This is a genomic window from Cyclobacterium xiamenense, from assembly GCF_009467825.1.
GTDB lineage: Bacteria > Bacteroidota > Bacteroidia > Cytophagales > Cyclobacteriaceae > Cyclobacterium > Cyclobacterium xiamenense.
The window spans coordinates 1-49,358 of record NZ_WIOK01000035.1 but is presented as its reverse complement, the minus strand read 5'-3'; the positions used below and the strand labels follow the sequence as shown (position 1 = coordinate 49,358).

General features: G+C 48.4%; 38 protein-coding genes. 22 read left to right on the top strand and 16 right to left on the bottom strand.

Features of this window, described 5'->3' with window-relative positions:
* Positions 1–343: 343 nt before the first annotated feature.
* From GCU44_RS19885 to GCU44_RS19855, 7 genes are all read right to left on the bottom strand, one after another.
* Positions 344–1,093 carry an alpha/beta hydrolase gene (locus tag GCU44_RS19885; RefSeq protein ID WP_206670863.1) on the bottom strand — a complete coding sequence of 250 codons (750 nt, stop codon included), beginning with the start codon at positions 1,091–1,093 and terminating at the stop codon, positions 344–346.
* A 954-nt stretch (positions 1,094–2,047) separates the two neighbouring features.
* Positions 2,048–4,687 (bottom strand): DUF5686 and carboxypeptidase regulatory-like domain-containing protein, encoded by a 2,640-nt coding sequence (locus tag GCU44_RS19880; RefSeq protein ID WP_154858985.1) that lies wholly within the window; start codon positions 4,685–4,687, stop codon positions 2,048–2,050.
* A 471-nt stretch (positions 4,688–5,158) separates the two neighbouring features.
* Positions 5,159–6,625, bottom strand: coding sequence for a sodium:solute symporter family protein (locus tag GCU44_RS19875; RefSeq protein ID WP_092178768.1), 1,467 nt, complete (start codon positions 6,623–6,625; stop codon positions 5,159–5,161).
* A 74-nt stretch (positions 6,626–6,699) separates the two neighbouring features.
* Positions 6,700–8,043: a Gfo/Idh/MocA family protein gene (locus tag GCU44_RS19870; protein ID WP_154858997.1), complete on the bottom strand. Its 1,344-nt coding sequence runs from the start codon at positions 8,041–8,043 to the stop codon at positions 6,700–6,702.
* Positions 8,044–8,058: 15 nt separating this feature from the next.
* A complete protein-coding gene (locus tag GCU44_RS19865) occupies positions 8,059–9,099 on the bottom strand; it encodes a Gfo/Idh/MocA family protein (RefSeq protein WP_241685040.1) in 1,041 nt (346 codons plus the stop codon).
* Between the two features lie 466 nt (positions 9,100–9,565).
* The gene (locus GCU44_RS19860) at positions 9,566–10,288 is read right to left on the bottom strand and encodes an SDR family oxidoreductase (RefSeq protein ID WP_154858983.1); all 723 of its coding nucleotides are present in this window, start codon (positions 10,286–10,288) and stop codon (positions 9,566–9,568) included.
* Between the two features lie 68 nt (positions 10,289–10,356).
* Entirely contained in the window at positions 10,357–10,635 is a 279-nt protein-coding gene (locus GCU44_RS19855; protein ID WP_154858981.1) for a YtxH domain-containing protein, read from the bottom strand.
* Between the two features lie 253 nt (positions 10,636–10,888).
* Here GCU44_RS19855 and GCU44_RS19850 point away from each other — a divergent pair, with 253 nt between their 5' ends.
* Positions 10,889–12,736 (top strand): alkaline phosphatase, encoded by a 1,848-nt coding sequence (locus tag GCU44_RS19850; protein ID WP_154858979.1) that lies wholly within the window; start codon positions 10,889–10,891, stop codon positions 12,734–12,736.
* Between the two features lie 66 nt (positions 12,737–12,802).
* Positions 12,803–13,990: a lactonase family protein gene (locus GCU44_RS19845; RefSeq protein WP_154858976.1), complete on the top strand. Its 1,188-nt coding sequence runs from the start codon at positions 12,803–12,805 to the stop codon at positions 13,988–13,990.
* Positions 13,991–14,539: 549 nt separating this feature from the next.
* On the opposite strand, the gene GCU44_RS19840 is transcribed toward GCU44_RS19845, so the two are convergent.
* Together GCU44_RS19840 and GCU44_RS19835 are read right to left on the bottom strand one after the other, a co-directional pair.
* Complete coding sequence (locus tag GCU44_RS19840) at positions 14,540–15,700, bottom strand: sialidase family protein (protein WP_154858974.1); 1,161 nt, start codon at positions 15,698–15,700, stop codon at positions 14,540–14,542.
* A 58-nt stretch (positions 15,701–15,758) separates the two neighbouring features.
* On the bottom strand, positions 15,759–18,587 hold the full coding sequence (locus tag GCU44_RS19835; RefSeq protein WP_154858972.1) for a M16 family metallopeptidase: 2,829 nt from the start codon (positions 18,585–18,587) through the stop codon (positions 15,759–15,761).
* Between the two features lie 189 nt (positions 18,588–18,776).
* On the opposite strand from GCU44_RS19835, the gene GCU44_RS19830 reads away from it, so the two are divergent.
* Positions 18,777–19,979: a DUF6807 domain-containing protein gene (locus GCU44_RS19830; RefSeq protein WP_154858970.1), complete on the top strand. Its 1,203-nt coding sequence runs from the start codon at positions 18,777–18,779 to the stop codon at positions 19,977–19,979.
* Positions 19,980–20,023: 44 nt separating this feature from the next.
* Here the strand turns inward: GCU44_RS19830 and GCU44_RS19825 are convergent, their stop codons facing one another.
* Entirely contained in the window at positions 20,024–20,899 is an 876-nt protein-coding gene (locus GCU44_RS19825; protein WP_154858968.1) for a LamG-like jellyroll fold domain-containing protein, read from the bottom strand.
* Between the two features lie 285 nt (positions 20,900–21,184).
* Between GCU44_RS19825 and GCU44_RS19820 the strand changes: the two genes are divergently transcribed.
* Positions 21,185–22,765: a sulfatase family protein gene (locus tag GCU44_RS19820; protein ID WP_206670862.1), complete on the top strand. Its 1,581-nt coding sequence runs from the start codon at positions 21,185–21,187 to the stop codon at positions 22,763–22,765.
* A 20-nt stretch (positions 22,766–22,785) separates the two neighbouring features.
* Positions 22,786–26,610: a PVC-type heme-binding CxxCH protein gene (locus GCU44_RS19815; RefSeq protein WP_154858966.1), complete on the top strand. Its 3,825-nt coding sequence runs from the start codon at positions 22,786–22,788 to the stop codon at positions 26,608–26,610.
* A 7-nt stretch (positions 26,611–26,617) separates the two neighbouring features.
* Here GCU44_RS19815 and GCU44_RS19810 read toward each other — a convergent pair whose 3' ends face one another.
* Positions 26,618–27,223: a hypothetical protein gene (locus GCU44_RS19810; protein ID WP_154858964.1), complete on the bottom strand. Its 606-nt coding sequence runs from the start codon at positions 27,221–27,223 to the stop codon at positions 26,618–26,620.
* A 223-nt stretch (positions 27,224–27,446) separates the two neighbouring features.
* Between GCU44_RS19810 and pdeM the strand changes: the two genes are divergently transcribed.
* From pdeM to GCU44_RS19750, 12 genes are all read left to right on the top strand, one after another.
* Positions 27,447–28,130, top strand: a complete 684-nt coding sequence (gene pdeM, locus GCU44_RS19805) for a ligase-associated DNA damage response endonuclease PdeM (protein ID WP_241685039.1) — start codon at positions 27,447–27,449, stop codon at positions 28,128–28,130.
* A gap of 42 nt (positions 28,131–28,172) precedes the next feature.
* Positions 28,173–29,063 (top strand): cell division protein FtsX, encoded by an 891-nt coding sequence (locus GCU44_RS19800; RefSeq protein ID WP_092178755.1) that lies wholly within the window; start codon positions 28,173–28,175, stop codon positions 29,061–29,063.
* Positions 29,064–29,067: 4 nt separating this feature from the next.
* Complete coding sequence (locus GCU44_RS19795) at positions 29,068–29,274, top strand: DUF3098 domain-containing protein (protein ID WP_092178754.1); 207 nt, start codon at positions 29,068–29,070, stop codon at positions 29,272–29,274.
* Positions 29,274–30,068 carry an undecaprenyl-diphosphate phosphatase gene (locus tag GCU44_RS19790; protein WP_154858961.1) on the top strand — a complete coding sequence of 265 codons (795 nt, stop codon included), beginning with the start codon at positions 29,274–29,276 and terminating at the stop codon, positions 30,066–30,068. Before GCU44_RS19795 ends, GCU44_RS19790 begins: the two co-directional genes overlap by 1 nt.
* Positions 30,056–30,757, top strand: coding sequence for a tRNA pseudouridine(55) synthase TruB (truB, locus tag GCU44_RS19785; protein WP_241685038.1), 702 nt, complete (start codon positions 30,056–30,058; stop codon positions 30,755–30,757). The genes GCU44_RS19790 and truB overlap by 13 nt, the downstream gene beginning before the upstream one ends.
* Positions 30,744–31,697 carry a bifunctional riboflavin kinase/FAD synthetase gene (locus GCU44_RS19780; protein WP_154858959.1) on the top strand — a complete coding sequence of 318 codons (954 nt, stop codon included), beginning with the start codon at positions 30,744–30,746 and terminating at the stop codon, positions 31,695–31,697. The genes truB and GCU44_RS19780 overlap by 14 nt, the downstream gene beginning before the upstream one ends.
* Entirely contained in the window at positions 31,687–32,385 is a 699-nt protein-coding gene (locus GCU44_RS19775) for a CoA transferase subunit A (RefSeq protein WP_092178750.1), read from the top strand. The genes GCU44_RS19780 and GCU44_RS19775 overlap by 11 nt, the downstream gene beginning before the upstream one ends.
* Before the next feature lie 6 nt (positions 32,386–32,391).
* Positions 32,392–33,057, top strand: a complete 666-nt coding sequence (locus tag GCU44_RS19770) for a 3-oxoacid CoA-transferase subunit B (protein WP_154858957.1) — start codon at positions 32,392–32,394, stop codon at positions 33,055–33,057.
* Positions 33,058–33,117: 60 nt separating this feature from the next.
* Positions 33,118–33,462, top strand: a complete 345-nt coding sequence (gldC, locus tag GCU44_RS19765) for a gliding motility protein GldC (protein ID WP_092178748.1) — start codon at positions 33,118–33,120, stop codon at positions 33,460–33,462.
* Positions 33,463–33,768: 306 nt separating this feature from the next.
* Entirely contained in the window at positions 33,769–36,579 is a 2,811-nt protein-coding gene (locus GCU44_RS19760) for a TonB-dependent receptor (RefSeq protein ID WP_394366503.1), read from the top strand.
* A gap of 11 nt (positions 36,580–36,590) precedes the next feature.
* On the top strand, positions 36,591–38,051 hold the full coding sequence (locus GCU44_RS19755) for a hypothetical protein (RefSeq protein ID WP_154858953.1): 1,461 nt from the start codon (positions 36,591–36,593) through the stop codon (positions 38,049–38,051).
* Positions 38,052–38,054: 3 nt separating this feature from the next.
* Complete coding sequence (locus tag GCU44_RS19750) at positions 38,055–38,648, top strand: nucleotidyltransferase family protein (RefSeq protein ID WP_154858951.1); 594 nt, start codon at positions 38,055–38,057, stop codon at positions 38,646–38,648.
* On the opposite strand, the gene GCU44_RS19745 is transcribed toward GCU44_RS19750, so the two are convergent.
* The 3 genes from GCU44_RS19745 to GCU44_RS19735 form a co-directional block, all read right to left on the bottom strand.
* Positions 38,645–39,967, bottom strand: coding sequence for a sugar MFS transporter (locus tag GCU44_RS19745; protein WP_154858949.1), 1,323 nt, complete (start codon positions 39,965–39,967; stop codon positions 38,645–38,647). The two genes, GCU44_RS19750 and GCU44_RS19745, sit on opposite strands and share 4 nt — an antisense overlap.
* A gap of 12 nt (positions 39,968–39,979) precedes the next feature.
* Positions 39,980–40,735 (bottom strand): glucosamine-6-phosphate deaminase, encoded by a 756-nt coding sequence (locus GCU44_RS19740; protein ID WP_154858947.1) that lies wholly within the window; start codon positions 40,733–40,735, stop codon positions 39,980–39,982.
* A gap of 102 nt (positions 40,736–40,837) precedes the next feature.
* Positions 40,838–42,241, bottom strand: a complete 1,404-nt coding sequence (locus GCU44_RS19735) for a Gfo/Idh/MocA family protein (protein WP_154858945.1) — start codon at positions 42,239–42,241, stop codon at positions 40,838–40,840.
* Positions 42,242–42,411: 170 nt separating this feature from the next.
* Between GCU44_RS19735 and GCU44_RS19730 the strand changes: the two genes are divergently transcribed.
* On the top strand, positions 42,412–43,578 hold the full coding sequence (locus GCU44_RS19730; RefSeq protein WP_174238279.1) for an acyltransferase family protein: 1,167 nt from the start codon (positions 42,412–42,414) through the stop codon (positions 43,576–43,578).
* Here GCU44_RS19730 and GCU44_RS19725 read toward each other — a convergent pair.
* A complete protein-coding gene (locus GCU44_RS19725; protein ID WP_154858943.1) occupies positions 43,575–44,048 on the bottom strand; it encodes a GAF domain-containing protein in 474 nt (157 codons plus the stop codon). The genes GCU44_RS19730 and GCU44_RS19725 overlap by 4 nt on opposite strands.
* Before the next feature lie 109 nt (positions 44,049–44,157).
* On the opposite strand from GCU44_RS19725, the gene GCU44_RS19720 reads away from it, so the two are divergent.
* Positions 44,158–44,871, top strand: a complete 714-nt coding sequence (locus GCU44_RS19720; protein WP_092178775.1) for a 16S rRNA (uracil(1498)-N(3))-methyltransferase — start codon at positions 44,158–44,160, stop codon at positions 44,869–44,871.
* A 150-nt stretch (positions 44,872–45,021) separates the two neighbouring features.
* Here GCU44_RS19720 and kdsB read toward each other — a convergent pair whose 3' ends face one another.
* Entirely contained in the window at positions 45,022–45,756 is a 735-nt protein-coding gene (gene kdsB / locus GCU44_RS19715; RefSeq protein WP_154858941.1) for a 3-deoxy-manno-octulosonate cytidylyltransferase, read from the bottom strand.
* 187 nt (positions 45,757–45,943) lie between these two features.
* Between kdsB and GCU44_RS19710 the strand changes: the two genes are divergently transcribed.
* From GCU44_RS19710 to GCU44_RS19700, 3 genes are all read left to right on the top strand, one after another.
* The gene (locus GCU44_RS19710) at positions 45,944–47,830 is read left to right on the top strand and encodes a CocE/NonD family hydrolase (protein ID WP_154858939.1); all 1,887 of its coding nucleotides are present in this window, start codon (positions 45,944–45,946) and stop codon (positions 47,828–47,830) included.
* Positions 47,831–47,921: 91 nt separating this feature from the next.
* A complete protein-coding gene (locus GCU44_RS19705) occupies positions 47,922–48,470 on the top strand; it encodes a ferritin (RefSeq protein ID WP_092178740.1) in 549 nt (182 codons plus the stop codon).
* Positions 48,471–48,633: 163 nt separating this feature from the next.
* Positions 48,634–49,167, top strand: coding sequence for an META domain-containing protein (locus GCU44_RS19700; protein ID WP_154858937.1), 534 nt, complete (start codon positions 48,634–48,636; stop codon positions 49,165–49,167).
* Positions 49,168–49,358: the final 191 nt, after the last annotated feature.

Below are 49,358 nucleotides of genomic sequence, written 5' to 3'. Positions count from 1 at the left end.
TTACAGAAATAGCATCCAAAATCCTCAAACTTGAGAAAAAGAAAGACAAAATGTCTTTAAATCAACAGATTAAGTGCTTAGCTTGACGGCTATGGCCGGCAGGCAGGCAGGAGATCAAGGCACAAAAATCCTTCGCCCCACATCCCTGCCGCACCCCCCTGAGAAAATTCAGGACAGGCCGGTTTTGTGCCGGCCCCCGCGCTTCTTTCGTTCCTATGCATTTTATCAAAGCTAGGAGATGCTGGTAAATAACCCAAGGTTTTATTGATTACAAAGCCTTCCAAACCTAGTGTTTGATAATATTTGTGGGCAAATTAAAACCAATAAAGTGTTCATTTGCAGGTCATCGGCTCAATACTTCTTTCATTTTTAATTGATATTCGGGGTTAAACGACATCCCATTGTGCTGCTGACCGCTAAGCATGATCAGGGTGTCTTGTTCTTTAAAATGTTCTTTTAATTTAATGGAGGACCCCGGATAAATGACTTCGTCCTGATCGCCATGAAAAATCACCACCGGCATGTTGCAGTTTTGGATATGTTGGTAATTTTCAAAAGGATATTTGTGCAAAAAGGAAGGAAAAATCGGGAAATAATGCTTCACCAGATCGGATAAGCTGTAGTAGGGTGCCTGCAAAATCAAAAGTCTGGGTTGATTGACGGACGCCAGTTTTGAAGCCGGACCAGTGCCCATAGAATATCCCAAAACGATGATCTCCTTCTCGGGATACCTGTTTTTCAACAAATCGTAGGCCCTTTGAACATCCTGATACATTTGCTGCTGATCCTGAATCGTACCTTCACTTTTGCCATAACCTCGGTAATCCAATATAAACAGGTCATAACCAAATTCGGTAAAAACCTCAGCTACCCCACCCCAGGTTCTTAATGATCCGGCATTTCCATGCAGGTAAAAAATAAGGCCTTTTGGATGATCGGTTTTGAATAGCAATCCATTCAATGAAATGCCATCGCTCATCCGAATGTTCATTTCTTCAAATTTTTGGTCAAATTGAAAGAGGAAATTGCTTTTCAGTTTTTCAGGGAAGAAAAGAAACTTTTCCTGAAAAGCATATAACAACCCGTATGCCATCAAAATGATTATTGAAAATAACATCATCGGGATCATAAACCTACTTTTCATAAAACAGCATCAATAAAGTTCCCAAATTAACAATAACCTTTGAAGGCCGGAAAGGCCTGATTTAAAATGCTGTCATGGAGAACTTCGATTATCGATAAGAAAATTTCCAAACAAATAAAGCGAGTAGCCTTTTCCTGTCATCTGTCCCTTTTTGGAATGGAATAGTGTCATTACGAGACCTAACATTTTAAAAAAACGAAGAAATCGGGATGCCGTTAGTTTTTTTCATTATATGGGAATATAAACTTCCCATTGTTTAATGGATAATGGTGAGTTAAAGGCTATTTATGGTATTTTAGCTTGTTTTTATTGTACTTTTGGCTTGATCCAAAAGTACCAAAAAATCAAGACAAAAAAATCCTTCGCCCCGCAAGCCTGCCGCACTCCCCGGTTTTTTGTCGGGCCTGCGCTATTTGCGTTATTAAATATCATTCTTCATTTTTATTTAATTTTTTCTTGAGTTCTAAGTTTAGAACGGTTTTGGTTACGTCATCGGTACACCTACCGTCATCGCGAGCACAGCTGGCCCCTGAGCCTGTCGGCCTTCGGCAGGCTCAGTCTTAAAAGGGAGCGATCTGATTCGGAGAGGCAGTATTAATCCATCGGGAAATGGGAATAGGATCGAAAGGTCGTCCACGTCCCCCTTCAGACTGCCGCGGGTGGATGGCTATTTTCGATTCCTTTTTATTCCCGTCTTCACCCTCGCAGTGACGACCAAACCCGTCATCGGTATACGATCAGAAAATGCCAGCATCACAACAGTTGGCTTCTTACCGTTTCTTCCCGCCTTCTTAAAACCCGGGGCAAAAAATTATACAAAGGTTAATGGAATGATTTAGATTTACCCTGGCAGCTCTTATTTTGAACATTTTTCCCAGGTGGATATTTACTCGCAAACAAACCTCATTCTCCTACATTGACCTGGATGAAAGTAGCAATACCAAACCGAATCCCGCCTTTTTTGTACTTGCCGTTTTCAAAACCAGCACCAATTTCTACCCTGAAAATCCGATACAGGTTGTCCAGTGAATAACCCAACTCCCAATAATGGGGCGCGTTTTGGGTTTTTAAATAATTGAAAAATAGATTTTCCCGGATGCCTGAAAACCTGAGCACTGGCAATTGGGTGAAAAGAAATTTCCTGAATTGATAATGCATGATGCTATTGAAGTAGGGACCTGCGGTGCTGAATTGGTAGTAATCCAAAAACCGGTAATTGCTGGCGGCTCCCATATTACTAAAGATAGTCCGGTTACCTCCAAAATGTTTGAAGTCCATAAAATAGACCTGAGAATGATTCAGGAAAGTACCCGTTTGCACGTTTACATCCAATTTGCCACTTACACCGAAGTTAAGCGCATGCTCCAGTCCTAGTTCCAGGTGATCGAATTTGCCAGCTTCGGAAACATTTTTATTGTAGTTAAATTTTACCAGGGGTGCCGTTTCCATAAGCGGGAATTTTCTTCCGTTTCTTATCCGGTATTTCAATCCAGGACGCCACTCGATGGAGCCGCTTACCAATACGGCCTCATTAGTTGCAAAGGCCTCGTTCCCTGCTTCCTGATTCATGGGTAGATTGGAAGTATACCTTCGTTCCGGCTTATTGTAAAAACTGTAATCGGAATTGTTCTCCAGATTCACCCGATCCTCGAATCGGAAATTCACCCTATAGGTGAAGGCATCTGTAATTCTGTGCGCCAGGTATAATCTGGTAAAGGTTTTCTCATACAGTTTCATGTAATTTTGCCTGAAAAATAAGGAATAAAGGGCATTGACTTGCTCATTGATAGGGTCCTCTCCATTGTATTGGAAAATGTACTTCCCTCCTCCTATTCCCCAGGTGTGGCCCGGCCTTCCTTTGGTCACCGAGCGCCTGATGTGCAGCATTCCGTAGGGCTTTCTACTTGCAAAACCATACCTGAATTCCGGTCTGAAATTCCAGGACCGCAGGTGATTGGTTACACTATCTGCCATTTTGGTGTTCTTCTCAGCCCGGTAATATCCTGAAAATCCCAATTTAAACCCTTCTACTGTATTGAATGACATTTTGGTCCAATTGGAATGAAAGCCTGCAGACCTGCCTTTCCCAAAACTATAATCTCCACCCGTTAGAAAATCAAGTGGTTGGAATTTTCTTTTGGCTTTTTGGGCCACGGAGTCAACATCACTTTCACGGGCCGCCTCCACCACAGCCAAACTATCGTCCCTGCTGTATCCTTTGATTTCTTTGGCAGTCAGTTGGACCGGCCGGATACTATCCCAATAGACAAGATCTCTTTTGGTGGCCATGGAATCTACGGTATAGTTTCTTTCGGATAGGACTTCCGCCTGCTCTCTTTCCTTCAAGGATTCCTTTTCATAGGCATTGACCATTTTTCTGAAATCCTTTCTGCTCATCTGATCAGCGGCTGCCAACTGTTCGATGGGGTCTGCGTTTTTTGTAACCTCCGGAAGGTGTTCGGGAATCTCTTCTACCTTTTCATCCAGAATTTTGGTAGCTACCAGAAGATCGGGATTCAGTGTGATTTGGTAATCCCTGGTTGATGCCAGGTACTGGTACTCCCCGGCAAAACCAAAAAACGTTCCGCCGAAAGTATAGGTATGGGTCAGGGGCATCCAGATGTTTTCCTCCACCGGAGCATATTGCTGGGTTACCCCAATATCAAAACCCATGAGGGAGGTTTTCAAATTCAGGCTATGTATGGCCCATAAATCCTCAATGATATAGATATACCCATCAAATACCTTTTCTCCCTTTGAACGGGGAATAACCCGTATTTTATTTACCAAAATTCCATTATCGAAAAAATTCCCTGCTAACCGGAACCGATAATAAGCAAAGGCGGACCTGGAAAGGGGGGAAACAACGCCATTGATCTGGTCATCGTAAAAACTGGCCCCGATATAGGGAGCAGGTGAAGTCTGGTTGTTTTCACCGCTGGACCGTATACTGATGACCGTCTCAGTAATTTCATCCGGCTGCTTAAAGTGAATTTTAGAGATTGATTCTGAAGTATAGGCCTCATTGAGTCCAACCCCTTCTTCTTTCAGTTTCTTTTTCAGGAAAAAGGGAGCATTGGTCAGTTCTCCCGTTCCTTTAATGTACACCATCATGCTGTATTCCTGAACCTGCAGGCGGTGAAATTTTGCTTTTGCTATGGCTTTACGCACGACGGTAAGCGCCGGATCTTCCTGATCCCCCTTTACCTCTACTTCCTGCAAGGCAAACGTTTGCATTTCTAAACGTACATCCAGATCTACCCAACTGTCCTTTACTTCCACTGCCTGCAATTTAGACTGGTAGCCGAGGTATTGGACAATGATATCGTAGTTTCCAGGTGGTAATTTCCATTCAAACCGCCCGTCCTGGTTGGTGGGGATGCCGTCATTCAGGTTCCTTGCAAAAACCGTAGCGTAAGGTAAGGGTTCGCCTTCTTCAGAAGTGACCAAACCTCTGATCCCCTGCGATGATCCACTGAAAATAAAAGCTTGAAAAATCACAAAGCAAGACAACACCTTTAATTCCCTGGAAAAACCAATCATATCGTAAAAATAAAGGTAATTTTACCTAAAAATACGGTATATAAATAAATAAAAAATAGTTTTGACATTTTTTAACCTGTTAATCCGTAAATCAAAACGTAAGATGAAATTTATCATTCTTAGGAACTGACGTAACCTAATTCGATAACCGTTTTAATCGTCAAATAAGGTTGTGAAAGCTTACCTACTGAGAATTTCCCTCTCTGGGTGTAGATTGCATCTACATTCCTGCTATCCGATTGGTTACGAATACGAGGCATTTGTAATGCCGGAAGCAAAAGATCAATAGAATATAAAATCGCTCTTTAAAAAGCATACGATAAGCCATTACAAATGGCTTTCCAGCGGGTTTTATCTGTTTATGATTCCGTAAATAACTGGGTGATTGGCATACTTCACCCAAAATTATTATCTGTGCAAATCTTTGTAATCTGTGGTGCACCCTGGCAAGGAGGATTGGGACGCATAAGGCTACTCCTGAGCAATATCCGACAGCATTTGTTTGACTTTATCGGGTACAGTATCCCTTTCCAGAAAGCCGATTAGAATATAGGTAATAGCAGAAGAAAGTACCGGCAGGCTTACTTCCAAGGCCAGGCTGTTTAATTCCACATTTTTGGTGATCACAAAGGCCAGCAGCCCCACCAGTATAGACCCAATGGCTGCCTTTGGTCCGCAGGATTTGAACCAGGGGATAAGGCCAAACAACATGGGGATGGCAATAGGCCCCACCAATGCACCAAACCAACTGATGATCAATCCCAATACCCCGCCAAAGCGTTCAAACTGCAATGCAATCACGATGGTCCCCAAGGTAAACAGGAACGTAGTAATCCTGGCCGTGGTCAGGGAAGTGGCTTCCTTTCGAAATTTTTTATTGATAGCCGGCAAAATGTCCCGGGAAATCACGGCCGAAATGGTATTGATATCGGATGAAGTCATGGACATGGTGTTGGCAAATAAGGAAGCGATCACCAGACCGATCAATCCAATGGGCAGCAGTTCCATGGTTAAGATACCGTAGGACTGGGTGGGGTCTTCCATATCGGGCAGGAGCACCGGTGCGGCCCACATAGGAAAAAACAAAATCAATGGCCAAACCAGGTACAAGGCACCGGAGAGCCAGGCGGCTTTTGAAGCCTGTTGTTCCGAAGGCGAGGAAATGTAGCGGGTGGCCAGGTTCCACTGTCCGCCATTGTAGGAAAGGAAATTGATAAACAAAAAGGCCAAGGCAAAGCCAACCGTATAGGGATCGTTAAAGGCCTGGCTATTTCCCTCGGGCAATTGCTCCCAAACGGTAAATAGGGAGTCCAATCCGCCTAATTTCTGAATAACGACCACAAACATGACCAGTCCGGCAATGATCTGTACGATAAACTGGGCAAAATCGGTGATGATCACGGCCCAAAGTCCGCCAAAAGTAATGTACAACAGGGAAATTCCCCCCGATATCAAAATACCCCAGGCGAGGGAAATGCCGGTAAATACGTTTAATAATATGGCAATGGCTGCCCATTTGGCCCCTATATCAAACAATTTCAAAATAACTCCACTCCAGGCCATCAACTGCTGGGTGGCGAGGTTGTAACGTGTCTCCAAAAATTCCAATGGGGACTGAATTTTAAACCGCTTTCTCAGCCGGACCCAAAAGACGGGAAATACCTTTGCTGAAATCATCACGGTAGAACCGATGGTCAATGCCCACCAGATGTACACGGAAAAGCCATGCGTATAAGCCAGGCCCGCATAGGCCACGAAAACTGCCCCGCTGTACCCGGAAACATGGTGACTGATACCGGATAGCCACCAGGGCAGCTTACCTCCGGCCACAAAGTAATCTTCCGAATCGGTATTCCTAAAATAAGACCAGACGCCGATGAGCAGCATCAATAAAAAAAACAGACCAATCACAATCAGGTCAAGGGTACTCAACTCCATAGCAGACGGTTAAGGTGGTGAAAGAAAAAGAGACCAAACCAGGTTTGTTTGGCCTCTTTTGTGGGTATGAAAACTTAGACGCTTGGTTCCCAGCCGGGCTCGTACTCCCGTTTCCAGAGTTCCATAGCGGTGGGATCGTATTGTATTTTTCCGGTTTTGGGATCAATATCCAGGGTCCTGCCCACCCGCTGGGCAATATTCCCCAATTGCACCAGTAGCGTACTTTTGTGGGCGCCTACAATCTCTGAACGAACTTCTGTACCATTCGAAATGCCATCAAAAAAGTTCTGGATGTGCAAGGCATCCAGGGCCTGCGCCGGATTGGTACGGTTGGTCGGGTCGATTACCTGATCGTTTTTCACATCCTTTACCAATTCATTTTTCAGGTTGAAAATTTTGTAAGAATTACCTCCTTCGATCAAGAGGCTTCCCTCTTCTCCATAGAATAAGGTGCCGACGCTGCCACTCTCAATATGCTTTCCGTTGCAGCTTCTGCCCTCCCAGGTGATCACCGAATTGTTGTCAAATTCCAAATTGATAATTTGGGTATCCGGGGTCTCCCAGTCGTCATTGTAGCGATACCTGCCGCCGGAAGAATTTACCCGGGTAGGATAATCCACCTGCAATCCCCAGCGCGCCAGGTCCACCATGTGTGTACCATTATTAAGGGCTTCACCGGTACCCCAGTTCCAGAACCAATGCCAGTTGTAGTGCAGGATATTGTCCCGGTAAGCCTCTCTTGGGGCAGGTCCTTGCCAAAGTTCATAATCCAGCCATTCTGGCACGGGCACCTGCTTTCCTTCACCTATAGGGCCGCGGTTATTGGCATACCAGGTTTTGGCCATATAGGGCCTGCCGATCACTCCGTTGTGCAACTCCTCAATGCCTTTCATCACGTTGGGCCAGGAGCGGCGCTGATTCCCGACTTGTACTACCTTATTGTATTTCTTTTGCGCTGCCATCAGGAGCTCTCCCTCATGGGGGTTGTGACTGCATGGCTTTTCCAGGTAGACATGTTTCCCTGCTTTCAAGGCCATTAGTGCGGCCGGGGCATGCCAGTGGTCCGGGGCAGTTACGATCAATACATCCACCTCTTTGTCTTCCAGCACCTTGCGCACGTCTTTTTCGATTTTCGGAGCCCTTCCCTGTATCTCATTTACCGATCCGGCAAATTTTTCGGCGGCACGGCGATCTACGTCGCAGCTATAGATTACCTCACATTGTTCCTGACTGGCAAAATTGGTTCCCACGGCATGGCCCCTGCTAACCACCCCCATGCTGGCCGCCAGAATGCGGTCATTGGCTCCAAGGATTTTGCCATAGCTTTTGGCTGACATGCCGGGAAGCACGCCACCGACGGATGCGAGAGTTGCCCCTGCTATGGCTTTTTTTACAAACGTTCTTCTGCTATTTTTCATCATAATGGGTGTAATTTAAATGCTGATTTGGGCGGCTTCCCTTCGGCCTTTGTCCAAAACGGCCTGCAAGGAAACAGCCTGCCCGTTAATTTTTTTGCTTTCGTCGGCAGCCTGCATAAAAGCAAAGATTTCTATCGTTTCTTCCTCAGAGACAGGTGCTTTCCCGGAATCAAAAAACTTTGCGATCTCCACTAAAAGTGGTCGGTATCCTCCATAAGATCCCATATCCAGGATGCCTTCTTCTCCAAACGCTCTACCTCCGTAGCCACTCTTACCAGAGCGGGTGCCCCGAAAAGTCCCGATCCGGCCACCTTCCCAGGTTCCAACCACTACATCTGCCCCGGGTGTAAACGTCCGCTGCACGGTTTGGCAACCCGTTCCCATCAGGGTATAAAGGGTTTCGACCCCATGTATGCCGTACCAAAACAAATCCGGGTGGGTGGGTTCCAACGTCGCCGGGCTATATGCTTCGGCCCCCATCACCTTTCCTACCTTTCCTTTGCGTACAGCAGTGGCGTTCTCCATGTAGCGGAGAGAGCTGCTGGAAAATACCGGTACCTTGTATTTTTTAGCCGCCGCAAAAATAGCAATGGCATCGACCAACGAAGCTGAAATCGGCTTGTCGATAAAAACGGTTTTGCCCGCCTTAAACACTTCCAGCGCCTGCTCCAAATGGAGCCTGCCGTCGTTCGTCTCCAAAAGCACCACATCTACCCTATCCAAAAGGGCTGCGATGGAATCAACAATTTCTACACCTAAGGGCTGAATCTCTTCTGTGTAACCGGGAATTCGATTGACAGAAGAGGCAATATCTCGGCTTCCATGAGGATAGGCGGCCACTACTTTATAGCCGCCGAGGTCGGCAGCTGCATCGGCCGCATTAAAGGCTTTGGTGAAGGCCAGGCTGTGCGAGGTATCCAGGCCAATAATGCCCACCCGCTTACCGTTTCTGGGCAGGGAAGAGGCAAAGCTGATAGCCTGCGGTGCCAGGGTTATGCCTACACCCGCAAGGGCCGCTTTTCCCATAAATTTTCTTCGATTGAGTGCTGTGTCCATAGTTTATAGTGGAATGGGTATACGATTTCGGTTTTTACTGGTTAAATAGTTGGAACTTCTCCTTGTTTACGGTTCAATGTACTAAAAAAATCAACTAGGCACTCATGACTATTCCACGAAAAGCAAATTTCCTCATCTAAAACCGCTAAATGACGAGTGAGTGGACCGACCCATGCCAAGTAATCGGTTCAATCTTATGAAGTTAGCGAAATCTATTTGAATTTCTGAAATTACCTCGAGTTTTCATAAGCGGAAAATGGCATCAGAAAAATCCAACCTCTTAAAAAAACCAGCCCATAAAATCACCCTTCTACTGCATACTGCCACAAAAACCCGGAGCCAAGCCATTTCTACGACACGATGTCTGAACCGATTCAAAAAAAGAACCGTCTGCTCCTTCAAAAAAATACCGGTACCCCCTTTCCGGGCACCGGTCATCAAAGGGATTTACCGCCTCTTTCACGAATTACCTTTTCGGCGGCATGCTAGGGCGGACCTCAATTTTACTCGGCAGCGTGCGAGGATCTAAGTTAAAAAGACCGACGACCATTTCTCCGATATCTTCAATCTGTATTTTCCAGGCATCCTTTTCACTCACTTGGTGTTCGTTAAACCCTGTGGCCACCGATCCCGGCATGATGGTACTTACCCGAACACCCTCCTGCCGCAAATCCAGCATGATGGCCTGGGAAAATCCCGTCAAACCAAATTTACTGGCATTGTAGGCAGATCCACCCGCAAAGAAATTGGTTCCGGCAAGGCTGGAAATCGTTAAGAAAAAGCCCTTGGTGGATATTAACGCGTCTACCGAGGCCTTGATACCGTAAAACACGCCAGTGAGATTGGTATCAATCGTCTCCTGCCATTTTTCGACGGAGAGCTCCTGAATTGGCGCAAAATGCCCAACTCCGGCGTTAGCCACAAAATAATCAAGCTTGCCCCATTTCCGGAGCACGTCTTGTACCGCTTTCTTTTGGGCATCAAAATCCCGTACGTCGACTTCCAGAGGAAGTACCTCACCCTTGGTTCGGGAACTATTTCGGATCTTTTCTGCAGCCTCCTCGGCTCGTTGAAGACTTCGGCTGCTAATGGCCACGTTGACGCCCTCAGCGGCCAATGCCTCGGCAATTCCGTAGCCGATTCCGGTGTTTCCACCGGTGATAATCGCGGTTGTGTTTTTCAATGACATGTTTATGGTGATTAGTTAAAATAAAAAAGGCCAATGATCTTTCATTGGCCCTACTTACCCGAGTGGTGTTATTTGGCTTTTTCCTTTGCCTCGGCCAGAAGTTCTTTTCCCCTCGCTTTGGTTTCTTCGGCCACGGTAGCAATGTTCTTGTTCATCTTGTCCATTTTCTCGTTCATGCCTTTTAAAAGTCCATCGATTTGTCCATTGATGTCCTTCAAGTATTCCTCTCCCTTCTTCGTTAGCTTTTTACGGGTATCCTTGCCTTTTTCCGGCGCAATCAACAAGCCAATTTGTACGCCTACTGCTACTCCTGCCAATGCACTTAAAATTACTTTCGCTGATTTCATACTATCTGGTATTAATGGTTTATACTAGTTAAAAACAATTCTCCATTTCAGAAGAAATTTCTATGAGATTAACATCAACATTTATACCAAAGTTGCGGATTCATGAATTTTCTGCAGGCTTATCCGAATTTTTTTGCCCGAATTTGCAATTTACAGAACACCCAAACCAAACTCTCCGGAATTAACGCTAACTTAACCCTGCCCTTCGATCGAAACTCTTATGATTGCGCTACATTTGTGAAAAGAAGAACCCATGAAAGGACAAAAAACGGGATGTTTTTTCCCGATAGGCTTACTTGTCATTGCACTTGTCTTCCTCGGTTTCCCGACGCGGGCCCAGGAGGTAGCCATACACAGCCACAACGATTACCTGCAGGAGGTCCCCTTTTGGGAGGCCTATGCCCGCGGCGCTGCTTCCATCGAAGCCGATGTCATCTTACAGAACGACACCTTGTTTGTGGCCCACGAAGAAGAAAGTATCCGAAAAGGCCATACCTTGCAAAGCCTGTATCTGGAACCCATGCTTCGGGCAAAACGACTCCGGATCGGCAGCATGCAGCCCTTTATTCTCCTGATCGATTTTAAAACGGAAGTCTATGCTACCATGGCAACGCTTTTGAAAAGTATACGCGGGTACGAAGAACTCTGGGATGACCCCGAACATCCCTTTGTGAAACTGGTGATCTCCGGCAACCGTCCGAAAAAAGAAGAGTACGAACAGTTTCCTTTTCCGATCTATTTTGACTACCAAAGCGTACAGGATACGCTGGAGCTTCCTCTGGAGAAAATTGCATTGTTTAGCCTGAGTTTTCGCAATTTTTCGGCGTGGAATGGAAAAGGCAGGTTGGTTGATGCCGACCGGGAGCGTGTAGAACAAGCCATCGCTGTCGCCCACCGCTACGGTAAACCGTTTCGTTTCTGGGCCAGCCCCGATAGCAAAACCGCCTGGAAGGCCCTGTACGAATTGGGTGTAGATTATATCAACACGGATCACCCCGCAGCGGCCCAAAGCTACCTGTCGAGCCTCTCCTCCCGCTTGTACACCCGGCCCAGTCCCCATGAGATTTATCGCCCCACGTTTGCATCGGACGGCACGGAACGAGAAGTCAAAAACGTAATTTTACTTATCGGCGATGGAAATGGTCTGGCCCAAATCTCTGCCGCCATGTATGCCAACGGGAATAATTTGACCCTTACCCAGTTGAAAAACATGGGCTTGATCAAAACCCAGTCAGCCGATGATTTTACCACGGATTCGGCTGCCGCTGGCACCGCCCTTGCCTCTGGTAAAAAAGCAAAAAACAGAAGTATCGGCATGCTTCCGGATGGGAGCCCGGCCACCAATCTCCCTGAATACCTTACCGAATTCGGTTTTCATTCAGGAATCATCACCACCGACGAGGTAACCGGAGCCACGCCGGCTTCCTTTTTTGCCCATCAACCCGAAAGGGATTGGACCCGGGAAATCGCTTCAGATTTAGCAAATAGCCCCTTATCCCTCTTTATAGGAGGAGGTAAACAGACCTTTTTGGACGAAGAATCCAAAGGAATCGACCAACTAAAAAACGCTGGCTTTTTTCTCGCCAATTCCCTTTCCGAACTGGGGGACCACGAGGGTAGCAAGGTGGGTTACTTTGCAGCGTACCAAGGCCTCCCCAAGGTAAGTCAGGGAAGGCAGCGCTTTCTTTCCGAAGCCACCAAAGCAGGCATCGATTTTTTACAGACAAAAGACCAACCCTTTCTATTGGTAATTGAAAGTGCGTTCATCGATTCCGGAGGACATGCCAATGAGGTGGCAACGGTGATCGAAGAAGGGATAGATTTTGATCGGGCCATCGCCGAAGCGCTACGTTTTGCCGACGCAGATGGGCATACCCTTGTCCTGATCACCGCAGACCACGAAACGGGAGGAATTACGCTTCCCCAGGGAAATACGGAAAGCCGAACCGTAGAACTGGAGTTTTCTACGGAAGACCATACCGGACTGATGGTCCCGGTATTTGCCTACGGGCCGCATGCCCAGCATTTCCGGGGAGTGTATGAAAACACCGAAATTTTTACTAAAATCGTGGAGATTATCGGTGGGAATACCCTCAGGTAAATGAATTGGTATCGCTTTGTTTAAGACAGGTCCCACTTTCTTCCAAATTTGCCGTATATTCATAGAATGAAGACGTACCCATTGCTGTCAGCCACAATCGGCTCTCGTTGCGACATTCCCATCCTGCTGCTACTTATTCTGCTTGCTGCACCTTTTTCCAAAAAAACCATGGCTCAAACCTCCAGGGAAATACTCTACATCGGCACCTACAGTCAAAACCAGAGCAAAGGAATCTACGTGCTCGAATTTGACCGCTCCACCTTTTCTGCCCGGGTTCTGCAAACCGTGCACGACAAAAAGAATCCTACCTTTCTGGCGCTTCACCCTTCGGGAAAATTCCTGTACGCGGCCTATCGCGAGGGCAAGAACGCCGAAGACCCCAATGGTACGGTTGCCGCCTATGCCATCGAAGAAGGCACCGGCCGCCTTTCCTTACTGAATTGGGTTTCGTCGGCCGGAGCCAGTCCCTGTCACATCAGTGTGGACCCCAGCGGGAGCGTGGTATTTGTTTCCCATTACCAGGGAGGTAATTTATCCTCATTCAAGGTACTCGATTCCGGGCAGGTCAGTGAGGCGGTTTCCTTTGTTCAACACGAAGGCAGTAGCATCCACCCTAATCAAACCAGACCCCACATGCATTCCATGATTCCTTCGTTGGATGGAAACTGGGTCTATGCATCGGATTTGGGCATAGATCAGCTATTGAAATACCAGGTAAACACTGAGAAAGGGAGCCTGGAAAATGATCCGGAAGTGTTCCCGGTTAAAGCAGGTTCCGGACCCAGACATTTTGTCCTCCATCCCGTTCTGCCCTATGCCTATTCGGTGGAAGAATTGAGCAACACCGTGGGCATTTATGCGGTGGACTCAAAAAATGGGGATCTTTCCTTGTTATCCCGTGTCGACATGCTTTCCCCTGCATTGCATTCGGACTACAACGCCGCGGCCGATATACATTTATCGGTGGACGGCAACTGGTTGTACGCAAGCAACCGCGGTCAGGATAACCTCGCTGTTTATCGAGTGGACCAAAACACCGGACTGCTGGGTCTACAGGGGCACGTGCCTACTGGCGGAAAGCACCCACGAAATTTTAAAGTGGACGAAAAAGGTGCTTTGCTTTTTGTAGCCAACATGGAATCCGATAATGTGGTCATCTTTACTATCCCGAAAGACAGGGGTATCCCCGAGCCCACCGGAAAAAGTATATCCATTCCCCGTGCCGTATTCGTTGAACAATTATTCATGGATTAACAGGTTCTATCGGGCCTGTAACGTACACATTCGTTCTGAACAATGGCTCATTTGGCTTTCCCACCGGCATTCGCTAGTCGTTCCCTTTTGACTTGTCCGGCGGGCGAAACGATACGAGTTTTAGCCTGCCATTTCTAATTCCACTCGCATCTTCGCTTCCGCTAGAAATCCCGTTTCCGTTTTCTCACACGATCCGAATAGAGTACGCTGCTTACCCCTGTTCCAAGCGGCTTGTATCGGAACAGAAACCAGCAATGACGGAGATGATCGTTTTGCTGTACGCCAAATTTCATTCACCTAACGTGTTTCGCAGAATTAGGACCCCCTGAACTAACCGTTCTCACAGAATGCCTGAATCGGTCGAAAAGCCATACGCTGCCGGCAATTCATTTTGTAGCCTGGTTTGCAGCCCCAGGCGAAACCTACCTTTTCCTGGTGGCGCGATATTTTGCGATCAGGATGAGAAACGCGATCGGAGTTGCAATTTTTCAGAAACACAGCTATTTAACGAAAAATTAAAGGAATCATTGGGTGTTAGTTCCGGGCGGCTTATTCAAGATCACTCAGGCGAAGGCGTGCCAGGCTGATTTCCTCGTAGGGATGCTGCACTCCTTTTTCATAGGCGCAGAGAATCTCCCCATTGGGCAATACCGCAAGGGCCGAATAGGCTGAGGGGCCCGCGTGAAGAACCTTAGAGGCTACCCAGGTCTTCCCACTATCTTTGCTCAATTTCACCGTCATATTTTCCCTTTTTGTACTGGCAGGATTTGAGAATAAGACCAGATCTCCGGTTGGATCTTCCGGCCAGGAGTACCGGATCAATGCTGCCTGACAAACGGGCTCAATCAACGTTGACGCCTCCTCGGGGTCGGACCAGGATCTTCCACCATCCTGGCTTACGGATAACGCCCGCCTGTTCTTTCCGAAGTAGGAGCGCATGTTCATCAGGAGGTCTCCTTGTCCATCCGCCATTTCCACTACCTGGCACTCGTTCATCTTGGGTCGAATGATACCCCCTAGTTTCCAGGTCTTACCCCGATCATCACTGTAAATTACATGCGATCCGTATTCAAAGGGACCGCCCCTTACCTGGCCGGCCGGATCATCGTAACTATGATCAGAGGGGATCACCAAACGACCTTTATACGGTCCATGTTTGATTTGAATACCGATCCCCGGACCTGTGGCATACCATCCCCATTCCGGGTTTTTGGTACTTTGGGTAATGTCTTTTGGTTTGGACCAGGTTATTCCATGATCAGAGGACTTCATAACAAATACCCTACGCGTATCCCGGCTTTTCTTACGAATAATATCCCCTTCGGTATCGTATCCACCATTCCATGTGAGGAGCAGGTGGATTTCTCCTGTTTCTTCGTCCAAAACCGGGCTGGGATTACCGCATACATTCTCCCCATCGTCCCAAACTACGATTGGCTCAGACCAGCTATGCCCCCCGTCTTCCGAACGCCTGAGCAACAAGTCAATGTCGCCCGTATCGCCGCTTCCGGTTTTTCTCCCTTCGACAAAGAACAGCAACGAGCCATCTTTGGCTACCAATAACGATGGAATTCGATAGGTATGGTATCCCCCCGTACCGCTGACAAAAAGTTTTTTCTCGAGCGGCTTATCGGTAACCTGCGCAGCGAGCGGTTTTATCGCCAGGAATGAAAACAAAACCAAAACAAAGGATAACAATCGGATACGCATCGTATTTGTCATTTGATCACCTACTATTAGTACTATTAGTTTGGACGGAAATTGTGGACTAAAGCCCGGCCGCTTCCTGTTGAAAATCGGCAGGATACCGGATGATTGTTAGTAAGTATTCCGATTTAAGAAGTTCTCTGGCTAGCGCCTGAACCTCAGCACCTGTGACCCCTACTACTCTATCGGAGGCACCCAAAACCGTGTCAAGGGGCATGTCCCCGGTAATCGCCGCACTGATTTGACCATGCCAGAAACCATTTCGGCGCAAGTTTTCTTCCAACGATATCCGCTTGGTTTCCCGCACTTTCTCCAAATCAGCGGGTTCTGGACCGTTCTCTTGGATTTTCTTGATTTCCTTCCATACTGCTTGCGTCAACTCCGGAACTGCCTCAGGCCCGCATGGAAAATTGATCACAAAGCTGAACCGCTCACGCGGCACCCTTCCTAAACTTCCCCTCGCACTTACACCATAAACGCCACCAATTTCTTCGCGCAGGGTCTCTATTAATTTGATGGTCAGGATTTCGCCCAGATAGGAGAGTTGTTGAGATTTCTCCAGATCGTAGGCAGCTTCTCCATTGAAATACATAATTACCTGACTTTTTTCATCCACGCCCACTTTTATTAACTCCGTTTGGTCTTGAGGAGCGGTGATCCCCAGATCCCGAAACTCCTCCTTTTCCGTACCGGGTTCTCCGGGAATGCCTCCAAGATATCGTTCAACCATGGGAATTACTTCCTCGAGGTCCATATTTCCGGTAAACAAAAACTCAAAATCTGCGGCATTGGAAAACCGTTCTTCAAAAATTTCCAAACTTCGGTCTACCTGTATACTATCCAGCTGTCCCGGACTGAAAACACCCATTCCTCGTGGGTTCCCGTTGCTGATTATTTCGTTCACCCGTTTGTTGAATTGAAAATCCGGATTGACCTGTGCACTTTCCAATTGGTTTTTCTGGTTTTGTAGAAAGACCTCCCAAAGGCCCTTGTCCATCCTTGGCGATGAAAAGTACAAATGAATCAGTTGTAAAGCCAATTCCAAATCCCGGGGAGAAGTGCTCCCAGAAATGGTTTCCGAATAGGTGCCAATATTGGGTGTTACCTGCACATTTTTTCCAGCCAGCACTTTTCTCAGGTCAGAGGGACTGAAGTCTCCCACGCCCATAACATTTACGGCTGTACCTGCATAGCTGGCATGGTAGTGGTCCCGATCGGGATATAGCGAGGTACCACCTTTACTGGAACCCGTAAACAGGATCTCGTCATTTTTAAAATCAGTGGGTTTGAAGTGAACCTTGAGTCCATTGTCAAGTAATAGGGTCGTAATATCCACCCCATCCAGGAAGGACCGTTTGATAACCTCGCCCGGATCCGGCAGACTACGTAGTAAGTTGTCTCGCAATTCCTTTTCCTGGTAAGGGCTTGTTTCCCAATCTTTGGATTCGTCCAACACCTGTAGCAACTCCGATTCTGTCGGCAGGGATTCCTTGTCTTTTTCAGGGGCTGTCACAATTACGACGGTGTTGGTCTCGCGGATCAGTTCGCCTATCATCTCATTGACTTCCTCCAAAGTAATGGAAGGAATCATTTCACGGTAAAAGTCGTAGCGATGAGCCGGATCATCGGCTAAGGTTTCGTTTAGAAAATGCGAAACGTACTTTCCTACCAGTGAGCGGGATTCCGCCTTGTCCCTTTCTTTGAATGACCTTTCTGCACTGTTCAGTAGGGAGCGCTTTACCCGCTCCAATTCGCTTTCGGTGAATCCGTGCTGCATGGCCCGCCGATTTTCTTCCAAAAAGGAACGCAGCCCCTCGCTTGCTTTTCCTGGCCCCACCACTCCCGAAGTGGTGAAAAATTCCAGGCTCTTCACCAGCTTGCCGTACCGGGCACCGGCAAAGATAAAGGGTGCATCGGGGGTTTGCCTGATTTCATCCAGCCGCTGGGTCAGCATACCGCCAATCATGGTACGCAAAACACGTTCTTTGTACGCCGCGTAGGTACCGGAAGAAGCCGGCGGATGTTTGTAATACAACTGCACCTGAATTCCAGGCGCTTCTTCGTCTGTGACAATTTTTACAAAATTCGCTTCGTGTTCGGGTACCTCGTAATACTCGCGTTCGGGGGCATCGGCTGGGTTGCTGAGATCGGAAAAATACTCCCGGATCAATGCTTCGATTCTATCCGGATCCAGGTCGCCCACGGCGACAATTCCCATTAAATCCGGTCGGTACCAATCCCGGTAAAAATCCCGAATCACTTCTTCACTGGCTCCGCGGATGATATCCATATCCCCGATCGGCAATCGGTTGGCATAGCGGCTATCGTGGAGCAAAACAGGCAAATACGCATCTCTCAAGCGCTGATCCACACCTTGCCCGGTTCGCCATTCCTCCACCACGATACCCCGTTCGGCATCAATGTCCTCGGATTCCAGCAGCAGGCCTCCCGCCCAGTCTCGCAATACCTGAAAACCGTTCCGTATTTTTTCTTCTTCATCGGTGGGAATGGGCAGTATATATACCGTTTCATCAAAACTGGTATAGGCATTCAGGTCACTGCCAAAAGCAACGCCTATCGATTGCAGGTAACTAATGAGCTCATTTTTTTCAAAATTTTCCGATCCGTTAAATGCCATGTGCTCCACGAAGTGGGCCAAGCCAAGTTGATCCTCCCGCTCCTGCATGGAACCCGCTTTGATAGCCAGGCGCAGTTCCAGTTTATTTTCTGGTTTTGGGTTGGATTGGATGTAGTACTGAAGGCCATTATCCAATTGCCCAACATGTACCCGCTCGTCGAGGGGAACGGAATCCGTTGGGGCGAACTGGCCACGCGTACTATTGGCAAGCAGACAAAAACTAACGACGAGCAGCTTGATTTTTTCCTTCATAAGACGGTAAAGAGGGGGATCAACTAAATAAAGCGAGTTCAATATTGCGAATAAATAAGCAATTTGAAAAATATTGCCTGTAAAAAGGGCAGTGTCTCCCCTGTGCTTCAAAATATCCCGGCGGTAAATTGGATTTTTACAAGGCCCTTCCGATATTTCATCTCCCATTTTCCATCAACCTCCAAACATATGTCAACCAATCACCTCTACCTTGTTCTTTTATTGCTCGCACAAATGGCCTGCTCGTCTTCGCCAATTATGAGCATTTCCCTGGATGCCGGAGACCTGGATCGGAAAAATAGTCCCCTGCTAATTCCCCTGGATCGGGATTTACCGGCCGGTAGCGACTACGAATTGATCAATGAGCAAACAGGAAAAGCCTATCCTGCTCAGGTTTTGTCCTCCGGACACCTATTGGTGGTAGTAGACGAAATGTCCGCAGGCACAGAAGGTGACTTTGGATTGCGTCAAGCAGCCGGAAACGTGGAAAGCCGGGTCACCATTTCCCAAACGGAGGAAGGCATCGAACTCTCTGTGGCGGGCAAGCCCGTCCTTTTTTACCAGACTGCCACTGCCTTACCCGGGGAAGGATTGCCGGATTATTACAAACGAAGCGGCATGATACACCCACTGTATAGCCCGGAGAGCCAGGTGTTGACCGATGCATTTCCTGTAGGCCACACACACCAACATGCCATTTTCAATGCCTGGGTAAATACCCAGTTCAGGGGGGAAAAGGTGGATTTTTGGAACCAACATCAGGAAACCGGAACGGTGGAACACGTGGATCTGCTGCACCTGGAAGAGGGCGTCAATGCCGCAGTATTCGAAAGCCTGCTGCGGCACATAAGCCTAAAACACGGAGAAGTGCTCGAAGAAACCTGGAAAGTACAGGTATACCCCTTTTCGGAATATTTCTTATTTGACTTGTATTCCGAGCAAACGAATACCAGTAGCGACACCTTGTTTATCGTAGACTACCATTACGGGGGCATGGGATTCCGGGGTAGCCGGGAATGGAACTCGGTGGATTCGCTGCATTACACGAATACCTGGAACATAGAAACCTCGGAAGGCTTTACAGGCGAAACCGCAAATCACACCCATGCATCCTGGGTGGGGGCATTTGGCGAGGTAGACGGAAAGATGGCTGGAGCAACAGTCTTCGGATTTCCATCGAATTTCCGGTATCCCCAAGCGATTCGGGTGCATCCTACCATGCCATACTGGGTATATGCTCCCATGGTCGATGGCGAATTCACCATTGCGCCGGGGGAAACCTTTACCAGCCGCTTTCGGTATTACGTACATCAGGGGCAACCCGATCAGGCCATCATCGATCGCATAAACAACGATTTATTGCATCCCATACAGGCCCGCATTGTGGAGTAAACGCGCCCACTGAGAACCTGGTAGAGCGGCACCGGTTCGTAGGATCAGTGCGGCTGCATCGTCATCCGACTGATTTCTTGCATTTCGGACGCCTCCACTACCCGGTCGAATACGGCCAAGCCACCAATAAGTCCATTAAAAAAGTTCCCCATTCCTCGTTGCAACACGACTGCTCCGACGGTAAAATCCGAGCCATTGTTCCCGATTCCATCCGAGAAATAATAGGGATTTTTGGAATGAACCAGGCCCTCCGGCAGTCCAGGAAAACCCTTCGTATTTTTTATGGGCTCGGGGGGCCTTTCCTGAAATTCTCCATCCAAATAGGATTTGATGTAGGTACCATCGTAGGTAAACGCGATAACGTGCCACTGACCTTTCGTTAATTGCTGCTTGCTTGCCGAATAATCGCAACTGTAGGGAAAGGGAGGCGTGGGTCCACCTGTGGCAGACACATGACCACAGACTTGATTGGCGCCGTTGTAGTGCGGTAGATCGACAAATAAGCCATACTGCCGTTTCCCACCATCTGTGTATTCGTTCCACATACCTCCCACAAACCCCGTCTTACCGTACCACTTGACCCAGGCCATCACCGTGATCCCCTGCATCTTTCCATGAACATTCAGCGCACCGGTACGATCGTGTGGAAGGCTAAAAAAAGATTGGTTGTCCAAATGCGCCGCATATCCGGAAAGGGGACCTTCCTCAACCCGCGGAATCCGTCCATTTCGTTCCTCCAAGGGGAAATCTCCTTTTCCGACGGCTTTTCGCGGCATCCCTGAAGGCTCGCGAAAATCCCAAAGCGCTACCAATCCTTCTTTTGCGCTCAGAAACGCGACCGGATCCTGCCTGCCGGTGGCCTCAGTTACCCAGACGAAAACAAACAAAATCAGGGCGCATCGACTATTTTTACCAGCCATGTATCAAGGAGTTTAATGAGAGATACCCGGACGGTAAATTAGGGTAATTTTTTAAGAAAAACACCAGGTATCCGATTTGAAATCCCCAGAAAATCAATGCCTCCTACCCGCTATCCCCATTCGGAAAAACCGAACGTGATTTTCAAGCCGGCAACCCGCTTCACCTAATACCTGCCCGTTTTGCTGCGATCAAATTTCTTTGGCAAAAGAAATATCTCTATATTGTTTGCCAGCCGATTATCGGCGGTCCAAACAAATAAAACCCATAGCAATTGATTGAAACGAATGATGAAACAAGTCCACGTACACTCCTTCAGTAACCTGATGCTCCTGCTTGTCCTTTCTGCAGCTACCCTTTCCTGCGCCGAAAAAAGCACCGAAACGATCTCCGAACCTCAGCGGCCCAATATTTTATTTATATTTTCCGATGACCATGCATTTCAAGCCATCAGTGCTTACGAGCACCAGCTTGCCGACTATGCCCCTACGCCTAACATCGACCGGATTGCGGAAAATGGCATGCGGTTCGACCGGGCTTATGTTACAAATTCCATTTGTGCTCCCTCGCGGGCAACCGTTCTGACTGGGGCGCACAGTCATGTAAACGGTCACCGTACCAATGGTGATATTTTCGATGGCGAACAAATCACGTTCCCCAAACTCCTTCGGGAAAATGGATACACCACCGCGCTCATTGGGAAATGGCACCTTCGGTCCAAGCCAACCGGATTTGATCATTGGGAAATTTTGCCGGGGCAAGGCCATTATTACAATCCTGATTTTATCTCCGATACCGATACGGGTGCCGTCGAAGGCTACGTTTCCGACCTGATCACCGATAAATCCCTCGCCTGGCTGGACGCCAATAAAGGAAGTGGAAAGCCCTTTATGCTGATGTTGCAGCACAAAGCACCGCATCGGGAATGGGAAAAAGGACCGGATCACCTGACCTTGTATGAAGACGTGGAATTCCCCGAGCCAGCCAACCTGTTTGACGATTACAGCAACCGCGGGACGGCAGCCAAAGAACAAGACATGACCATTCGGGAGACCATGCTATTGGACTCCGATTTGAAGCTTTGGACCGAAGAAAACAAGAATAAAGGCAGTTATAACCGTACGTATGGCCGCATGAATGACACACAGCGGGCAGCCTGGGATGCCGTTTACAATCCCATTATCCAGGAATTCCAGGAACAGAACCTTCAAGGCAACGACCTGGTCCGATGGAAATACCAGCGGTACATGCGCGATTACCTGGCCACCATCCGTTCCGTCGATGACAATGTGGGAAGGGTACTGGATTACCTGGAGGAGAATGGCCTGGATGAAAACACCCTGATCGTATACACCTCTGACCAGGGGTTTTACCTGGGCGAGCACGGCTGGTTCGACAAGCGGTTCATGTACGAAGAATCCTTCCGTACCCCTCTACTCATGCAATGGCAGGGAAAAATCCCGGAAGGAACGGTTAACAGCGATCTGGTTTCCAATCTGGATTTTGCCCAGACCTTTTTGGATGTAGCAGGGGTAGAAGCTCCCGATCGCATGCAAGGCAGGAGCCTGCTTCCTTTAATGCGCGGCGAAACGCCCGAAAACTGGCGGGATTATCTTTATTACCACTATTACGAGTTTCCAGCAGTACACAGCGTAAACAAACACGAGGGGATAACCGGGGAGCGTTACAAACTCATGCATTTTTACGAACTGGGCGAATGGGAAATGTACGATCTGGAAAAAGATCCGATGGAGATGAACAATATCTACAACTATCCCGAATACGATTCCATTCAACATTCGCTCGTTGATCGGTTTAAGCGAATAAAAAGGCAATACGGGGTGATTCACCCTAGAAATACCCCCTAACCTTTCCCAATTATTTTCCCATGCAAAAGCTGCTGATCCTTAGTTTCCTGCTGGCCTTGTACGGCTGCGGAGGAGGGCAGGGTGTTGAAAACCAACGCCTTTCGGAAGGCCCTGTGATACTCACCATCATTCGGGATGACGCCAACGGGCAACTCCGGGTAGTGCGAAAAAACCTGCCGGATACCCCATTGCTGGTACAGGAAGCGCAGGAGGGGTTTCGACCCTACATCCATCCAATTCTTTCTCCGGATGGCAACGGGATAGTAACCGAATACAGCCCCGGACACCACAAGCACCAAACGGGGCTGTATTGGGGGTTTACGCGGGTAAACGAGCGGGATTTCTTTCACCACCCGGAAGCCAGCCACTGGCGAAAAGTCGCAGCAAATGTACTCCAGGAAGAAGGAGAACAGGTGAAATGGCAGACGGTGTACGAGATGCTCGACAGCCTGGGAAACGTGGTCCTAACGGAAACGCAAACCTGGTCCTTTCAGGTGGAAAACGAGCGGTATTTTTTGGACTTGGAATGGCAGGGACACGCGGAGGAATCGCTCACGATTGGGAAATACGACTACGGAGGCCTGTTTCTTCGAATGCCCTGGCAGGAAGGGATGGATGCCGAGGTTGTCAACACCGCCCGGCAAAAAAACGAGCTGGCTGAGGGTCAACCTTCCATGTGGCTTAATATTGGCATGCAGGTAAAAGGACGTGACGACCGGGCAAACGTGGCGCTATTTGATCACCCGGACAACAAGGGATACCCTCAAAAATGGCGCGTAGATGGACAATTTGGCGTAGGTCCTGCTTACACCCGGGATGCAGACTGGAGCCTTCCGGCCGGGGAGACGCTGGTCCTAAAGCACCGGCTGCTGTTTTATACCGACAAATTTGAGGACCTGGCATTGACAGAAGCCTGGGGAGAATACGTGGGAAATACCGGCATGTACAATACCACGGCCCTTTGGCGAATTGCGCAGGAAGAGGGCAGAAACGCCCGGTTTCTTTCACCCGAGGAAGCCGTAGAAGAGATGCGTGTAAAAGAGGGCTATCGCGTCAATGTATTCGCTTCCGAGCCAATGATTACCCAACCCATGGCTTTCTGTTGGGACGACAAAGGCCGGCTATGGGTGGCAGAAAACCGGGACTACGAATCCCGGGGGCATGGTTTCTCAGAGGCCGGTGACAGCCGGATATTGATTTTGGAAGATACAGATGGAGATGGAAAGGCAGACTTGAAAAAAGTATTCATGGAGGGACTGGCTTTTCCTGCCGCACTGGCGGTCGGTTTTGACGGTGTCTATGTAGGCGCACCACCTAATTTGTTATTTATCCCGGACCGGGATCAGGACGACCGGGCGGATACGGATGCCATCGAAGTTTTGCTGACCGGCTGGGGCATCCGCGACCGGCACGAAACCTTAAACAGCCTGCATTGGGGCCCCGACGGCTGGTTATATGGGTTACAGGGCTTCGCCACTCCCTCTAAAATCCGGAAGCCAACCGAAGAAGAAAAAAAGAAACTGTATTACCACAAGGATCCTTTTCCGGAGGATTTGCTGGACGCCGAGGGTGTGGACATCAATGGCGGTGTCTGGCGCTATCATCCGGTCAAGCAGAACTTTGAAGTGGTGGCCCATGGATTCAGCAATCCCTGGGGGATTGATTACGATCCAAAGGGACAATGGATCATGACCGCCTGTGTAATTCCCCACCTCTGGCACGTGGTGCCAGGAGGGATTTACCACCGGCAAGGGGGGCAGCACTTCAATCCCTACGTATACGAAGACATCAAAACCATTACCGATCACAGCCATCGTTCGGCACATGGGGGCGCGCGAATCTACCAGTCCGATGCCTTCCCCGAAGAAGAATGGGGCAGGGTATTTATGGCCAATATCCACGAACATGCCGTACTCACAGACGAACTCGTTCCAAATGGATCCGGGTTTACCGGCAGGCATGCGGACGATTTTTTACTGGCAAACAATGCCCAATGGGTGGGTTTTAGCATGGAAACCGGTCCCGAAGGTGGGGTATACGTATTGGATTGGCACGATGCCGATATCTGCGGACAGGAAGTGCTGAACAGTGAAACCGGTCGCATTTTCCGAATCATGCCCGACCAATCAAAGGCAGAAGACTGGGAAGGGCGGTACGGCGATCTCAATGCTTTGCCGGATTCCGCATTGGTACACCTGCAAACCAGTAAAAGTGACTGGCATTCCAGACGGGCACGGGGAATCCTTCACAAACGCGCGGTACAGCAAAAACTGGAGGAAACCACCATTTCCCGGCTGAAAGCGATTTTTCACCAACAGGAGAATAGTAATTACCGGCTAAAGGCGCTTTGGGCCTTGCATCAGGTTGATGGATGGCGAGAGCAGGAACGCCTGGCGTTATTGGATGATCCGGATCCCTATGTACGGGCCTGGGGTATCCAATTGCTTTGCGAGGACCGGAATCCGCCCCAAGCCGCCAGGGATCGCTTTACCCAACTGGCCAACGAGGACCCTTCTGCGACCGTACGCCTGTACCTGGCTGCAGCCCTGCAACGCATTCCGGAAGACTGGAAATGGGACCTGTCAGCCGCACTGATGCGCAGAGCAGAAGACCGAGAGGATCACAACATCCCCAAAATGATCTGGTTTGGAACGGAATACCTGATCGATAAAAACCCCAACCGGTTTTTGGCCATGGCCGAGGAATCGGCATCACCCTTACTGACGCGATTCATGGCGCGAAGGGCCGTAGATGGCGATCACCTCAATGCGTTGGTAGCGCGCATTGCGTTGGCGAAACAAAACCGGACCGATCTTCTGTCCGGCATGGTGGAGGGAATGGAGGGAAGAACCGATCTTTCCCCTCCGCAGCGCTGGCAGGAAATTGCCGAAAAACTGAAGGGGACGGAAGAACTCGGCGCTCTTGTAGCTGAAGTCAGCGCTCGATTTGGGGATGCGGCAGCTACGCAGGAAGCATTGGCTATGCTGCAAAACCCTTCTGCCTCAGAGCAAGAGAAACTTACCGCCCTCCAAATGCTTGCCGCGCAGCAAAAAACGGAGTTAACCCCACTCCTTCCTGCGCTGCTGAAAGAGAAGACACTTCGATTGGAGGCCATACGGGCCGTGGCTGCTTTTTCCAAAGCGGACCTCGGATCTGCGCTTATAAAAGCCTATCCGACAGCTTCGGCAGAAGAAAAGGTAGCCATCCTGCAAACCATGTCCGCTCGTTCTTTATATGGAAACCAACTGTTGGACGAAATTAAAGCGGGAAACATCGCCAGGAAGGAAATCCCGGTTACGCTGGCCCGGCAATTGCACCGGGTAATCGGCAGCGGCTTTGTCGAAGTATGGGGGCCGATAGAACATGTTCCCAGCGACGAAGCCGCCTACCAACGCTACAAAGACCTTTTTACGAAAGAAGCCCTGGCAACCGCAAATCTACTGGAAGGCAAACGGCTGTTTACGCAGTCATGTGGTAGTTGCCACAAGCTATTTGGGGAAGGAGCGGATATTGGACCTGATCTTACCGGTTCCAATCGGCAGGACCCGGATTACATTCTTCTGAATGTACTGGAGCCCAGCGCGGAAATTCAGGACGCTTACCGCCTGGTGGTCATTACCACCGTTGACGGCCGTACCTACACCGGAAATGTGGTAGGGGAAAGCGCCCGACAGCTTCGGGTAAAGGTGGCTGGGCAGGACCCGGTCCTGATCAATAAATCGGCGATTCAGAACAAGGAAGTCACGGATGTATCGTTGATGCCTCCGGGTTTGTTCGAACCGCTTTCTAACGAAGAGGTGATCAACCTGATGGCCTACCTGCAAACCCAAAAACAAATCGACTAAGAGAGGGCTACCAAAACCGCAGCCGAACGCCCGCGGACTGCCCGAGACGGTGGTTCCATTTGGACGATGGGTCTCCCCAATTCGGCTGAGATCCGAAGTACTTGCCCAGGTCGTATTGCAGCTTGTAATAAAGTGCCAGGGAACGGCTAAATTCAATGTTCACTCCTGCATTGGGAGAGAGCAGGCCACGGGTATAGATTTGTGTGCTTGTATTTTCCGAAGAAGAAACTGGCTGATCCGCATGAAGGTTTGTAAACGCGAAACCAGCGGCCGCCCCGTAGAAAAACGAAAGTGCATCGCTGTAGTACAGGTCGTACCGGAATGTGGCGGTTGTCTCCACAATTTGTTGAAATTGCCCGGCAGTTCCTTCGCCTGTCGTATTCATACGAAAGACCCCTACAGTAGCTCCCCAGGCAACCATATCGGCGGAAAACGGGGACTGCTCCTGCCTTGCTGCGGCCAATTCAATACCCATAAGGGGCTCGAATACCTGACGCTGCGCGCCCAGGAGGTGTTTGTATGTGAGCCCTGCACTAAGCTCAAGTTCCTGGGAGATTGCCTTTGGAATGCACCCTAGCACCGTAAAAAAGAAGGAAATAGCAAAGAGTTTCATGCGCTGTGAGGATAACTTGTTACAAATGAAGCAGCCAAAACCGATCCGCTTCCCCGTCCGGTTTGGGTAAAGCAGGCAATTTTTATTCCAAAATCGGCATCTATCTCCCGACTCCGCCCCTACCCGACGTGAATCAAAGAGAACAAAACGGGGGGAAGTTTCGCCAGTACTGTTTTCTTTCATTCGTATTCCCCGTACCTTTGGGTCTGAATTCGACATTCTCTTGACAAGCGATACAAAAGAAAAATTTGTTTGGCAGTGGCAGCAGACGCACCTGGTTTTTCTCAAGGAGAAAGCCCTTTGGCTGGAAGAAGAAAAGAGTCTGCTGGTAGCGGATACCCATTTTGGAAAAGCAGGGCATTTCCGAAAATCCGGAATTCCGATTCCGGAAACCGTACATGACCAAGACTTTAGGCAATTGCAGCAATTGATCGATACCTACAAGCCGCTTCGGTGTCTATTTTTAGGCGATTTGTTTCATAGCGAACACAATCTGTCTTGGGAGCAATTGTTACAGTTTGTTGAGTTTAACGATACCGTTTCTTTTCACCTGGTCAAAGGGAACCACGATATCTTGCCAAGACGGATGTACGACAACAGCTGCTTTCGGATCCACGAAGATACGTTGACACTGGGAAAATTGCTCCTGACTCATGAGCCGTTGGCAAGAGTTCCAAAAGGCTTCCTCAATGTATGCGGCCACCTGCATCCCGGCGTGGTCATTCAGGGAAAAAGTCGACAGCGCATCACCTTGCCCTGCTTTTTTTACCGGAATAATTGCCTGGTCTTGCCGGCTTTTGGACGGTTTACCGGCCTGATGAAAATTTCCCGGGAGACAGCTTCTTGTATCCTGGTAACTACTTCAGATGCTGTGATTCCAATCAAATTAAATAATAAGGTTGGTTAAGTTAATATCCCTGATTAATTTTGATTCGAATACGTACCTCCAATGAGCAGAAAACAACGGAAAAAGACCCGACTGGGGAGCTATAAATTTGTAAGTGTGCTTTTTAGCATTACGCTCTCCTTGTTAATGATCGGGATCTTTGGCGTCGTGTTGATTCAGGCCAAAATGCTGACGAGCCTGATCCGAGAAAACATCGAGGTACAGGTGTTTCTTTCAAAAAACCTAAAGAAATCGGATGTAGACCAACTGCTCCGGCAAATGGAAGATAAACCCTATGTACTAAAAAAAGAATCAGAGACTGTCTTGCATTTTACCTCGAAAGAAGAAGCCGCCAGCCTTTTTATCGAGGAAGTAGGCGAAGATTTCACACAATTTCTGGACGAAAACCCACTGAGGGATTCCTTCACTTTTTCCGTTAACGAAGAATTTCAGACCTCAGAAGGGATCGCTTCCATCGTGGAGGAATTAGAGCAATTGCCCGGCGTATTTGAAGTGACCTACATGCAAGATATGGTAGCGGCAATAAACGAAAACCTGGTAAAAGTGAGCTTGGTTTTGGGTACGTTGATTTTGATACTGTTGGTTACGGTGGTGATATTAATTAGCAATACGATCAAACTGGCGTTGTTTTCTCAACGGTTCCTTATCCGAAGCATGCAATTAGTGGGTGCTACCAAAGGATTTATCCGGCGTCCGTTTCTCTGGCGCTCTTTTTTGTACGGCGCCCTGGCGGGGCTGATTGCCTCCGGGATCATTTTCTCACTGCTGGAATACGGAAAAAATTTCATTGAGGGCTTCCAATTATTGTACAACATCGAATTGCTGGCCCTTTTATTCGGAAGTTTGATCCTCCTGGGTGCATGCATGTCCTGGTTGAGTACCTTCCGATCCATCAATAAGTACCTGAACATGTCCCTGGACGAATTATACTGACGTTATGAAAGATAGCAAACTACCCTTTACTAAAAAAAATTACCAGTTGATGTTGGCAGGCATTGCCGTCATTGTTATTGGCTTTGTGATCATAGGGCTGGATCAACAGCCGCATGGTTTCGGTATCATGGGACTAACAATCGGCCCGATCGTGGTACTGTTGGGGTTTCTTTTTCAATTTTATGCCATATTTTATAAAAAAACGAGTTAATGACATTCTTAGAAGCAGTGATACTGGGTATCGTTCAGGGGCTGACCGAATTTTTACCCGTTTCCTCCAGTGGCCACTTGGAGATCGCCTCGGCACTTCTTGGCGGAAATTCCGTACCTGAGGAAAGTTTACTATTTACGGTAGTGGTTCACTTTGCAACGGCCTTGAGCACAATCGTGGTCTTTCGAAAGGATGTATACGACATCGTCAAGGGACTTTTTCAGTTTAAAAACAACGAAGAAAGTCAATTTTCATTGAAAATAATTCTGTCCATGATTCCGGCAGTCATTATCGGGTTGTTTTTTGAGGAAGAATTAGAGCAGCTTTTTGGGGGAAAAGTGGTTTTTGTGGGCTTTATGCTGCTGATTACGGCACTGCTTCTCTTTCTGGCCGACCGGGCGACCAACACCGGAAAACCGGTTTCCTACGGGAATGCCTTCGTTATTGGCCTGGCCCAAGCCTTTGCCATGTTGCCGGGAATCTCCCGATCCGGAGCGACCATTTCCACCTCTGTTTTGCTGGGCATCGACAAAAACAGGGCGGCCCGGTTTTCTTTTTTGATGGTGGTCCCGTTGATTTTGGGGAAAATTGGTAAGGATATTCTGGATGGCGCCCTGAGCTATGAAAACGAGCAATTTGGTACCATGGCAGTTGCCTTTTTGGCTGCATTCTTTGCCGGACTGGTTGCCTGTACCTGGATGATTCAATTGGTCAGAAGGAGTAAGTTGCGGTACTTTTCTGTTTACTGCACAATAGTTGGCCTATTGGCCATTCTTTCCGGATGGGTATTTTGATGGGGCTTCAGGAAAAGGCATATGGTGAGGTATTTCTGGTCAATAAGCCGTACCAATGGACGTCTTTTGACGTCGTAAAAAAACTTCGAAATGCACTCAAGGTCAAGAAAGTAGGACATGCAGGTACCCTTGATCCGCTAGCTACCGGACTACTGATTATCTGTGCAGGCAGGGAAACAAAAAATATCGATCGCTACCAGGCACAGGAAAAAGAATACGAAGGCAGTCTGGTCCTGGGGAAGACCACGGATTCCTATGATTTGGAGCAGGAAGTACGCGATATCGCGGATCCGTCGTACCTCGACGATTCTGCCATTTTAGCGGCCGCTCAATCGCTGACAGGAGATATCCTGCAGGTTCCTCCCGCGCATTCGGCGATAAAAAAAGACGGAAAGCGGGTATACGAATCGGCAAGAAAAGGGATCGCGGTTCACCTGGATGCCAGACCGGTTACCGTAAAGAGTTTCGAAATCAAACAGATTACCCTGCCGGAAATTCATTTTCGTATTCGCTGCTCCAAGGGTACCTACATCCGAAGTCTGGCCCGAGATATGGGCGAAAAGTTGGAAGTAGGTGCCTATCTGTCTGCATTAAAGCGAACGGCAATCGGCGATTTTCGGCTGGAAAAAGCCTGGGAATTGGGCGATTTGATCGACAAAATCTACAAAGAGCGAAATGAAAATTTATAGATCTCTTGATGATTTCCCACAAATAAACCGACCGGTAGTCACTATCGGTACATTTGACGGCGTTCACCTTGGTCATCAAAAAATCCTCAAACGGATTAGCCGAATTGCCCGGAATACCGGGGGGGAAACGGTCTTGATCACCTTCTGGCCGCACCCCCGAATGATTTTGTTTCCGGAAGAGCACGGTGTACGCTTATTGAATACATTTGAAGAGAAAGCCAGGTTGCTTGCTTCGTTTGGCATAGATCATCTGTTAAGTATCCCGTTTACCCGGGCATTTTCCGAAATGCCCTCGGAAGACTTCATTCATTCTATACTCGTCGAGAAAATCCAAACCCGCATACTGGTTATCGGGTACGACCATCGATTCGGAAAAGACCGAAAAGGCAGCTTTGCACATTTGAAAGCAAGGCAACAACAGTACCAGTTTGAACTGGAAGAGATCCCGCGGGAGGACATTGACAACGTGGGCATCAGCAGTACGAAGATCCGTAAGGCCCTGGAAGCCGGAGATATCGCCACTGCAAACGAGTTTTTAGGCAGAGCCTATACCCTGGAGGGAACGGTCGTGGAGGGAGACAAAATCGGCCGGACCATCGGATTTCCGACTGCTAACATTGGTGTGGCAGAGCCAGATAAGCTCATTCCCATGGATGGTGCATACATCGTCCAGGTCCGGTTGGGAACCAAACAGCTCGGTGGGATACTCAATATCGGAAAAAGACCTACTGTTTCGGGACTGATGAAGAATATTGAGGTAAACATTCTGGGGTTTGAGGGCACGATTTATGGAGAAAATCTAGAAGTAGCTTTTTTGGAATTTTTGAGACCGGAAAAAAAATTCGGAAATTTAGAGGGATTAAAGGAGCAATTAGAAAAAGACCGGGAACGGGCGCGTGCTTTTTTTGGAATGGATAAACTCAAACCGAATGATAAATAAAAAAGTAGCAAATGCGGCGGAAGCAATCCAGGACATCGCTGATGAGTCCGTACTCTTACTTGGAGGATTTGGCTTATGTGGCATTCCGGAAGCAGCGATACAGGCATTGCTAGAACGAAACCCAAAAGGATTAACCTGCATATCCAATAACGCCGGCGTGGACGATTTTGGTGTGGGCCTCTTGCTCAAAAAACGAATGGTGAAAAAATTGATCGCCAGCTATGTAGGTGAAAACGAAGAGTTTGAAAAGCAATACAAAGCGGGAGAACTGGAATTGGAACTCATCCCGCAAGGCACGTTGGCAGAACGAATTCGGGCCGGTGGAGCGGGTATCCCGGCATTTTTCACGCCCGCGGGAATCGGCTCACAACTGGCGGAGGGAAAAGAGATTCGCGAATTTGATGGCAGGCTGTATTTGCTGGAGCGCTGGATAAAAGCGGATTTTGCCCTTATCAAGGCCTGGAAGGGAGACACTGCCGGTAATTTGATCTACCGGGGTACCGCCAGAAACTTTAATCCGCTAATGGCGGCGGCAGGTAAAATTACCATCGCGGAAGTCGAAGAGTTAGTCCCTGCAGGAGAATTGGACCCCAATCAGGTGCACACCCCTGGTATCTATGTACAGCGGATCTTTCAGGGAGATCACTACGAAAAGCGAATCGAAAAAACGACCATTTCCCCCGAATAACAGCCCATGCTAACCAAAGAACAAATAGCCCAGCGAATAGCCAGAGAGATAAAAGATGGTCAATACATCAATTTGGGCATCGGCATCCCCACCCTGGTAGCCAATTACATTCCAAGCCACCTGCAGGTGGTCCTGCAGTCGGAAAATGGTCTGTTGGGTATCGGGCCCTATCCAAAACAAGCTGACATGGATCCGGATCTGGTCAATGCGGGGAAGGAAACCATATCCATGGTCCGGGGGTCTTCGCTTTTTGATTCCGCAGAAGCCTTCGCCATGATCCGTGGCGGCCACATAGACGTAGCCATTTTGGGAGCACTGGAACTTTCAGAAAATGGCGATATCAGCAACTGGAAAATTTCTTCCAGCCTGATAAAGGGAGTAGGCGGAGCGCTGGATTTGGTGGCGTCGAATGCGAAACTCTTTGTGGCCATGCGCCATTGCCACAAAGACGGTAGTTCGAAACTAAAAAAACAATGCAAATTCCCAGTGACGGGCCTTCGCTGTGTGCACAAGATTTTTACTGACTTGGGGGTTTTTTCCATTCTCCCGGAGGGCGGTTTCAAATTAGTGGAAAAAGCTCCCGGCGTTGACCTGGACGAGATTCGGCAAAAAACAGAGGGTCGCTTGGTGATCAAAGGAGAAATTCCCGAAATGACCGGCTTTGCCAAATAGGAATAGTCAACTTTCGGTATTCTTTGTTAGTTTTGCAACCTCAAAACCAGATACCAAAAAATGAAAAAGTCAGAAATAAAATTCTCCGTTGAACTGGACGATCAAAACCTGCCCAAAAGCATTGAATGGGATGCTTCGGACAAAGAAGCGGAGGGGCTGGAATCTACCCGTAGTATCAGCCTAAATGTGTGGGACAACTTAAACCAAAGCACCTTGCGCATTGACTTGTGGACCAACGACATGTCGGTTGCAGAAATGAAACGCTTTTACATCGATATTTTAGGAGGAATGGGGCAGACCATTCTGAACAGTACTGGAGACGAGTATTTCTCCGAAGAAATAAAATCGCTCTGTGACCGACTTGTTACCCACGTCAACGAAGAAAACAAAAACCAAAAAAAATAATAGCCGCAACAAAAATACCTTTACTTTCGTTTTGAGAATGGAGTGTATAGGCTTTGATTCTATAGTGAAGTCGAAAAGCAACCTCTTTTCGGGAAAGCGCGGTCGATGAACACAATTGTTTTTTAGGAATCTGCCATGGAGATTGGGGTAACGAAACTAAAACTGCCGCAAAATCCCACTCGGAGGTGTACGTTGCTTGTAATCTGTTTGACCTTTAGCTGTAAAAAAATGGTAAAACCCCTAAAATCGTTCTATACCGTGCTTTTGGTATGGATCTATCTGGCAGCAGGAGTACAGTTGTCAGCAATGGCCCAACAAAGCACCGAAATTTCCGGTACCGTTACAGAGTCCGGGTCCGGCATGCCGCTAATCGGTGTAAACATCCTTGTTAAAGGTAAAGTGATCGGTACCATCACGGATAACGATGGGAATTTTACCCTAGAGGTAAACCAAGCCCCTCCGCTTACGCTTATTTTTTCCATGATTGGGTTCGCAAGCCAGGAGTTAGCGATCACGGAAGCCAACACAAATAACCTGCAAATACGCCTGGAAGAACAAAGTCTTTTGGGACAGGAAGTCGTAGTCTCCGCATCCCGGGTTGAAGAAAGCATCCTGCAATCGCCCGTTTCTATAGAAAAAATGGATATTTTGGCTATTCGAGAGGCCGCAAGCGACTCCTATTACAAGTCCATCGCTAACCTAAAAGGCGTAGATGTTACCAGTACCTCCATTAATTTCCAAATAGTAAATGCCCGGGGTTTTAACTCCACTGGAAATACCCGGTTTGTCCAATTGATAGACGGAATGGACACCCAGGCCCCCTCGCTTAACTTCCCAATTGGCAACTTAAATGGCCCTTCTGAATTGGATGTTGAAAGTGTGGAATTTATCCCCGGAGCCTCTTCGGCACTTTATGGCCCCAATGCCTTTAATGGTATGTTGCTGATCAATAGCAAAAGCCCTTTTGAATACCAGGGATTAAGCGCCTCTTACAAGCAAGGGCTTAATCACATCAATGGCTTGCCCGGCGAACCAAGTTCTCCACGTCCGATGTTTGAAGGAGCCATTCGGTATGCGCAGGCTTTCTCCAATAAATTGGCCTTCAAGGTCAGTGCTTCCTTCATGGAGGCGGAAGACTGGTACGGAACCGACCAGACAGATCTCAACGAGTCGGCCCAGGGGGAATTACCCTTTAATCCGGGCGAGAACCGCGTCCATGTATTCGGAGACGAGGTGTCCAATAATATCGGTTTGTTGCGAAACGTGGCTGCCATACAACAGCAGGCAGGCCTACTGGGGTTGGGCGGCTACATTGGGAGTATCCCGGATCAGGTGGTTTCGCGGACGGGCTACGACGAACGCGAACTCGTGGATTACGGAGCTAAAAATTACAAAGTAAGTGGTGCCCTGCATTTCCGGGTAAATGATCAGTCAGAGCTGTCTTACACCTTGAATTACGGTGCAGGCACTTCGGTCTATACCGGTGCGCAGCGGTACTCTTTGAATAATTTTTCCATCACGCAACATAAATTGGAGCTGAAAGCAGACAATTATTTCGTTAGAGGCTATACCACCCGGGGAAATTCGGGTGATTCCTACATTGCCGATCTTACCGGGGTAAATATAAATGATCAGTGGAAAGGCAATGCACAATGGTTTGGAGAATACGCGCTGAATTACATGGGTGCGCTCGCGCTTCAACAGGTAGCCCCCGGTTCTCTGGGAACCGTCGCCCAACAGGGAGAAGCGCATCAATTTGCCCGTACCCAGGCTGACCAGGGACGTTTGCTGCCCGGTAGTGCTGAGTTTAATCAGGCCGAGACCACTATTCGAGCGGATTTCATTCCGCAGGGTTCGTTGTTTAACGACCGATCCCGCATGTACATGGCAGAGGGGCAATACGACTTTAAAAACGAAATTGATTTTATGGACCTCCAGGCAGGTGCCTCCTACCGGGTCTATGACCTCCGTTCAAACGGGACCATTTTTGCTGATGTAGCGGGCAACAATATTTCGGTTTCCGAAATTGGAGCCTTTGCCCAGGCTTCCAAGCGCTTCGTCGAAGACAAACTCAAAGTCACCGGTTCTGTCAGGTACGACAAGAACGAAAACTTTGACGGGCAGTTTAGCCCCCGAATATCGGGGGTCTACACCGAGGGAAACAACAATTTTCGAATTTCTTACCAAACGGGATTCCGGATGCCTACCACCCAGGCCCAACACATTGATTTGAACGTCGTGTCGGCTCGGTTGATTGCCGGTTTGCCCTATTACCGGGAAAAATATGCCGTTTTTGAAAATGCCTATTCCCTAACTTCTGTGCAGCGGTACACCGAAGCCGTGGCAGGGGGAGCGAGTCCGGTAGCCGCATCGGCCACGAATTTGCTAGAGCAGGTCACTGATCTACCTGCGTTGAGGCCGGAAAAGGTAAATTCTATTGAAGGGGGATACAAAGGGCTCTTGCTAAACAACCGCCTGCTCGTCGATATGGCGTATTATTACAACATTTACAACGACTTTATTTCCCAAACAGCCGTTCGGAAGGCTCCCGGACCGGTATTCCCGGGTGCGGCACCGACTTCTGATCAGGGGGCAATCAACGCCGTTAATGCTCCTTCCCTACTAACCCCCATAACCATACCCGGACAAGAAAACACCTTTCAAACCTATACAAATATCGTGGACAGGGTCGTTCGGGCTCATGGGCTGGCGCTCGGATTGACGTATTCCCTGCCGAGTAATTTTACCATTGGGGGAAATTACAATTTCAATAAATTACTGACTGATTTCGAAGAAGGTTTCCTTGCTGAATTCAATACACCCGAACACAAGGCCAATGTGGTTTTTGGTAACCGGAAAGTGACGGAAAAAATCGGATTTAACCTGGCCTACCGCTACCAGACTGCCTTTCGCTGGGAGTCATCCTTTGCGCAGGGGAATGTGCCGGCCGTGCACAACCTCGATGCGCAGGTTTCCTATCGGTTAAAGCCCTTGCAAACCATCGTCAAATTGGGAGGCTCCAACGTCTTAAATAACCGCTATTTCCTCAATTTCGGAGGACCCAATCTGGGAGCCATTTACTATGTCTCGCTTACCTTTGATGAATTGCTCAATTAAACCAGTATCGCATGAAACGGATCCCTTCAATACTCTTTTTGCTTTCGTTTGGCTGGCTGGTATCCTGCCAATACACCTTCCCGGAAGCACCCGTATCAGCCCCAGATTCCGGAGAGGCTGATTTCAGTAAAATGATCACCATCGGTAGTTCAATTACGGCGGGCGTAATGGACGGCGCTTTGTACAACCGTTCTCAGCAAAACTCTTTTGCCGTCATCCTGGCAGAGCAAATGAAGGCTGCCGGAGGAGGAGCGTTCAATGTACCTGAGATAGATGCCGAAGTAGGTTCCTTTATTTTAAGTCCGCCTGGCCAACTCTTGGGAAGACTCATATTGCGCGTAAACGGCGGGTCGATTACCCCCGAACCCATTGTACCGGGTAATCCAATTGGGCCCTTTACCGGAGACAAATCCAGTATCAATAATTTTGGTGTCAACGGGATTTCCCTGGCAGGTGCCTTGTTTCCAGAAGCCGGCGACAGTGGCAATCCCAACCACCCGCTGTTCAATCCCCATTATGCTCGATTTGCCAGCAATCCCGGCACCTCTACGCTGGTCGGAGATGCGGCAGCTGCCCTCGCAGATGGGGGCACCTTTTTCGTGTTCTGGTTAGGTAAAAATGACGTGCTCCCATTTGCCATTGCGGGAGGGGCAGTCCCCGAATTATTGACCGATGATCAGGATTTTTTACAAGCCTACCAAACCGCTTTGGGCGCCATGCTCCGGGCAAACCCCGAGGCAAATGGGGCCGTTGGCAACATTCCCGACCTCAATTCCCTGCCCTTCTTTAGTACCGTCCCCTGGAACGCGCTGCCCCTCTCTTCTGCACTTGCCTCCCTGGCTAATGGCGCCTATACCCAATACAATCAGGTGTTGGATGGGGTTCAGCAATCCGGCCTTCTCAGCGAATCGGAAAAAGACCTCCGGCAAATTACGTTTACCGCCGGCCAAAATGGTTTCGTCATCGAAGATAAAACGCTCACCGATCTACGGGAGCTCGGAATTCCCTCCATACGACTGACCAACGCCCAGGATAAAGTAAGCCTGACTGCTGCGCAGGTGCTGGGGCAGGTAGTGGGCGGCAACGCTTCCGCCATACAAGGCGTTACCATTCCATTAGGCGATCAGTTTGTCTTGTTGCCTTCCGAACAAGCCCTGCTTGCCGAGAAGATAGATACTTTTAACCAGATCATCCAGTCTGCGGTCGCTTTGGAACCGGATCGGTTGGTACTGGTAGATGTACGGGATCTGATGAATCGGGTTGCAGAGGGTACTGTCAACGCAGGTACTGTCCCACTTTCCAATTCCATCATTCCTCCAAACGGAGGCTTCTCCACCGATGGCATTCACCCAAACGCCCGAGCTAACGCTTTTCTGGCCAATCACTTTATCGAAGCCATCAATCAAAAATGGGGAAGCACCATTCCGTTAGCAAATCCCAATGCCTACATGGGAAACGATCTTCCCCGGTAATCCGTGCGTACGGGTGTCCTCATATTGGCCGCGGGCAACTCCAGCAGACTTGGGAAACCAAAACAATTGGTAGCATACCGCGGTACTTCCTTGCTTCAGCAAACAGTAACGATGGCTCTAAAATTGAATTGTGGACCAGTAATTGTGGTTGAAGGTGCCTACTGTTTTGATCTACCTGCTCAGCCTGGGCTCATTACTGTACGCAACATGGCCTGGAAAAAAGGGATGGGAAGCTCGATAAAAACCGGTTTGTCTGCGCTGGAAGTCGACCCATCGATTGATCAGCTGCTGATTCTACTTTCCGATCAACCGCTAGTGCCAATAGCCCATTTAAAAGCCCTGTTAGCGAAAAAAGCGCATACAGCGTATCCCATGATCGCTACCTTTTACAAGAATTCCTACGGGGTTCCAGCCCTTTTCGATCGGGCTTGTTTTCCGGATTTGCATCGTCTGGAGGACGGGCAGGGTGCAAAAAAGCTATTTCAAGCCAAACCTAATGCGATTGACTGGGTACCCCTGGAAGCAGCCAGGATAGACATTGACACGCCCGAAGATGTACAGGCGCTAAACGAATCGAACTGGAAACATTTTGACTAAACTTTGCTCCATTTCCGGATGCGATAGCCTCTGAACGCGTAAAACATCAGGTATAGATAGCAGGGAATCAGCACTCCGTACGCCTCCCGCAATCCGATGGTGTCGGCGAGGTAGCCGTACACCATGGGCAAGATGGCATTGCCGCAAAGGCCCATGATCAAAATGGACGCCCCCAACTTCGTGAATTTTCCCAGCCCATCCAGGGCAAGGGGCCATATCCCTGCCCATACAAGTGAGTTGGCCAGGCCGAGCAATACGACGAACCAAATAGAAATATCCACCTGCATGCCCAGAAACGACACCTCCCCTCCCAGTCCAAGGATGCATGCCGTAAACAACAGCCCCATGGTTGTAAACGATTTAAGGACCGTCACCTGGGACAGGTAACGTGGAATCACGATGATTCCAAAAATATAACCGGCGATCATGGCCGCCAAGGTGTAGGAAGGAAACACTTTTGCGTCGAGCAGGGATATATCCATGGAAATGGCGTAGCTCATGATGGTATCAATGGCGATCACCTGTGTCCCCACGTGCAGAAAAATTGCGAATGCCCCGAGGATCAAATGGGGAAATTGAAGGATGTAGGATTTATTGGCATTCGCCTGAGAGACGGCTTCGCTCTCATTTTCGGTATTGATCTCGGGCAAGGGGGAAATACGAACCAAAATACCCAAAAGAACCAAAACAGCACCTACAACTGCATAGGGAACCATCACCCTGCGAACCAATTCATCCAGAAACTGATCTTTTTCCGATACGTCCATCATGGGAAGTTGCGAAATAATCTGATCGTCCGATACCCGAAGGATAACCGCCGCAAAGATCAGCGGTGCTAAAATCCCAGCTCCTTTATTCAAAATACCCATGATGCTGATTCGCTGGGCAGCACTTTCCTGGGGACCGAGGATGGTGATGTAGGGATTGGCAGCGGTCTGCAAAACCGCCAAACCTGCTCCGATCAAAAACAGTCCCAAAAGAAACAGTTCGTAGGTCCTGCCCATGGCTGCCGGGAGAAAGACAAAGGCGCCCAACGCCATGACCCAAAACCCTACCATCATTCCCTTTTTAAAGCCTACGGCTTTTAGTAAGTACGAGGCTGGAACGGAGAAAATAAAGTAGGAAATATAAAAGGCAAAGGCTACCAGGTAGGACTGGAAGTTATTCAACTCACAGGCAATTTTGAAATACGGGATCAAAATAGCATTTACCCAGGAAACGAATCCAAAGATAAAGAACAAGCCACCAATGATTGCGATGGACTGATAGGTTTGCCGCTGGCTTAGCGCACCTACTTCTACGGTTTGGGTTTTGGGCATGATGGGGCTTGGCTACTCGCTTAGGGCTGTGGAAGAAGGCAAAAGTGAAGCAGAAGCCTCGTCCAGGTACAGGGAACAATCCGGATGCTCCTGCAAAATACTCGCTGGAAACCTGGGATCCGGCGCATGTTCCAGGCAGGCTTTTACCGCAGCGGCCTTGCGGGAATCCGGTACGGAACAAATGATTTTCTTTGCTTTCATTATCTGGCGAACCGACATGCTGATGGCTTGCGCCGGTACGGCTTCCAGATTGGGAAACCAACCTTCTCCGAACTGCTGTTTTCGACAAGCTTCATCCAGGTCGACAACCAGGTAGGGCATTTCCGTTTCAAAATCCGCCGGAGGATCATTAAAAGCCAAGTGTCCATTTTCCCCAATACCAACCAGCGCCACGTCAATCGGATGTTTTTGAATCAGTTCGCTGAGCCGCTTTGTTTCCTCCGCAGGATCCTTTTCCCCATCGATCAGGTAATAGGCCTTAAGGCCAGGCACCTGGTCCAGAAATCGCTCTTTGAGGTATTTTCTAAAACTGGCCGGATGACTCATCGGCAATCCGAGGTATTCGTCCAGATGAAACATTGTGACCTTTGTCCAGTCGATAGCTGTCTGCGCCAATAGCTGCCTCAGGGTTTCAAACTGACTGGTGCCAGTGGCGAGGATGATAGTAGCGCTGCCGTGTAATTCTATGGCGGATCGAATCGCTTCTGCAGCCTGAATTCCGGCAGCATTTCCCAGGGCTACCGGGTCTTTGCGTTTATAAATTTTCATTCAAACAAATTATAATTAAACCAAGCGTTCAAAATGGGGTAAAAACCATGGATTTCCAAATGGATTTCGGTTCGTGGCGATTATTTCCTGTCAGCCGGGGTATCAGACGGCAAGGATATTGGTCGTCCCACCCTTGGTCAATTCCACGTCTACGGGTGTATTTTGCTTCCAGGCCCCGCGGGTAAAATCCGGTACATCGATCGCCCCGCTCCTATTGGCTACAGACCATTCGCTTAACGGGCCGATGGAACTCCATGCAGCCGCATCGTATACATCCATATCCAGGGGAATACCGTTGCGCAGGCAATCAATCATTCGCCAGTCCATTAGGAAATCCATCCCGCCGTGACCGCCAATTTGCCGGGCCAATTCCCCGATTTTTTTTACGATGGGCGGTTGGAAGTTTTCCTCCAATGCCTGCATGGCTTCCGCTGATAGCCAGCCTTCGTGCCCTTCGGAGATTTTTCCCGGCTCCGGGTATTTTTGCGCATAGGCTTTGGTTCCACTAATGGTATGCAAACGAGAATAGGGCCTGGGTGAGGTGACATCGTGCTGCAACAAGATGGTTTTTCCGAGCTGGGTTTTGATGGTGGTGGTGTTCATGTTACCCCGGTAACTTTTGCCGGCAAATTGCTTGTAAAAAGCGTCTCGTTCGGCAAGCTCTCCGGCCATTTTTCCCATCATAAAATCCCGGCTGGACACCGACACCAGGTAGTCCATTCGGTCACCGCGGTTGATATTCATGATCTGCGCAACCGGGCCCAACCCATGGGTGGGATAAAGACTGCCATTGCGCATATTCTGTTTGAGTCGCCACATATCGAAGTACTTCGTTTTGGAAAAATTCCCCTCCAAAATGTCGTGGATATACGCCCCTTCACCGTGAATGATTTCCCCGAAATACCCCTGACGGGCGAGATTTAAGGTAAGAAGCTCGAAAAAATCATAGCAGGTGTTTTCCAGCATCATGCAATGTTTGCGGGTTTTTTCAGAGACCTCTACCAATTGCCAGCATTCCTCCAGGGTAATGGCTGCGGGCACTTCGGTCGCTGCATGTTTGCCCTGCTCCATGGCATAAACGGCCATGGGTGTGTGCAGGTACCAGGGAGTGGCAATGTAAATTAAATCCAGATCTTCCCGCTCACACATTTGCTTCCAGGCATCTTCCGTGCCCGTATAGGTGGCGGGTTCGTGATTGGTCTTTTCAAGAAGCTGCTCCACATGGCGGATACGTTCCGGGCGTAGATCGCACAGTGCCTTGATTTCTACTCCTTCGATTTTACTCATGCGAACCACCGCTCCAGGTCCCCGGTTTCCGAGTCCCACAAAACCAATGCGCACGGTATCCAATGCGGGAGCTGCGTACCCGCTCATGTTGACGTTTGCCGGATTACGCGTGGTATTCGTTCGTCGTGTGGCTCCGGTTGATTCTGAGGACCAACCCGATAGCGCCGAAAGGCCTGCCAAACTTCCTATTTTTAAAAAGGTTCTCCGATTCTTTTTCATACCCATTATTTGTCGTTGATTACCAAAATGCATTCAGCTGTCTCCTTTTTTTTGGAGATGCAGAAATTAAAAATACTTTTAAATTCCAAATAAATAAAATAAATTGGAAGGATTCCATCCAAACTTAAGATAATCGGATAAAAACTCACCATTCACCTAATATTGTAATCATGAGTATTTCTTCTTCCAGCGAGATCCGAAAAGATCCGGAAATGGGTTCTCCTGTCTCGGCTGCTCCTACTGCTTCCAAACGTCTGCTATCAATTGACGCCCTCAGGGGATTTGACATGCTGTTAATTGCGGGGGGAGGGACCTTTCTTGTCTTACTCAAAGGAAAAACAGGAATCGGTGCCGTCGATTGGATCGCCAATCAACTTACGCACCCGGCCTGGAATGGCTTTACGTTTTATGATTTTATTTTTCCACTGTTTCTATTTATTGCTGGTGTATCCCTGACCTTTTCGCTGAACAAAGGAAAGTCCCTGGGCCTGTCGAATGGTACGCTGTACCGAAAAACCTTCGTCAGAATGATTGTGCTGATCCTATTGGGGATGCTGTACAAAAACGCTCCCGTTCCTTTTTTTGAACCTGCCCAAATTCGACTGGGAAGCGTTTTGGGAAGAATCGGGCTGGCTACTTTTGTGGCTACCTGGTTTTACCTGAACATGGGTTTTTACAAACGGCTGGCCTCCGGTATGGTCATTTTGCTGCTTTATTACGCCGCCTTGTACCTGATACCGGTGCCGGGATACGGAACCGGAGACCTGAGTTTTGAAGGCAATCTGGTTGGATGGTTTGACCGGACCTTTCTTCCGGGGCGATTGCATCAGGTGACCTACGATGAATTGGGAATCTTGACCCAATTTCCTGCACTTTGTCTAACCCTTTTTGGAACCCTGGCCGGGGAGGTAATCGGAAAAGCCTGGTTGGACAAGCGAAAAGGAAGCTACCTGGCCATTGGTGGAATTGCCGGCATTGCACTGGGGCTACTTTGGGGATTGCATTTCCCTATCAACAAGCACCTTTGGTCTAGTTCGTTTATCCTGTTGACCACAGGAATGGCTTTCTTGTTTCTGCTGGCTTTTTACTGGGTCATCGATGTGTGGAAAATTAGAAAGTGGGCCTTTTTCTTTCAGGTAATCGGCTTGAACTCGCTAACCATTTATTTTGCGTACAGCTTCATTGACTTTGGCTTCACCAGCAGGAAACTATTTTATGGATTATACGCCCCATTACCGGAGGAATGGCACGCTGTTTTTCAGGCTTTCGGTGCATTCTTATTGGTATGGGTATTCCTCTATATCCTGTACCGACTCAAGCTATTTGTGAAGGTTTAGCGAGCGGCAGATCGCAGCTGGTGCAAAGCCATGGCCGCTGCAATGCCCATCAGCGCTTCGGATTCCTCCGTGGTAAATTCGTAGGGATCTTTTTTGGCAATCCCCAAGGTGCCAAAAAGTTTGCCTTGCCAAAGCATGGGTGCGGTGATGGCGCCCTCTACTTTGGTGTCTTTGGCGCCTGGACGTACCACGCCTGATTCATCCGTCTGAAGGTTACATACCTGCACCGCTTCTTTCCGCTCGGCAGCGATACCGGCCATCCCCTTCCCTACCGGGATGCGGCTCATTTTCGGTAATAAAAAATCGGGAATACCTTGCATGGCTTTCAATTCCAACTCGTCGGAAGCCGGTTCCAGTGTGTGCAGCGTCCCGGTGACGCAATCAAACAGCGAAAGGGTTTGTTCCAACCATGCTTGCCAATCCGCATGTGGCGCGTTTTTTATGGATTCAATAAAGTCTTCTGTGTTCATGGATTCGGTGTATTTGGGGTTCTCGATTGGTTATACCTGCAATTATAGGGATTTTCTTCCTTCCTTTTGCCCGGAATTTCATAATTTCGTCAAAACAACGACGGAAGGAATGCAACTTTTTTTTGAGGAACAAATTAATGGAGAAACCTTTGACCTGAAGGAAAAGGAGTCCCATCACCTGGTCAAGGTGTTGCGAAAAAATGCGGGAGACACCGTGCTTTTCACCAATGGGAAAGGCTCTTTTTTTACCTGCATGATCGAAAGCAATCATCCAAAAAAATGTCGCCTGAAAATCATCGAACAGGAGTTTAGTCCTCCGGAAAAATTCCATATCCATCTGGCCATCGCTCCAACAAAAAATACAGATCGGATCGAATGGATGTTGGAAAAAATTACCGAAGTGGGGTTTAATGAAATTACCTTTCTGAAAACCACCCATATTGAGCGAAATCAGGTCAATCTGGATCGCCTTTCAAAAAAAATTGTTGCGGCCTGCAAACAAAGCTTTAAAGCCTGGCTGCCTGAGATGAACGAAATGAGATCGTTTGAGGAGTTTGTATCCGATAAAACTTTTGAAACCTACGAACGATACATTGCCTATCTGGACACAGACAATACCAGCCATTTGCTGGAATTGGCAAAACCTGGCCGCTCATATCTTGTTTTGGTCGGACCTGAGGGAGATTTTAGCCCGGGAGAAATCCGGCAGGCGCTGGACATGGGCTACAAATCCTGCTCCCTGGGCAAACACCGGTTGCGAACGGAAACTGCCGGATTGGTGGCCGTACACACGCTGCACTTGGTCAACGTGTCCAAAGGCTAATGGCAGGCGGAAGGTACATAAACCTATTCACGACCTGGAAATGCGCTTCGATATACACCTACTCTGCCTTATTTGCATCCATTACCACCTCCCGACTCAGGTGGCCATTACGGTAGGGATCCGGCCTTGAAACAGTGGGCAAATCCTGCATTAAGAGGGGTATAGGGAATCGTAATACCGGAGAGCCCGATCCAAATCTTCGGGCACATCGATGGCAATGGCCTGATGACTGGTCTCTACCATCTTTATCGCGTAGCCGTTTTCCAGCAAACGCAACTGTTCCAGCATTTCCACCTTTTCCAGCGCTGATTTTTCCCAGGAAGTAAATTTCATCAACAGCGCTTTTTTGTAAGCATAGATACCGATATGCCTGAAATAATCAGGGCTGCATTCCTCGTTGCGTTGGTAGGGGATTGGCGAACGGCTAAAGTAGAGGGCGAAGTTACGGGCATCGGTGACTACCTTCACAAGGTTTGGGTTTTGCACCTGGTCCCTGTCGGAAATCCGTGCCATTAGGGAGGCTACGGATACCCTGTCGTCTGTAAAGGCGGCAACCAAATCGGAGAGGGATTTTTTATCCTGAAAGGGCTCATCCCCCTGAACGTTTACGATAAGGTCAGCATCCAGGGATGCCGCAGCTTCGGCAATTCGGTCGGAGCCACTTTCGTGCTCCCGGAGACTGCGGTATACCTGCCCCCCTTCCCGTTCGATTGCAGTGGCGATGTCCGGATGGTCGGTGACCACCCGGACCTCATCAAACACACCGGTGGCCAGGGTGCTCAGGTATGTTCGGGCGATCAACGGCTTCCCCCTCAAATCAACCAACAATTTGGCTGGAAAGCGGGTGGCGCCAAATCGTGCAGGAATTAGTGCAACGGTTTTCATTTATTTGAATTACTGGTTTAACTTTATCCCTGAATAGGAAATGTGCTCCTTTTGCCCAACGTGCGGAAAAATCCGTTTCATCGAAAAAAGGTTAAACAAAACTAATCATTTTTAATCCAATTGAAGTTCTAACCTTTTAAAAAAGGAAGCGTTTCTAAAAGGACTACGTGTAAACTAACAAACAAAAATGAGACGAACACTTACCAGAATGGTGCTATTGGGCGCATGGATGCTACTTTCCGTGTCGTTTTCCCAGGCACAAAGCGATGATTACGTAAGAGAAAATTACGTGAAAGCCGAATACGACATCCCAATGCGGGATGGGGTAAAACTGCGCACCGTGGTATACAGTCCCAAAGACACCTCGGTGAAATACCCCTTTCTGATGCAGCGAACGCCCTACAACGCCGGCCCCTATGGAGAGGGGACCATGCGTAACACGCTTGGCCCTTCCCCGTTTCTTATGGAAGACGGTTATATTTTTGTTTACCAGGATGTACGCGGCCGCTGGATGTCGGAAGGTCGGTACGATAACATGCGGCCAACCGTAGGCGAACGCACGGGCGATCCAAACGAAATCGATGAAAGCACGGACACGTACGATACGATTGAGTGGCTACTTGAGAATGTAAGCAATCATAATGGAAAAGTAGGACAATGGGGAATCAGCTATCCCGGCTTTTACAGTGCAGCGGCCCTGCCCTACGCCCACCCGAACCTGCTAGCCGTTTCTCCTCAGGCACCCATCGGCGATTTTTACTTTGATGATTTTCACCACAATGGTGCCTATTTTCTGAGTTACTGGTTGGCGACTTCCGTTTTTGGATATCAAAAAGAGGGACCAACAGACGAAGCCTGGTACGAAATGGTCAACCCCGGCACCAACGACGGTTACCAGTTTTTTATGGACATGGGTTCCCTAAAAAACGCAGACAACTACTACGGCACGGATAATTTCTTTTGGCAACAACTAAAATCCAATCCGGATTACAATGATTTCTGGCAAAAACGGAGCATCATCCCCCATTTGACAGACGTAAAACCGGCAGTGATGGTCGTGGGTGGCTGGTTTGACGCGGAAGACCTGTATGGCCCACTTACGATATACAAGACCATTGAAAAAAACAATCCCGACACCTACAATACCCTGGTTATGGGCCCTTGGTCCCATGGGGATTGGTCCCGGGAACGAGGCCATCAGACCGTGTCCAACATGTATTTTGGTGATTCCATTTCCACCTGGTACCAAAAAGAGGTAGAATATACATTTTTCACCCATTTTCTAAAAGGAGAAGGGGATAAGAATACGCGCCTTCCTGAGGCCTATGTATTCAATACGGGCACCAACGAATGGGATCAATTCGATACCTGGCCGCCAAAAGAAAGCAGCTGGGAAAGCTTTTTTCTACAACAAAACGGCGGGTTATCAACCGATTTACCCGAAGGTAACCGCTTCTCCTCCTTCGAATCCGACCCAGCCAATCCGGTTCCCTATACACAGGATATCAAATTAACCTTTACCCCGAGAAAATACATGGCCGACGATCAGCGCTTTGCCGCGAGGCGACCCGATGTACTGACATTCGAAACACCTGTGCTAGATGAGGACCTTACGGTAGCCGGCGAGGTACTCGCTCAACTTAAAGTAGCTACCTCTCAAACGGATGCCGATTGGATTGTCAAGGTCATAGATGTATTTCCAGGGGACTACCCCAACCACGAATACGTTTTAGACGGCGTTGACATGGGAAATTACCATCTCATGGTGCGTTCTGAGGTGATACGGGGTAGGTACCGGGAGAGTTTTTCCGATCCGAAACCCTTTGTGCCCGATCAGATTACGGATGTGGATTTTAAACTCCAGGATATATACCATACCTTCAAAAAGGGCCACAAACTTCAAATTCAAATCCAGAGCACCTGGTTTCCACTGATCGATCGGAATCCCCAAAAATACGTGCCCAATATATTCGAAGCCGAAGACAGTGACTTCGTCAAAGCCCTCCACAAGGTATTTCATACGGAGGACTTTCCCAGTAAAATCAACCTGATGGTTTTGCCTTCGGGTAAATAATTGGAAACTTTCGCGCGGATTTCCGCGTACAACACGTATTCGGCTTGGAAAAATTGTTATTTTACATCCGATAAAAACAGCGTATATACCTATGAAAACGACAGAGAAAGAAATCGTCACCTTAAAAAGGTCCTTACTAATCGACACCGAGAATAAGCTCAATAAACAAGTGGAAATGGAAGGGAAATCCTCTGCCTACTACTTGTCCATGGCCTCCTGGGCAGATATGCAGGGGTTTACCAATTCAGCCCGATTCCTCTACGATCATGCAGAAGAAGAACGGGGTCACATGCTGAAACTGTTTCGCTACATCAACGAAGCCGGTGGACATGCCATTCAACCAGAGATAACGTCCATACGCCAGCACTTCAATTCGCTGCGGGAAGTATTCGAATTGATTCTGGAACACGAAATCGAAGTCACCAAATCGATCAACACAATCGTTGACCATTGCTTCAATGTGAAGGATTTTGCAACCTTCAGTTTCATGCAATGGTACGTCACCGAACAACGTGAGGAAGAAACGCTGGCAAGAAGAGCCCTCGAGATATTTGACATCATCGGAGAGGAAGGGATTGGTCTATGGACCATTGATCAGGAATTGGGCAAATTGCACGCCACTACCGATAGCCAACCTTGATTTACTAGCAGTTTCTGTAATAGACCCTTTAGCGTATTTCGTCCTAAAGGGTCTTTTTTTTATTTTTCCCATACAGCATTGGGGAAATGGCTTAATTTTTGACGAATTCGTTTTAATCTTCTTAATTAATTGGTATATTTCACTTAACAATAACCCAATAACCATGAAAAAAATATTCCCTATATGGATGGTATTGTTTTCAACGTTGGCAGGTTTGGGATTTGCCCAAATACCGGATATCGTAGAAGTCGAGCCATTTCCTGAACGCGCACAAAAATCCACTTCCCAAAAGGACCTGGAAGGGCTTTGGGAGTTGAGTTACATCTACGACAAGTTCAAGCCTTTTGATGAACTATTTCCGGACAAGAAGCCCACGCTCTATTTTGATACCGTTAACAAAACAGCGGTGGGCCATACCGGCTGCAACATCTTTAGCATCCTTACCTATTTGGAAGGAAACGGTATTGATGTTTTGGGATTTCAGGGAATGACTGAAAAATGGTGCGAGGGAGATGGTGAAGACATTTTTTTAACCGTACTCAAGTCCGCACACACCTTTAAAATCGACGACGAAGGAACGCTTTCGTTTTCCTGCGGCAATCTGGAAATCATGAAGATGAAGAAACTGGACGATAACCAAAGTCATCCTTTTTCTATTCCAAAAATTCTGGCCTTAAACCGTCCTTCGCTTTATTAAGCAAGGTTTGCTATTGGTAGAGGTTACATGTGCCCTGTACTGCCCAGTTGTACACGATGACTGGCCCAAAAAACCTTTGCCTATGAATTCAGCTAGTGTTATGTTAATCGTAAATTGACGGATAAAGTCTTTTTAATTTTATCCTTGAATCGGCAGTAGTGAACTGCCAATTTATCTTATTGTTTTTATTG

Coding starts and splice junctions, on each gene's coding strand:
- GCU44_RS19865 (WP_241685040.1), bottom strand. CDS start 9,099: ATGGACACAGCACTCAATCGAAGAAAATTTATGGGAAAAGCGGCCCTT.
- GCU44_RS19770 (WP_154858957.1), top strand. CDS start 32,392: ATGCTAACCAAAGAACAAATAGCCCAGCGAATAGCCAGAGAGATAAAA.
- GCU44_RS19790 (WP_154858961.1), top strand. CDS start 29,274: ATGACATTCTTAGAAGCAGTGATACTGGGTATCGTTCAGGGGCTGACC.
- GCU44_RS19855 (WP_154858981.1), bottom strand. CDS start 10,635: ATGAAATCAGCGAAAGTAATTTTAAGTGCATTGGCAGGAGTAGCAGTA.
- GCU44_RS19875 (WP_092178768.1), bottom strand. CDS start 6,625: ATGGAGTTGAGTACCCTTGACCTGATTGTGATTGGTCTGTTTTTTTTA.
- GCU44_RS19740 (WP_154858947.1), bottom strand. CDS start 40,735: ATGAAAATTTATAAACGCAAAGACCCGGTAGCCCTGGGAAATGCTGCC.
- GCU44_RS19705 (WP_092178740.1), top strand. CDS start 47,922: ATGAAAACGACAGAGAAAGAAATCGTCACCTTAAAAAGGTCCTTACTA.
- kdsB (WP_154858941.1), bottom strand. CDS start 45,756: ATGAAAACCGTTGCACTAATTCCTGCACGATTTGGCGCCACCCGCTTT.
- GCU44_RS19720 (WP_092178775.1), top strand. CDS start 44,158: ATGCAACTTTTTTTTGAGGAACAAATTAATGGAGAAACCTTTGACCTG.
- GCU44_RS19810 (WP_154858964.1), bottom strand. CDS start 27,223: ATGAAACTCTTTGCTATTTCCTTCTTTTTTACGGTGCTAGGGTGCATT.
- GCU44_RS19840 (WP_154858974.1), bottom strand. CDS start 15,700: ATGCGTATCCGATTGTTATCCTTTGTTTTGGTTTTGTTTTCATTCCTG.
- GCU44_RS19860 (WP_154858983.1), bottom strand. CDS start 10,288: ATGTCATTGAAAAACACAACCGCGATTATCACCGGTGGAAACACCGGA.
- gldC (WP_092178748.1), top strand. CDS start 33,118: ATGAAAAAGTCAGAAATAAAATTCTCCGTTGAACTGGACGATCAAAAC.
- GCU44_RS19830 (WP_154858970.1), top strand. CDS start 18,777: ATGTCAACCAATCACCTCTACCTTGTTCTTTTATTGCTCGCACAAATG.
- GCU44_RS19820 (WP_206670862.1), top strand. CDS start 21,185: ATGATGAAACAAGTCCACGTACACTCCTTCAGTAACCTGATGCTCCTG.
- GCU44_RS19800 (WP_092178755.1), top strand. CDS start 28,173: ATGAGCAGAAAACAACGGAAAAAGACCCGACTGGGGAGCTATAAATTT.
- GCU44_RS19745 (WP_154858949.1), bottom strand. CDS start 39,967: ATGCCCAAAACCCAAACCGTAGAAGTAGGTGCGCTAAGCCAGCGGCAA.
- GCU44_RS19725 (WP_154858943.1), bottom strand. CDS start 44,048: ATGAACACAGAAGACTTTATTGAATCCATAAAAAACGCGCCACATGCG.
- GCU44_RS19815 (WP_154858966.1), top strand. CDS start 22,786: ATGCAAAAGCTGCTGATCCTTAGTTTCCTGCTGGCCTTGTACGGCTGC.
- GCU44_RS19780 (WP_154858959.1), top strand. CDS start 30,744: ATGAAAATTTATAGATCTCTTGATGATTTCCCACAAATAAACCGACCG.
- GCU44_RS19760 (WP_394366503.1), top strand. CDS start 33,769: ATGGCCCAACAAAGCACCGAAATTTCCGGTACCGTTACAGAGTCCGGG.
- GCU44_RS19730 (WP_174238279.1), top strand. CDS start 42,412: ATGAGTATTTCTTCTTCCAGCGAGATCCGAAAAGATCCGGAAATGGGT.
- GCU44_RS19735 (WP_154858945.1), bottom strand. CDS start 42,241: ATGAAAAAGAATCGGAGAACCTTTTTAAAAATAGGAAGTTTGGCAGGC.
- GCU44_RS19870 (WP_154858997.1), bottom strand. CDS start 8,043: ATGAAAAATAGCAGAAGAACGTTTGTAAAAAAAGCCATAGCAGGGGCA.
- GCU44_RS19845 (WP_154858976.1), top strand. CDS start 12,803: ATGAAGACGTACCCATTGCTGTCAGCCACAATCGGCTCTCGTTGCGAC.
- GCU44_RS19825 (WP_154858968.1), bottom strand. CDS start 20,899: ATGGCTGGTAAAAATAGTCGATGCGCCCTGATTTTGTTTGTTTTCGTC.
- GCU44_RS19795 (WP_092178754.1), top strand. CDS start 29,068: ATGAAAGATAGCAAACTACCCTTTACTAAAAAAAATTACCAGTTGATG.
- GCU44_RS19850 (WP_154858979.1), top strand. CDS start 10,889: ATGAAAGGACAAAAAACGGGATGTTTTTTCCCGATAGGCTTACTTGTC.
- GCU44_RS19885 (WP_206670863.1), bottom strand. CDS start 1,093: ATGGCATACGGGTTGTTATATGCTTTTCAGGAAAAGTTTCTTTTCTTC.
- GCU44_RS19775 (WP_092178750.1), top strand. CDS start 31,687: ATGATAAATAAAAAAGTAGCAAATGCGGCGGAAGCAATCCAGGACATC.
- GCU44_RS19710 (WP_154858939.1), top strand. CDS start 45,944: ATGAGACGAACACTTACCAGAATGGTGCTATTGGGCGCATGGATGCTA.
- GCU44_RS19835 (WP_154858972.1), bottom strand. CDS start 18,587: ATGAAGGAAAAAATCAAGCTGCTCGTCGTTAGTTTTTGTCTGCTTGCC.
- truB (WP_241685038.1), top strand. CDS start 30,056: ATGGGTATTTTGATGGGGCTTCAGGAAAAGGCATATGGTGAGGTATTT.
- GCU44_RS19700 (WP_154858937.1), top strand. CDS start 48,634: ATGAAAAAAATATTCCCTATATGGATGGTATTGTTTTCAACGTTGGCA.
- GCU44_RS19880 (WP_154858985.1), bottom strand. CDS start 4,687: ATGATTGGTTTTTCCAGGGAATTAAAGGTGTTGTCTTGCTTTGTGATT.
- GCU44_RS19755 (WP_154858953.1), top strand. CDS start 36,591: ATGAAACGGATCCCTTCAATACTCTTTTTGCTTTCGTTTGGCTGGCTG.